Below are 57671 nucleotides of genomic sequence, written 5' to 3' on the forward strand. Positions count from 1 at the left end.
GAGTGCTCGACGAGGGCGTCGACGTCCCCAACGCCAACCTCGGCATCGTCGTCAGCGCCAGCCGCACCCGCCGCCAGATGATCCAGCGCATGGGTCGCATCCTGCGACGCAAACCGGCGGGCAGCGGGGCCCGTTTCGTGATCATCTTCTCGGCCGACACGTTGGAGGACCCCCGCTACTCCGATGGCGGCGACGGGTTCCTCGACGAGATCGAGAGCATCTCCGAGTCGTCGTTCATCTTCGGCCCCGAGCAGACCGACAAGCTCACCGAGTTCCTCGACTACAACGGCCCCGACGTGATCATCGAGCCCGAGACGGTCGGCCACTTCACCGCACCGGACCTCTCCCCCGACGAGATCACCGAATGGGCCGACTCCGCGCCCTATCTCGAGATCCGCAGCCCCGAGCTCCCCACGATCTCGCAGCCGAAGATCGTCAAGGAGAAGCCCCGCCTGTCGACCGGCGAGCACCCGGTCCGCCTCGAGGCCGTCGGCAAGGAATGGGTCCTGCGCTGTACCGGCTGCGGTGTCGCGTCGGAGCCCCGCGCGTTCAAGTGGCAGGCCCTCGACGACAAGGTGGATTGCACCTGTCTGCGGTGATGCTTCTAGGGTCCGTTCCATGAGCGAATACGGAGAAGTCACACCCAATCCGAGCGCCGGCGGCGAGACCCCCGACGATCACCAGTGGGTCATCCTCGACGATCCCATCCCGGGCGTGCGACGGGTCACGTTCAATCGGGCGAACAAGCGCAACTCGATGATCCACCCGCTGCGCGGCGCGATCCTCCAGGCGTTGCGCGAAGCCGACGACGACCCCTCCGTCAAGGTCTCGATCATCCGCGGCGACGGCCCGTCGTTCTCCGCCGGCTACGACCTCGCCGGCGGCAACGAAGGGTACGAGCTGCCCTTCTTCACCGCGAGCGGTGAGGGCCAGTGGCCCCGTCACGTCACCGAGGGTTGGATGAGCATCTGGGACCTCGCCAAGCCGGTGATCGCCCAGGTCCACGGCTACTGCCTCGCCGGCGGTTCCGAGCTCGCCACCTGCTGCGACCTGGTCTACATGGCCGAAGATGCCCAGATGGGCTACCCGGCGACCCGCTTCGGCGTGCCCGACATGCACTTCCACGCGTGGTTCATGGGCATGCGCAAGGCGATGGAAATGATGATGACCGGCGACTCGGTCAGCGGTCTCGAGGCCGTCCAGTACGGCTGGGCCAACCAGGCGTTCCCGGCGGAGGACCTCACCGAAGAGGTGTTGAAGATCGCCGCTCGCATCGCCCAGACCCCGTCCGATGTCGTCGCCCTCAACAAGCGCGTCGTCCACCGCCAGATGGAAGTGATGGGGCTGCGCACCGGCATCCGCCAGGGCACCGAGCTGTGCGCGCTGGGCACCCACACGGAGTCGATGCGCCTCTTCATCCAGGGTGTGCAGGAGAAGGGCCTCACCGCGACCCTCACCGAGCGCGACGAGCCCTACGACGACTACCGCACGGCGGCGGAACAGCCCAAGGTCGCCGATTGACGCTCAGCCGGCACCGTCGATGAACGGGGCGGTGGTGCCGGCGAGATCCATCGCCGGCATGCCCAGCTTGCGATGATCCCAGGAGCGGACGCGCTCGACCTCGAGCTTCACCGCAACACGCTTCTGCAGCATGATCTCGACGAACGGCTTCATCTCTTCGCTGTAGGGCCCGTTGTAACGCTCGAACACGTTGACACCCATGCGCCAGATCTCGTCGGGGTCCTCGATGACGATGCCGCGACCCTCGAGCGCCACGCCCCGCAGCTGGTCGTAGGTGAGGCCGTCCTCGATCATCACCGAGAGGCGGTCGTTCCGGCGGAGATTAACCACCTTCTGCGCCTTCGACTTCGTCTCGAACCAGACCGTCCCGTCGAGCCAGGCGTACCACATGGCCACGAGATGCGGCGCGCCGTTGGCACCGACGGTGGCCATCGTCGCCGTCCGGCTCTGGTCGATGAAGACGTCGATCTCCTCGTCGGTCATCGTGATCTGCGAGCGCTGGTTCTGTCCCACTGCGGGCTCCTGTCGGTTGGTCTCGGGCGACCCGCCGAGAGTACCGCCCGACCCCGCGCCGGCCCCAGTCCCCGCGTCGCCTCGGGCGAGTCAGTCGCCGACCGCGACCCCGCCCACGGTGTTCACGTCGGCCAGTTGCACCGGCGGCGCCGTCCGCCAGTCGAGGGCGCCGTCGTCGGGCGTGGCGACCCAACGCTTCTGGGGGCCGTCGGTGCGCGTCGCCCAATGTGAGTGGTTGAGCTGGTGGAGATGGAAACAGCCCTGGAGCGCGTTGGTGAATCCCTGATTGTCCATGGTCTGGTTGACCGATTGCTTGATCAACAGCGCTGCCATGGTCGGCACCTGGGCGACCCGGCGGGCGAACTCGACCGTGCGCTCGGAAAGCTCGTCGGCCGGGAAGATCTTGCTGACCATCCCGAGGGCGTGGGCCTCCTCCGCACCGATCGCGTCGCCGGTGAGCAGGAGTTCCTTCGTCTTGCGAGGACCGAATTCCCACGGATGGGCGAAGTACTCCACACCCTGCATGCCGAGGCGGGTGCCCACCACGTCGGCGAAGGTGGCATCGTCGGCGGCGACGATGAGGTCACAGGACCACAGCAGCATCAGCGCGGCGGCGTAGCTGGCGCCATGGGCCTGGGCGATGGTGATCTTTCGCAGGTTCCGCCATCGCAGGGTGTTCTGGAAGAAGTAGTGCCACTCCTGGAGCATCAGCCCTTCGCTGCCCTCCCGAGTGCCGCCGTTCATGGCCCGGGTCGGATGGGTGGCGTACTCCTCCATCGCGACCTTCGAGCCCATGTCGTGACCGGCGGAGAACATCGGCCCCTCGCCGCCCAGGATGACGACCCGCACGTCGTCATCGGCCTCGGCTCGGCCGAACGCGGCATCGAGCTCGACGAGCATCCCGCGGTTCTGCGCGTTGCGGGCCTCCGGCCGGTTGAGCATGATCCGGACGATCGTGCCGTCGTCGATCTCCTCGTAGGTGATGTAGTCGTAGTCGGCCATGGCGGGTCCCTCCGGACGCGGTGTGTGCTCCTCGTCGACCGAGGCTCGCAGCGATACTGCCCCGAAACGCCGGCCATCCGCCTCTCGTGTCCACCGGAGGAGGGCGGCCCGCTCTCGGTAGGTTGCCGGGGTGCGGTTCGTCTCCTACATGTCGCCGGGCTTCCCGGAATCCCTGTTCGAACTCCTCGCGAATCGAATGGGGGCCGAGGTGCACTTCGAGACCGAGACCTCGGGCCCGCCGGCCGAGGTCGACCCGTTCCGCGACGGCACGTTCGACCTCGGCTGGATCTGCTCGACGTCGTTCGTCGATCTCGCCCTCCGGGCCGAAGCGCCGTCGGTGCAGTTGGCCGGTGTCGCCTGGGTTCCCGACGATCCGGACTCCGGTGGGCGCCCCGTCTACTTCGGTGACCTGGTCGTGGCGGCCGACTCCGACGCAGACTCTCTGGCCGAGCTCGCCGGTCGCCGAATCGCGTGCAACGACGTGGTCAGTCTGAGTGGCCACTACGCCCTGCGGATCGCGATCGACGAGCTCGGCTACGACTCCAGCGACTTCGCCGAGCTCGTGTTCACGGGCGGCCACCACAACTCCCTCGACGCCCTCGTGGCCGGCGAGGTCGATGCCTGTGTGGTCGACTCGGTCGTCCGGATCGGGCGGAGCCGTCACGACACGGCCGTCGCCGATCTCCGCCTCGTCGATCGACTCGGGCCGTGGCCCGTGCAGCCACTCGTCGCCCGCCACGATCTCTCACCGGAGTTGGTCGCCGAGGTCCGCCGGGCGCTCCTCGACGCGAACGACGACCCCGAGGTCGTCGACGCGCTGCGAGCCGCGGCGCTGACCCATCTCGTGCCGGTCGACCACACGCACTACGCCCCGGTCCGCGAGGCCTTGGAGCGGAGCGGGCTGACGTTCCCGTAGCGGAGCGTCGTGCTAGAGGCGGACGAGCGACCATCCCATCTCGACGGTGTCAGGAACGCGCACGCCGACGATCGTGAGCGCGTCCGCCGTCCAACGGTAGATCGCCTCCTGACCGAACCGCCGACCGAGTTCGACGGCCTCGTCGGCTTCGAGCCCGATCACGGCGAGTCCGGGCTCGGCCATCGAGCCGTCGGGTGCACTGCCGACGGTGGCAAAGGTCTCACGCGCGCCCAATGCCTCGGCAAGCGCCGCGTGACGGGCCTCGTTGGTCGCCACGTCGGCCTCGATTCCCCCGGGGTTGTATGCGGTGATGATGTGGATCGGCGACCCGAAGGGGTGGTCCCCCGTCCTCCCGGGCGACCGCGGCTCGATGCGATGGTCGCCGTCGGGGAGCGAGATGCGCACGACCGCGCCGGCGAACGCTTCCCACAGGTCGGTCACCGCCACGCTCGACGTCACCGATCGCCGCGAGCGATGGACAGCAGGGTGTCGACGAGTTCGCCTGTCTTCTCACCTAGAACGTTGTGGCCCGATTCGATCTCGATCACCGACCAGTCGGGCCGGCCGCGCAGGTCGGCCGCCTGGCCGTGGTGGTAGCCCGGGTTCCCCGTCGCGAGGATCAGCGTGCGCGGCACCCCGGCCGGCAACGGACCGTCGAGACGGATCGGGGTGCTCAACGCCGCGATCGCCAGCGGAAACGTAGGGGTGGGGCGCTCCGGAGCGGCGAGCATCCCGCCGTTGGCCGCGGCCATTTCACGAGTCGCGGCGGCTTTGTCGGCGGGGAGCAGATCGAGCTGGCATTGGCCCTCGGCAGCGACGCCGGCATCCACGTAGACGACCGCAGCGACCCGATCCCGCAACCCGTTCCACGCCTGGGTGACCGGCATGCCGCCATAGCTGTGGCCGACCAGCATGATGTCCCGGAGGTCGTGTTCGGTCACGTACTCGACGACCGCGTCCGCGTGTCGTACGAGATCCACGTCGGGTCCCGCCTCATCCCCGCGGCGCCCGTGACCGGGCAGACAGATGGCGTGGGGCGTCAGCCCCCCGGCCCGAAGACCGGGGAGCACCGGATCCCACGCCGCCTCCGAAGAGAAGGAGCCGTGAACCAGGACGGCATCGGTGATCGCCACGGACCTCAGCCGACAGCGACGAGCGGGCCGTAGGGCACCTCGCCGCCGTTCGCGCCGACCGAGGCGTCGAAGACGGTGAGACGAATCGCGTCGGCCGCGTCGTACTTGCCCGGCCCCATGCTCGCGAACACCTGGCCCGGGATGTCGATCTCGCCGAGGGATTCCGCCCCCGCGAGGAACGAGTCGTGGGTCAGCTCCGGACCGGCGGCGTTCGCTACCAGCTCGAAGAGTCGCAGATAGGCGCAGAACGGGAGAATGTTGCCGAACCAGTCGGGCTCACCCGTGGGCACCTCGGTGGTGGGCAGCACCGTTTCACCGGGATTGGCCTCCTCGAAGACCCTCACGCAGTCCTGCGTCGACTCGAGCTCCCACACTTCCTCTTCGGACGGACCGGCCGAACCGATGATCCCTTCGAGGTCGGCGGCCACGGCGCCGTCGAGCGCACCGAGGCCGCGGAGCAGCGCCGTCGTGTCGGCCAGGAGGTAGTTGGCATCGAGATCGGACTTCGCGAGCTGGGTCGCTCCGAACGTGCCGGTGTTCTCCACCATCACGACGCTGTCGACCTCCTCGGTCTTGAACAACTCGATGAACCGTTCCCACTGCGCTTCGCCGGCGACGACGTCGCTCGGACTGCTGTCCTGGACCACGTCCACCACGTCCTTGCCGAGCTCCATGAGTGCCGGAATCACGATGTCGTCCGCGAAGTTCTGCTCCTCGGGCCTCACGACCACGGCGACCTTGTCACCCAGCAGTCCCTCTCCCTCCATCAATTCGATCACGCCGGCCAACCGCCGCCCCGCGAACATGGTGTTGGAGATCCAGGGCGCCTCGGACACGGCCAACTGCTCGGCAGTGGGCTGTCCGCCCACGATGATCGTCGCGTTGCGGCTGTTGATGCACGGGTTCAGGTCGTTGTTGGGCCCGGCGAACGGCCCCAGCACTGCGAACACCTGGATGTCTTCGGTCATGCGGACGCAGGCCTCGTCGGCTGCGGTCGCGTCGACGGGCACGATGACTTCGAGATGCGCCTCGAGCATGCGGCCGTGGATGCCGCCGCGGGCGTTGATGTCGGCGATCAGGGCGTCGAGCACGACCTGCGGATCGCCGCGGTCGATGTCGACGAGGCCCATCTCCCGCAGCCGGACGAGGTCGGTGGTCGTGAAACCGAGTCGGATGACCTCCTCGGTCACACCGGTCCACGACGCGGTCAACTCGACCGGCTCCGTGGTGGTGACGTCCGGGGTCTCGTCGGCGCTGTCGTCTGGTTCCGGCGCGACGGTCGTGGAGGTCGTGCCGCTGTCGTCGTCGCCGGCGGCGCCATCGTCGTCACCGCATGCGGCGGCCACCAGTGCGAGGAGCACCAGGAGGGAGACGGCCCAGACTCGCCAGCGGCGTTGTGGGGACTTCATCATGTGACGACTGCTTTCTCTCGTAGGGCGGCGATCTCGTCGCCCAGGCCGAGCTCCGCGAGGATCTCGTCGGTGTGCTGACCCAGGGCGGGGGAATCCCCCGTCAGGGTCGCGGGTGTGCTGGTGAACTGCGCAGGATGCCGCGGCAGCCGGGTGCGGCCGACGAGGTGATGATCGGCTTCGACGAACATGCCGATGGCGACTGCGTGCGGATCACGGGTGAGCTGATCGGGAGTCAGGATCATCGAGTAGGGCACCCGCTCGCGCTCGAAACGCACGGAGGCCTCCTCCATCGTCAGGTTGGCCGCCATGGCGTAGACCATGTCCATCACGGGCGCGAGCACGTCGCGGTTCTTGATCCGCTCCCCGACCGTCGCGATGCGCGGATCGTCCCAGCCGTCGACATCGAGCGCCTTGCACATGCCGGCGAAGTCGTGATCCGAGGTCGGGGTCACGATGCCCCACCCGTCGCTGAAGGCCATCGGTTGGAACCCGGCGACGAAGCTCGAGGCCTGCGACCCGTCGGCGTCCAACATGACCTCGTTGCCCGCGGCGTCGGCCCAGAGGAACGATACGGCCGCGTCGGCCATCGACAGCTTCACGTGCTGGCCCCCGCGACCCCGCGCGCGGGCGAACAACGCCGCCGCGATCGCCTGTGATCCGTAGAGCGCCGTGACCTTGTCGGCTGCGGTCTGGCGCAGGAAGGTCGGAACGCCGTCGTCAGGGTCGGCCTGCGTCGTGGCGAACCCGGCGTATGCCTGCATCACGGTGTCGTAGCAACTGCGGTCGCGGTACGGACCCTCGTCGCCGAAGCCGGAGAACGACGCGTAAACGACGTCGGGGTTGAGGGCCTTGATGTCGTCGTATCCGAGTCCGAGTCGTTCCATGACGCCGGGCCGGAAGTTCTCGATCACCACGTCGGCCTCTGCCGCCAGCTGACGCGCGATCTCGCGTCCCTCGTCGAGCTGGAGATCGAGCGCGATCGACCGCTTCCCACGGTTGCACACCAGGTAGAGGGAGCTCATCCCGTTGACCATCACCCCGACATAGCGGGCGATGTCACCGATGCCCGGACGCTCGACCTTGATCACCTCGGCCCCCTGATCGGCCATCAGCGACGCCGCGTAGGGACCCGTGAGGGCGATGGAGAAATCGAGCACCTTGATGCCCTGCATCGGACCGTCGGTCATGTGCGCTCCTCAGTCCTGGAAGGCCGGCGGGCGGCCTTCCTTGCGGGCCCGAACGCCCTCTTCGAAGTTCTTCGTGGTCATCCGGATGTAGAGCTGGGTATGGGTCTCCATCTCGATCGCGGCGCGGAGACTGCCCATCTCGAGACCGGCCCACATCGTCCGTTTGGTGAGCTGGGTGCCGTGGGTGCTCCACCCGTTGATCTGGTCGGCGAGATCGAGCGCCTCGGCGAGGAGGTCGTCGTCGGGCACAACGCGGGACACGAGACCGATGTTGGCGGCTTCGTGCGCATCCATGTCGCGCCCGGAGAGCATGATCTCCATCGCCCGCGACGATCCGATGGCCCGAGGCAGCAGGAAGCTGAGGCCCAGCTCGGTGGCGGTGAGACCGTTGTTGATCCCGGCGGCACGGAAGTAGGCGGACTCGCCGGCGAGACGGATGTCGGCACCGAGGGTGAGGCACATGCCGCCGCCGATGGCAGCTCCGTTGATCGCACAGATCACGGGCTGGGGCATCCGCTGCATGGCGGGGACGAGATCGGCCAGCACCGACATCGCCTTGCTGGCGATTCGGGTGAGGGTCATGCCCTCGATGTTGGGCGGCGGTCCACCGTCGTCGCTGGTGTCGGCGCCGGAACAGAACCCGCGCCCCGCGCCGGTGAGGATCACCGTGTGGGTGTCGTTGTCCTCGGCAACCTCCTTGAACGCCTCGTGGAGCGGCACCATCAGCCGGAAGGCCATCGAGTTCATCCGCTCCGGATTGTTGAGGGTGATCACCGTCGTGTGGGGACGGGGTTTGTCGATGAGAATGAGGTCGGTGCGCGCGTCGGTCATGTTGTGAGGCACAATAGGCGAAGTGTCTCACAGCCGCATGTCTCAGAGCCGTTGGCGTCGTCACGAGGACGAGGGCCACGCCGTCGATGCGCTCCTCGACGCGGCGGGCCGGGCCTTCGCCGATCTCGGAGTGGGCAAGGCAACCATGGTCGACGTGGCCGCGGTCGCCGGCTGCTCGCGGGCGACGCTCTACCGCTACTTCCCCAACCAGGAGGCGCTGCACCTCGCGTTCGTCCATCGGGCGACCCTGCGGACGGCGAGGTACCTGGCCGGTGAACGCCGAGCGGGCGCACCGAACTCGCTCGCCGACCGGGTGATCGCCGGTGTGGCCTCGGTCCGCTCCGACCCGGCCATGTCCGAATGGTTCGAGCCCGAGAACATGGCGGTGCCGATCAAGGTCAGCCAGAACTCCGACCTCCTGCGGACGATGTCCGCCGGGCTCCTCGCCGAGCTGGCTCCCGAGCCGCACAGCCAGGACGAACTCGAACGGCGGGCCGAATGGCTCCTCCGCTCGATCATCTCGCTGCTGGCCATGCCCGGCCGAGACGCCGAGTCGGAGCGGGCGATGGTCGAGTCGTTCCTCGTCCCCGTGCTCCTCGCTGATCTCACACCGGCTGATCTCACACCGGCTGATCTCACACCGGCTGATCTCGAACCGGCCGATCTCGAACCAACCGATCTCGATTCACAAGGGAGTCATCCATGACCGTCAGTTGCGAGAAAGTGGGCCTCGAGTTCTTCGAGCACGCCCCCACCCTGCACCGAGCCAGTGTGGAGGTCGCCGCCACCCCCGAGCAGGTCTTCGCGGCGTTCCTCGACGCCGAGGCCTGGACCAAGTGGGCGATGCCGATCACCGGCGTCGAGTGGACGTCCGACTTCCCCCTCGAGGTCGGGTCGACCCGCACCGTGCACATGCGCGGCGGGCTCACCGGCTACGAGGAGTTCATCGCCTACGACCACGGGAAGCGGATGGCCTTCCGCTTCAACGAGGTGTCGAAGGAGGGCGTCGAGGCATTCGCCGAGGACTACCGGGTGACCGATCTCGGCGGTGGCCGGAGCCGCGTCGACTGGACGATGGCAATGAGTTCCGGGGGCGAGAAGACCGGTCTGAAGGCCAAGTTCGGTGACACCGTCATGTCGTTCATGGTGAAGCGGATGCTGAAGAAGTTCGGCAAGCTCGTCGAGTCCGACTTCGCGAAGACCGGAGCGGCGGCGTGAGCGACATCGACCTGAACGACATCGATCTGAGCGACATCGACCTCACCGACGCGTCGGTATGGGAGAAGGGCGCACCCCACCATTGGCTCGACAAGCTCCGCACGGAGGACCCGGTCCACTGGCATCCCGAGTCCGACGGGCCCGGGTTCTGGACCATCACCCGGCACGAAGACGTGCGTCGGGTCTCCACCTCGCCCGGCGATTTCTCGAGCTGGGTCGGCGGGCCGACCCGACTCGAACCGGAGAGCATGGATCAGGTCCGGATGATCATCATCGGGATGGATCCGCCGGAGCATCGGGCGTTCCGCAACATCGTGGCCAAGGCCTTCACCCCGAAGATGATCGGCCAGCTCGAGAACTCGCTACGAGCCGAAACGGCCCGGGTGGTCGGCAAGCTCCGCGACCGCGACAGCTGCGACTTCGTCACCGACGTGGCGGCGCTGATCCCCATGTGGTCGATCAGCGAGCTGATGGGTGTGCCCGAGGCCGACCGCTTCCGGCTCTACGAGCTCAGTCACGCCCTGATCGACGATCAGGACCCCGAGGTCGCGCCCACGCCGGAGACGTCGATGAACTCCTCGGTCGAGATCTTCGGCTACGCCAACGAACTGGCCGCGCGCGAGCGCGCCAACCCGACCGGCAGCCTCACGAGCATGCTGCTCGAGGCGGAGGTCGACGGCCGGAAACTCACCGACGTCGAGTACACGCTCTTCTTCATGTTCCTGATCGTCGCCGGCAACGAGACCACCCGGACGGCGAGTTCGCACGGACTCAACACGCTGATCGAACATCCCGAGGCGATGGCGCGACTTCGGGCCGACCCCGACCTCATCCCCGGCGCGGTGGAGGAGATCCTCCGGTGGCAGCCGCCGATCCACCACTTCCGCCGCACCGCCACATGTGACACCACGATCGGCGAGCAGGCGATCGCCGAAGGCGACAAGGTCCTCATGTGGTACGCCGGTTCGAACCGCGACCCGGCCGTGTTCGACGACCCCCACACGTTCCGCATCGACCGCACACCCAATCCGCAGCAGTCGTTCGGCATCGGCGAGCACTTCTGTCTGGGTGCCAACCTGGCCCGTCTCTCGCTGCGGCTCCTCTTCACCGAACTCCTCGCCACGATCGACAACGTCGAGCTCGGCGCCCCGCCCCGCCGGCTGCATTCGAACCTGATCAACGGCATCAAGGAGATGCAGATCCAGTACGACGTGCGACCGGCCTAGCCTGCGACCATGGTCGCCCGGCCCCCGCTCGACGACACGAGCGTGTACAACGTCGAGTCCGACACCGACGAGCACGACGCGAACAACCGGGTCCACCATCACGCCCGCATCGACGACGGGACGCAAACCGCCGCCGATGGCACGTTCACGACCCTGTGCGGGCTGCGGATCCGACGGCGACCGGAAGCTGCCCGGATGCCGTGCTGCCCGATGTGCGCCCTGGTGATGGGGGCGCCCTGCCGCTGAGCCGGTCGCCGCTCCCTCCATCGGCACCCCGGTAGGTTGAGCGGGTGAACCTGCCCACGGCCACCGAGCGACCCGCCCGAACACGATGAACGCCGGGACGGGCCGGCCCTTCACCGCCGATGATGCATGGGCCTGGAACGGGGGTACCCACGTGTCGGCCTACGACGTCCTCGGCGCGCATGCGCACGCCACCGAAGGCCTGACCACGTTTCGCGTGTGGGCGCCCAACGCCAGCCGCGTGCAGCTAATCGGCGACATGAACAGCTGGACCCCCGGACCCGACGACGACCTCGATCCCGACCCGTCGGGTGTCTGGCGCGCCAACCTCCCGGCAACTCCCGGCCAGCGCTACAAGTACCGGATCCACACCCCCGGCGGCGCCGTCCTCGAGAAGGCCGATCCGTTCGGCTTCGCCCAGGAGGAGCCGCCCGACACCGCGTCGGTGATCGCCGACCTCTCCTTCGCGTGGAGCGATGACGACTGGATGGGTTCACGTGCCTCCCGGATCGCCACCGACGCCCCCGTCTCGATCTACGAGGTCCACCTCGGCTCGTGGCGCTACGAACCCGGCGGCTACCGGGCCCTGGCCGACCAGCTGGTCGACTATGTCACCGAGGCAGGATTCACCCATGTGGAACTGCTCCCGGTCACCGAGCACCCGTTCTACGGGTCGTGGGGCTACCAGACCACCGGCTACTTCGCCGCCACCGCCCGCTACGGGTCGCCCACCGACTTCATGGCGCTGGTCGACACCCTGCACGGCGCCGGGATCGGGGTCGTGCTCGACTGGGTGCCGTCGCACTTCCCCGACGACGCCCACGGGCTCGCCACCTTCGACGGCACCCACCTCTTCGAACACGCCGATCCCCGCCTGGGCCACCACCCCGACTGGGACAGCTGCATCTTCAATTACGGCCGGGCCGAGGTCCGGAGCTTCCTGCTGTCGAGCGCCCATTTCTGGTGCGACGTGTACCACGTCGACGCGCTGCGGGTCGATGCCGTCGCATCGATGCTGTACCTCGACTACTCGAGGGCCGACGGCGAGTGGATCCCGAACAAGCACGGCGGCAACGAGAACCTCGAGGCCGTCGCGTTCCTCCAGGATCTCAACACCACCCTCTACGCCCGCCACCCCGACATCGCGACGATCGCCGAGGAGTCGACCGCCTGGCCCGGAGTGACCAACCCGGTCGACGCCGGTGGTCTCGGCTTCGGTTACAAGTGGGACATGGGCTGGATGCACGACACCCTCCAGTTCGTGCGCCGCGACCCCGCCCACCGGCGTCATCATCACGGCGAGCTCACGTTCCGCTCCGCGTACGCGACCTCGGAGAACTATGTGTTGCCGCTGTCGCACGACGAAGTGGTCCACGGCAAGGGCTCGCTGCTCGCGACCATGCCGGGCGACGAATGGCAGCGCTTCGCCAACCTGCGGCTGCTCTATGGCTATCAGTGGGCAACGCCCGGCAAGAAGCTGCTCTTCATGGGCGACGAGTTCGCGCAGCCCGGCGAATGGCACCACGAGGCCGAGCTCGATTGGGCGCTGCTGGCGACGCCGGCCCACCGGCAGATCGCCGACCTCGTCACCGCCCTGAACCGGCTCTACCGCGAGCATCCGGCGTTGCACGTGGGCGACTGTCGCGACGACGGCTTCCGGTGGATCATCGGCGATGACGACACCAACAGCGTCTACGCCTTCCTGCGGGAGGCACCGAATGCCTCCCCGATCCTCGTGGTGGCCAACTTCACGCCCGTCCCCCGCACCGGCTATCGCATCGGTGTCCCGGTCGCCGGCCACTGGCGTCCGCTCCTCGAGTCCGACGACTCCCGTTTCGGCGGCAGCGGCACGACCAACGGCGAAGTCGCGGCTGCACCCGTTGCCGCCCACGGCTTCGATCAGTCGATCGAGATCGTCGCCGGTCCCCTGGGAATCAGCTTCTTCATCCCGTCAGGCTGAGTCACCGCGGCTCCGGCGGGCCGCGTCGATCGCTGCGAGCAGCCGGGCCACATCGGGGTCGGCCAGGGCATCGTCGTAGCGGCGCCGCATCGGTCGCTGCCAGTTCGGGTGGGCCGTCGACGAGGTACCGGGCACGTTGACCGGTCGCGGCTCGAGCCACAGGTCCTCGAGCCACAGCAGCACGAGCGGACTGGGCGACGAACCCAGCGCGACGATCACCCGTTCGAGCAGATCGGCGGGCTCGTCGACACTGCCGCCGAGCTCGGCGACGAGCTCGGCGGTCACCCCGGCGCGATGGGCCCGTGCGGCCGGCGCGTCGGCGGCGGCGAGGAGACCCAGGTCCACCCGCAGGTCGATGTCGTCGCCCGCCAACCAGCCGGCGAAGCTCGGTGTGTCGTGGGTACCGATGAACGCCACCTCGTCGGCCGCGACATCGCCGACCGCCCGTCCCCCACCGACCGAGAACTGGGTCAGGCGCATCCCGTTGATCCCGTGGCGGCCGAGCGCCGCGTCGAGCTCCGGCGGGACCGTCCCGAGGTTCTCACCGATCACCTCGCACGCCCGGAGGTGCGACTCGAGGCAGAGGACGGCGAAGAGTTCCTCCATCGGATACGAGACATAGGTGCCCTGGTCGAGGGCCATGCCCTCGGGGATCCAGTAGAGGCGGCGCAGCGCCATGATGTGGTCGATCCGCAACAGCCCGGCCAACGAGGCTTGATGAGCGATCGCGGCCCGGAAGTACCGGTGGCCCTCGGCGGCCGACGCCTCGGGGAGCATCGGGTGGAAACCCCAGTTCTGGCCACTCGGAAATCCGGCGTCCGGTGTCGCGCCGACCGCCATCGTGTCGGCGAACAGGTGGGGCCGCGACCAGACGTCGTAGCCCTCGGGATGGACCCCGACCGCAAGATCGAGCCCCAGGCGCACGCCGGTGGCGTCGAGATCCCGGCGGAGCCGATCCAGCTGATCGCGCACCGCCAGTTGTGCGGCGAGATGGAACCGCTCCACCGCCGGATCGACGAGAGCGTCGCCGAGCCGACCGTTGCGGGCGGTTGCCGGCCACGTCCGCCAGTCGCGACCGAGTCGATGCTGCGCGCCGCGGAAGCGGGCGTAGCGAGCCAGCTCCGCGTCGATCGACGCCGCGTCGACCACGTCTGCGTCGAGCAGAACGTCGGCGAGTGCGCGGTCCACCTCGGCGGCTGCCGTGGCGACGTCGATGCGGTCCACGGGAGCCCCCGATCCGGGCCCGACGTCGAGCACCAGCTCGCTCCAGAACAGGCGACTGACCGGCGAGTAGGGGCTCGGCTCGATCGGCGGGTCGTTGAAGGTCGGCAGGATCGGCAGGACGGTGACGACGCTCCCGCCCGCGGCGGCAACCGACCCTGCGAGGGACCGCAGATCGGAGAGGTCGCCGACCGAACGGCTGCGGCCCGACCGCAGCGCCCCGAGGTGAACCGCCACACCCCACCGCGCCGAGTCGGCCGCCGGTGACCTCCACGCGAGGGTCGGCGCAGCGATCACCGTCGACCGCACCACGTCGCCGCCCATCTCCACCTCGAGCTCGTGCACCCCGAAGGGCACGACCGCCACGCCGCTGCCGTCGTCGTAGGTCCGGAGCGGTCGCTCGTCCATGCCGGCCGTGCCCTCGACCCGCAGGACCGCGGCGGGCGTCAGCGAATCCCTCCCGCTGCGGAGATCAATGCGTCCGTCCCATGCCACCCGAACCGCCGGCGCGACACGACGCGTCGCCGTGTGTGTCCGCAACGCTGCGTCGGCATCGCGTGACCGCTCGATCTCGGCGCCGAGCGCGGCGCAGACGCGCACCAGGGTCTCGGCGCCGACCTCGACATCGTTTCCCAGCCCGTCGCGGAAGGAGGTCGCCACTCCCAGAGTCGTCGCCAGCTCTCGCAGGGAGGGGTCAGGGCGATCTTCGACCGTGTGCGTCTGCGGCACGTTCATTCTCCGGTTGGTCCCCGCGGCGGCTCGCCATGGTGCACTCTTGGTTCATGGCTGAGGATTCGATTCGTCCACGAGTACTGAGCATGGTCCTGGCCGGCGGCGAAGGGAAGCGCCTCGCACCGCTGACCCTCGACCGGGCCAAGCCGGCAGTCCCCTTCGGGGGTCACTACCGGCTCATCGACTTCCCGCTCTCCAACCTGGCCAACGGCGGCTACCGCAAGATCGTCGTCCTCACGCAGTACAAGAGCCACAGCCTCGATGTCCACGTCTCGAGAACGTGGCGCCTGAGCTCGATGCTCGGCAACTACGTGACCTCGATCCCGGCCCAGATGCGCCAGGGTCCCCACTGGTTCCTCGGCTCCGCCGATGCCATGTACCAGAACCTGAATCTGATCGACGACGAACGGCCCGACTTCGTGTTCGTGTTCGGCGCCGACCACATCTATCGCATCGACCCGCGCCAGATGCTCGACCATCACATCGACTCCGGGGCCGGGGTGACCGTGTCGGCCATCCGCGTGCGCCGCGAGGAGTCGGACCAGTTCGGGGTCATCGAAACCGGCGAGGGATCCAAGATCAGCTCGTTCCTCGAGAAGCCGTCGGCCGACGAGGTCACCGGCCTCGCCGACAACCCCGACGAGGTGCTGGCGTCGATGGGCAACTACGTGTTCAGCGCTGATGCACTCGTCGAGCTGCTCCACGAGAACCACGAGACCGCGGGTACCCGCCACGACGTCGGCGGTGACCTGATTCCGATGATGGTGAGCCGGGGCGAGGCCCACGTCTACGACTTCACCCACAACCGGGTGCCGGGCCAACTCGACCGACCGCACTACTGGCGCGATGTCGGAACCATCGACAGCTACTTCGCCGCCCACATGGACCTGATCGACGACTTCCCCGCGTTCGACCTCTACAACGCCGACTGGCCGATCTACAACCTCGGACGCACGCTGCCGCCGGCCAAGATCGTCAACGACGGCGTCCACGGTTCCTCGACCGTCCAACGGTCGCTGCTCTCCAACGGCGCCGTCGTCGCCGGTGCCGTCGTCACCAACTCGGTGCTGTCGCCGGGCGTGCGGGTGGAAGGCGGTGCCGTCGTGGAGAACGCGGTGCTGCTCGACGACGTGGTGGTCGGTGCCGGCGCACAGGTCAGCAACGCGGTGCTCGACAAGAACGTGATCGTGCCACCGGGGGCCCGGATCGGTGTCGCACACGGGGAAGCCGCCGCCTACACGGTGTCGGAGGGCGGCGTGGTGGTCGTGCCCAAGGGCACTCGGGTCGCCGAACGCTCGTGACGACCGGTCACCGGCTCACCAACTCCCGGTAGAGCGCGATGTGTTCGGCCGCCGGTCCGTCCCATGACCAGTCGGCGTTCATCCCGCGACCCTGGATAGCGGTGCGCCGACCCGCGTGGCGCACGGCCCTGACCCCGCGATGGAGGGCATCGACCAGGCCGGCGGAGTCGACCGACGTGGTGAAGCCATTGCCCCCCGACCGGTCGTCGTCGGCATCGGTCACGGTGTCGCACAGTCCGCCGACGCGGGTGACGACCGGGATCGAGCCGTAGGCCATGGCCTGCATCTGCGCGAGCCCGCAGGGCTCGAACCGGCTGGGCATCACGAACAGGTCACTGCCGGCGAAGAGCTGGTGAGCGAGCGGCTCGTCGTAGCCCTCGAAGAACCAGACGTGTTCCGGGTCGGCGTCGGCGAGCGCACGCAGGGCCGTTGCCAGGCCGACATCACCCGCACCGAGCACGGCGATCCGCAGCTGCATGCCCGGCAGGAATCGGGCGGCGTCGACGAGGAGGTCGACCCCCTTCTGATCGACGAGACGGGTGACCATCGCGGCGATGGGGGGTTTCGGGTCGTGCCAGCCGGCCCGTTCGACGAGTCCGAGCCGACACTTGTCGCGCCCGCTGCGGTCGTCGGCCCGATAGGTGGCGGCGATGTGGCGGTCGTGGGCCGGATCCCATATCGCGGTGTCGATCCCGTTGCGGATCCCGACGAGGCGATCGCCGAGAGCGGTGAGGCGATCGTCGAGCCCCATGCCACCTTCGGGGGTGACGATCTCGCGGGCGTATGTCGGGCTCACGGCCACCACCCGATCGACCAGCTCGATCGCGCCGGCCAGCGGGTTGGTCCCACCGAACCAGGCGAACCGATGGGCCTCGACCGTCAGCTTGTCGAGCCACGACCGATCGGCCGTGCCCTGATAGCCGAGCGTGTGGATGGTGAGCACCGTCGGTGGGCGGTCGGGCAACATCCCCGCTGCAGCCGCCGTGTGCCAGTCGTTGAGGTGGAGCACGTCGGGTCGCTCGCGCGCCGCGAGCGCGGCGACCGCGGCGGAGAACGCCATGAAACGGGCGTCGTTGTCGGGCCAGCCCTCGCCGGTGGCGTCGACGTAGGGGTGATCGCGGTCGATCCCCGGCACGTGCACCACCGTGAGGTCACCGGCGACGGCGTGTCGGCCGCGGCGAACCCTCGACTCGCCGACCCACCACGGCATCTCGACATCGATGTCGGTCTGGTCGGCGAGTTCGATGCCGCCGTAGTCGGGCAGCACCACCTGCACCTCGATGCCGGCGGCCCGCAGGGCTGTCACCAGGCCGGCGGCAGCCTCGGCGAGACCGCCGACGCGGACGACCGGGGTGAGTTCGGCGGTCGCGAACAAGACCTTCATCACTCGTCCTTGCCGGGGAGTCGGCGCAGGAGCACGGTGGCCCACGCGTCGACCTCCCACCGGTCGTTGCTCGCCACCGCGGCGCCGCGGTCGGGGTTGCTCGACGAGTCGAGCTCGATCTCCCATTCACTGCCACCCAGGCCGTCGGGGATCACGAAGGTCATCGGCTCACCGTATGCGTTGAACAGGACGAGGAAGCTGTCGTCGACGATGCGCTCGCCCTTGGGCCCGGGCGACGTGATGGCCTCACCGTTGAGGAACACGGCGAGGGAACTCGCGTAACCCACCGCCCAGTCGTCGTCGGTCATCTCGGTTCCATCGGGGGCGTACCACCCCATGTCTCGCACGTCGGCGCCCCGGATCGCCCGTCCCTCGAACCATCGACGGCGCCGAAAGATCGGGTGGGCGGCGCGCAGCGAGATGACCCGCCGGGCAAAGGCCAGGAACTCGTTGTCGACATCGGCCCAGTCGTACCAGCCGACCTCGTTGTCCTGGGCGTAGCCGTTGTTGTTGCCGCCCTGGGTCCGCCCGATCTCGTCGCCGCCCGACACCATCGGGACGCCCTGGGACAGCATGAGGGTCACGAACATCGAACGCCGCCGGGTCTGGCGAACCCGCTCGACCACCGGATCGTCGGTGGGCCCTTCGTGGCCGGAGTTCCACGACCGGTTGTGGGACTCGCCGTCGCGATTGTCCTCGCCGTTGGCCTCGTTGTGCTTGTGGTCGTAGGCGACCAGATCGGCCAGGGTGAACCCGTCGTGGGCGGTGATGAAGTTGATGCTGGCCGAGGGACGGCGACCCGACCAGGCGTAGAGGTCGGAGCTGCCGGTGAAGCGCGTGGCGAAGTCGGCGAGGGTCTCGTCGGCGCCGCGCCAGTAGTCGCGCACGCCGTCGCGGTACTTGCCGTTCCATTCCGACCACAGGGGCGGGAAGTTGCCCACCTGATACCCGCCGGCGCCGACGTCCCACGGCTCGGCGATCAGCTTCACGCCGTTGATCACCGAATCCTGGTGGATCAGATCGAAGAACGACGACAGTCGGTCGACCTCGTGGAGCCCTCGGGCCAGTGCGGCGGCGAGATCGAAGCGGAAGCCGTCGACGTGCATGTCGAGGATCCAGTAGCGCAGGCTGTCCATCATCAGCTGGAGCGACTGCGAATGACGCATGTCGAGGCTGTTGCCGGTACCCGAGAAGTCGACATAGAGCCGCGGGTTGTCGGGGTCGAGCCGGTAGTAGGCGCGATTGTCGAAGCCCTTGAGCGAGAGCGACGGGCCGAGATGGTTGCCTTCGGCGGTGTGGTTGTAGACGACGTCGAGGATCACTTCGATCCCCGCCCGATGGAACTTCTTCACCATCGTCTTGAATTCCTGGACCTGGCCACCACCGTCGCCCACCGACGAGTAGGGCCCGTGCGGCGCCAGGAACGCGAGCGTGTTGTAGCCCCAGTAGTTGGTGAGCCCCCGCTGCGCCACGCTGTGCTCGGTGATGAAGTGGTGCACCGGCATGAGTTCGACCGCAGTCACCCCGAGCGAGGTGAGATGGTCGAGAACGGGTTCGGTGACCATGCCCGCGTAGGTCCCGCGCAACTCCGGTGGCACATCGGGATGGGTGATCGACATGCCGCGCACGTGGGTCTCGTAGATGACCGTGTCGTGCAGCGCGATGTCGAGAAGGGTGTCGCCCTCCCAGTCGAAGGTCGGATCGATGACCACGGCCTTCGGCATGAACGGGGCGCTGTCGCGAGGGTCGGCCTCGTCGAGGCGGTCGGCCCGATGCCCGTAGACCTCCGGGCCCCAACGAATCGGCCCCTCGACGGCCTTCGCGTAGGGGTCGACCAGCAGCTTCGCCGGGTTGCACCGCACGCCGGTGGCGGGATCCCACGGCCCGTGGACCCGGTAGCCGTAGCGCTGACCGACACCGAGCCCGGGGAGGTAGCCGTGGTGCACGAAGCTGGTGACCTCGGGCAGCGTGTGGCGCTCCTCGTTGCCGGCCTCGTCGAAGCAGCACAGCTCGATGCGTTCGGCCACCTCGGAATACACCGCGAAGTTGACCCCACCGTCGTCGATCGTGGCACCGAGCGGGTACATGGACCCCGGCCAGAGGCTCACCGGCCGCGGCTGGCGGCGAGCGCGGGGCCGTAGAGGTCGGTGCAGTAGTCGGTGACCATCCGCGCCGCGGTGACGCGGGGCCCGAGGCTGCGCCAGTTGTCGCGGACCCGTTCGATCCATGCCGGCGAGAGACCGCCGGCGGGGCCGTAGAACTCGGGCACCACCGCGTCGGCCAGGAGCGCCAGTGCAGCGGCGGACTCCTCTCGGTCGCGGATCGCTGGATCGGTCGCGTCGCTGCTGGGGATCGTCCATCCGTTGCGGCCGTCGGCCATCTCGGCCCACCAGCCGTCGCTGATCGAGAGGTTGAGTCCACCGTTGAGTGCCGACTTCTCGCCGCTCGTCCCCGATGCCTCGTGGGGGCGAACGGGGTTGTTGAGCCACACGTCGCAGCCCGCATACATGGCCTGGGCGACGGCGATGTCGTAGTCGGGCAGGAACAGGAACCGGCCGTGGGCCTCGGGGGTCTCACCGAACGCGACCACCTCGGCCAGCAATGCCTTGCCGGGCTCGTCGGCCGGGTGGGCCTTGCCGGCGAAGAGGAACTGCACCGGACGGTCGTCGTCGGCCAGCAACGTGGTGAGCGCCTCGGGATGCTGCAGCAGGAGGGTGGCCCGCTTGTAGGTCGCGAAGCGACGGGCGAACCCGATGATCAGGGCGTCGGGGTCGATCGTGGCCGACGTGCGGCTCGCCACGAGATCCGCCAGGTCGACACCACCGGCGCGACGATGGGCCCGCACGGTGTCGTCGTCGATGGCCGACACCTTCTGCCAGGCGGCGGGGTCGCCCTCGGCCCAGCCGGTGCCCAGGATCTCGTCGAACGTCTCCTGGAGTCGGGGGGCGACCCAGGTGCGGGCGTGCACCCCGTTGGTGACGGAACCGATCTCGGTGCCGCCGGGCACGCCGGCGAAGAGTTCGCGGCTCACCTCACCGTGGAGCTTCGACACACCATTGGCCACACCGGCGGCCCTGAGGCACAGGGCCGCCATGTTGAATGCGGCCGGGTCGTCGCCGTCGTCGTGACCGAGCGCGAGCACATCGGCCACGGGGACCCCCCACTCCGCCGCCCACGGCTCGAGGTACTCGGTCGCCATGGCGATGTCGAAGCGGTCGATCCCGGCGGGCACCGGCGTGTGGGTGGTGAACACCAGGCGGGGCCGAACGGTCTCGATCGCGTCGGCGAGTGTGGCCCCGGCCGCGATCTCGGCGTCGAGCAGATCGAGGATGAGGAACCCGGCGTGACCCTCGTTGAGGTGTCGTACCGGTGCGTCCCAGCCGAGGGCCTCGATGGCGCGGCTGCCACCGACGCCGAGCACGAGCTCCTGCTCGATCCGGTGACGGCGATCGCCGCTGTAGAGCCGATCGGTGATGGAACGGTCGGCCTTCGCGTTGGTGTCGACATCGGTGTCGAGCAGCACCAAGGCGATGCGGCCGACGTCCATCCGCCAGATCCGGGCCGTGACCGTGCGGCGTCCCATGGGGATGTCGACCGTCGCACCGGTGTCGACACAGCCGAACTCGGTGGGATCGTAGGTGGCGAACCGCTCGCGCTGACGACCGTCGACCAGGTCCTGACGGAAGAACCCGCCTCGGTAGAACAGGCCCACGGCGCAGAGCGACACACCCAGGTCGCTGGCGGCCTTGAGATGGTCACCGGCGAGAATGCCGAGCCCGCCCGAGTACTGGGGCGCCACGTCGGTGATACCGAACTCCGGCGAGAAGTACGCGACCTCGGGGGCAGCGGGGATGGCATCGGCGAGCGCCCGTACCGTAGCCGTGTGGTCGATCACATCGGCGACGAACGTCTCGTCGTCGAGCAGTGCCGTCAGCTGGGCCGCCTGGAGATCGGCGACCAGCGACGCCGGATGGCGGGTCACGTCGAACCCGGGGAGTCGCTCGAAGACGGATCTGATCTCCGCCGACCACGTCCAGCGGTGGTTGGCTGCGAGGAGCGAGAGAGACTCGCTCAGGCCGTGGGTGTCCAAGGCGTACTCCGTTGCTGATTCGACGAAGCCCGCAGGATACCCGCGCCGTTCATGGCCGCCCCGGTGGCGACACCAACTCGTCAGCGCGGGCACTCAGTCCCAGAGCGACGACGACTCCTCGTGGTTCGGCGTGTAGCCCGGGTCGGGCGTGTAGTCGATGTCCGGGGAGTAGTCCTCCCACCGCTTGCCCTGCGCGTGCTGCAGCTCGCCGCTCTCGAAGTAGGTGTCGTAGTCGCCGAACTCCGAGGTTCCGGCACAGGAGCTGAGCACGTCCTCCACGACCGACTGGCACTGGTTCCACGGCGTGTAGGCGCCCAGATCGACCCCGAACTTCACGCCGTTCGGCGCGGTGTTGGGCGTCGCCAACCTCGCGTTGACACACTCCTCGTCGACGTTCTCGATCTTCTCGCAGGTGGAGTCCTTGCGCTTCTCGGAGTAGCCGGATTGATCGGTGACCGCCGTCTCGGCCCCTCCCTTCACCGGATGCGGACCGAGGCCCGCCTCGACCGAGTCGGTCTTGATCCACTCGTGCTTCAATCCGAGCTTTCCCTGCCAACCGATCTCCGACAGCGACTCGCAGCGCCAGACATCGGCACCCGTCGGATCCCAGCGATTCACCGGGTCGTTGTCGGCGTAGCAGTAGAGGTTGGGCGTGCCCCCGCCGAGGAAGATCTTCGGATCGGTGCTGAGCCATCGCCCGGTCGCCGGGTCGTACTCGCGAGCGCCGAGGTGCACGAGGCCGGTGAACGGATCGACGAGCCCACCGATGAACCCGAACGGCTGGAAACCGGGCGCTGTGTCGGCCACGATCCGCCCCCACACGTCGTAGTCGAGGCGCTGCACGATCGCGCCCGAGTCGGCGTCGACGACGAGGCGGGGCGAGCCCACGTGATCAGACACCACGAGGTATCGGTGGTCGCCGCGGAGGAGGGCGTCCGGCGGGCCGTAGGTGCGCCGCCGGAGGAACACCGTGATCGGCCGCCCGTCGCCGTCCACCTCGGCGAGCGGATACGCCCCGGCGTGGAGGAATCGCTGCACCGGCTCGCCGTCGATCGCCGTCGCGATCCGCCGCCCGAAACCGTCGCGGTGATGACGCACCGTGCGCCCGTCGGCGAGCTGCACTCCCACGAGTCGCCCGAGTTGGTCGAAGGTGAATCGCGTCTCCCCTCCGGGCTCGGTGCGGGCCTCCAGCTCCCCGTCGAGGTTGTGGCGATCGCGCGCGTCGCCGTGGGCGACGAGCCGGTCGCGAGAATCGAACTCGGCGGCCACCTCGCCGTCGCGCCCGCTCGTCAGGACGCGGTTGCCGTTCTCGTCGTAGTCGAATCGCGTGGTGCCGAGGTCGCTGTGGGTGTGACCGACCAGGTTGCCGACCACGTCGTACTCGAACTGCTGCTCGATGGCCTCGCCCTCGATGCGTTCGACGCTCGACACGACCCGTCCCGCCGCGTCGTAGACGAAGGACGCGGCGAAGAGCTCGCGATCTCCGATCGTGACCCATCGGTTCGAGACTCGACCGTCGGCCCCGCGCTCGACGATCTCCGTGCAGTTCCCGAGCCGTCGACGAGCGATCTCGCCGCGGTCGTCACGCTCGAGAACGAGCGGTCCGATGCCGGTCAACCAGCCGTCGCGATCGTATGTGTGGGTCACCGGCTCGGTACCGGTGATCGAGGTGGCGACGATCTGCTGGTTTGCGTCGTAGGTGTGGGAGAACCCGCCGTTGACGACCCCCTTCGCTTCCACCGACACCGGGAGATGGCCGTCCCACCCGAACCGGTGGGAGTCGCCGAGCGGGGTCGACGTCTCGATCAGACGCCCCGCCTCGGGTTCGTACGTGAAGCCGAACGACCCGTCGGCGCCGGTGTCGTCGATCAGCCGCATCTCGGTGTTGCGACCGCCGAGGTCCCAGCGCAGCTCCACCGACCGTCCGTCGGCACGGTCGATCCGGGTGACGTTGCCGTCGTCGTCGTAGGAGTAGCGCAGGACTCCCGTGGCCCCGTCGACCTCGGGAAACGTCATGGACGCGAGCAGCCCCGGTGCGGCGTAGCCGAACGAGGTCAGCGGCCGCCCAGGGGGTTGGACACCGATGACATCGTCTGTGGCGTCGTAGGAGATCCGCACCGTGGCGCCGTCGGCGAAGGTCTGCGCGACGAGTCGACCATCGGCGTCGTGTTCGAGCCGGGTGGTCTCTCCGAGTCCGGTGCGAAGTTCGGTGGGCAAACCGGCGGGATCGAAGGTGGCCGTCGTCTGCACCGCCCCCACCGCGGTCTGCGACGGCCGTCCGGCATCGTCGAAGCTGATGCTGCGCAGCAAGGTGTCGCCGACGCCGGCAGCCACGACGCGGCCGATGTCGTCCAGCCCCAGCCAGGCGGCCCGCCCCTCAGGGGTCTCGGTCGTGATGCGGCGGCCCGTCGGATCGATCCTTGTCGTGCGGGTCCGACCATTGGTGACGCGCGTCTCGGTGAGCACCTTCGTCTCGGGGTCGACCTCGATCCACAGTTCGTCGAGCGTCGTGATCCCGCCCGGCGTCGTCACCGTCGTCACCGTCGGCGACGCGGCGGTACCGCGGCCACGACGCGTGAGCCGCGTGCCGTCGGGGCGGCTGATGGCGAGCTCGTCGCCCTGTCGGTCCGCCGTCAGCGGGACGGTGTTGCCGCAGCAGTCGTTCTCGCGGTGGGACCCGCCCTCCTCGAGTCGATCGCTGCTCCACTGTGCCTCGCGACCCGAGCGCGAGGTCTGCACGATGGCGGTGCGGACGCCGTCCACCCGGCGGCTCAGCTCGAAACTCGGTCCGGCAGGTCGGGAGATCGACGCGACGCGGCCGCCATCGTCGTAGGAGACACTCGTGTGTCGAGACTCGGCGTCGCGCCAGCCGACGACCCGGTCGTCGGTGACCTCGAAGACCGCGCTCGATCCGGCCGCGGTGGTCATCCCCGATGCCCAGCCGTCGGCATCGACCGCAACGGAGAGCAGGCCCCGGGTCGGGCTGGAGATGGTGAACGTCGATCCGGCGCGTTCGATCCGCAACCCTCGCCCGACGCGGTCGGTCGCCGTGGCCAATCGCCCGTCGGCGTCGTAGGTGAACTGCCATGCGACCGTTCCCGTCACGGCATCGACAACCCGGCGATGGCCCTCCGGCCCGAAGACCGACCAGAACCGGCCGGCCTGACGCGGACAGAGGAGCTCTTCGGCCGTGGACTCGACCGGGGCATCGGGCCCGCCCTCGATCCGGTTGACCCTTTGCGTTCGACCGCCGCCCCCCGGAGTCACCCGGCCGGTCTCCGGGTCGAGGATGTCGTGCACCGACAGCGTCCATCCCCCCAGGCCGATCGTCCGCGGGTCGACCCGCCCGAGGCGCACGCGCCGACGAGCGACGGGGGTGTCGTCCGCCGCCGAGCGCCGGGCCTCGAGCACCGCGACACGGCCGCCGGGAACGGCGTCGCCCTGCGCGTCGCGGCCATCCCACTCGAACTGGTAGACGCTCGTCGCACCATCGACGGTCTCGGTCAGATGGCGCCCGGCGATGTCGACCGAGACATCCCATCTCTCGATCGGTTCCGCACCCGATGGCACGGACAGCGGCAGTCGAGCGCGATACGACGCGCGGCGGGCCGGGCCCCGATCGCTGCGGTAGTGCAGCGAGAGCCCCGAGCCGGGAAGCGGGACGGCCAAGGTGAGCGCCTGGTTGCGCACCTCCACACGGTCATCGATCCGCACGGCTGAACTCCTTCGGTCGTCTCTTCATCGCAGCGTTGCGACAGACTCGCACAGGCGAGTGGTGCAGGGTCAGTTGACGCCCGTTCGCGCGGCTCGGCCTAGTGTGACGCCCGTGGGCCTCCTGGCAATTCTTCGAGATCTCCTGAGCATGAGTGGCGCGCCCAATTCTCCGTGGCTCCCCGGCGCCGGCGCCGGAAGCGCGGGCCCCGGCTTCGGCGGTGGTGGCCCCGGTGGTCCTCCGATCACGGAGGACGAGCTTCCGCCCGACACCGACGACACCGACGACAACGACGACCCGGACGAGCCGGGTGGCGACGCCCCGGACGACGACGACACCGACGACGAGGAAGAGTCCGACGACGAAGAAGAAGACGAGGACTGCGACAAGTGAGCGGGCGCAAGGGGCCGTGGACGTGACCACGATGCCGGCATCGACCACCGACGTGACCGGGGGCGACTGGAAGCGGGCGCTGCGCACCGCCGGCCAACGCGGCTACACCCTCGTGAACCGTCTCGCGCTGTGGTTCTCGCTGCTCATGGTGGCGGTGGTGGTGTCCCGCCTCGCCGACACCGACTGGGGCAACTTCCGTCGCCAGGCGGGCTATCACCTGTTCGTCGTCGGCTGGCTCCTCGCCGTCAGCTATTCGCTCCGATCCGTCGGGTCTCGCGAAGTCCTGCGGTTCTGGTTGACCGGCTTCTTCCCGGTCACGCTGGTGGCATACGTCCTGACCGAGTTCACCGAAGGACGCCTCGATCCCGGGAACCTCCAGACCGCGGGGGTCGTTCCCGTCGCCGAGGAACTGGTCAAGATCCTTCCGCTGGTGTTGTGGACGACGCTGCTGCGGCCGAAGCATCGCCACGGCACGCTGTCGGACTTCCTCGTGCTCGGATTCGCCATCGGTGCCGGCTTCTCGTTCCACGAGGACGCGCTCTACACACGGGTCGCCGCATCGGGATTCGACGACGGGCTGCTCGGCACGCTGTTCCCGATCTTCCTCTCGAGCGGTCAGTACGCGATCACCCACGCCGGATGGACCGCGTTGGCCGGTGTCGGTGTCGGCCTGATCTCGCTGCACCGCCACCGTCCCGCTGCGCTCGTCGCCGGCCTGGCGCTGATCGTGGTGCCGATCGTCGATCACGCGGCCGTGAACTGGCGGGGCGACGGTGCCGACCGGCTGATGTCGTTCACCCGCGACGGGCACATGCCGGCGTGGCTGCTGCTCGGTGTGGTCATCGCCGTGGTCGTGCACGATGGCGCGGCGCTTCGCTGGGCGAGTGCGCGAGACCGTCTGTTTCCGCCGCCGGCGTTCGCGGGAGACGTCGCGGTCCTGCAGGAGGGGCCGCTCCCCGACCGGATCGCCCGCCTGGCCCTCCGCCAGCAGTACCGCCGGCGGCGCAATGCCACCTTCGTCGATCTCTTCTCGGTCAGGTCACGTGGCGTGTCGGCGGGCGAGCGGACGCGAGTGCGCCGCGAGCTCGAGGTCGCCCGCGATCGCGTCGGCATCGCGCCGTCGGCCGAGGCGCCGCTGCGCTCCGTGGGCGCTCCTCGAGCGAGTGGTGCGGGCCCGGATGCCGCGACCCCACCACAACAGTCGCCACGACGCCGCGGCGCCGTGCTCGTCCTCCTCGGTGCCGTCGGCGTCGCCGCCCTCGCGTTGTGGTGGACGAACCGTTCCGACGACACCCCCGATGATGCCTTCGTGCTCGATGACGCACCGCCGTTCGCACCCGCGACCGACGCCCCGGGACCGGACCTCGAGCCGGGGGACGTCGTCGACCCGACGTTCGATCCTCCGGCGAACGACGCCTCGTCGCCCGACGAGTACTACGGCCCCGTGATCGACGAGCCGCTCTTCCTGCGCTGGGAGCAGAGCCTGAACTCCGGCCTGGTCGTCGAATCGACGCTCGCCGTCGACGGGGACCGGGAGCTCTGGGTGCAGGCCGGGTTCATGCAGTACCAGGACAGCGAGATCTCGGTCGGATGTGTCGGCTACCAGACCGACGACGTCATGTGCTTCCCGGCCGACCGGGTGTCGACCCTGGCCGTCAACAACTGGGCGGGCGGCTACACGACCGCCGACGTGCCCGGCGCCACCACCGAACTGCGCCGGATCGCAGGACGTGACGCGAGCTGCGTGTCGATCGAGTTCGACGAACAGACGTCCACCCTGAGCTGTACCGATGTCGAGACCCAGGTGCAGCTGCTCCTCGAGACGAGCAGCGTCACCATCGTCGGCCAACGGGAGTCATCGCGCTTCGAGCTGGTCGAGTGGGGCACCCCTACCGAATCGGACTTCGAGATCCCTCCGGAAGCACGGGCAGTAACAGCCGACTCCTGATCGACGTCGCCGCTGTCGCCATCGGCACCCACCTGGCGCTGCGAGTTGGCAATCGATCACCGCGGTCGAGCTCTGAGGTCGCTAAGTTCACCGCCGATGCGTCGTGCGCGATCGGTGTCCCGGTGAACGGATCCGAGACGATTCGCACGCTCTCCGATGAGCTGGTTGCCCTCCAGCAACCCATCCGGATCCTCGATGCGGTCGCGTGGGGCGACGAGATCGCGGCCGACTTCTTCGCGAGCGGGGCCCGGGCCCAACCGAGGGTCGATCGGTCCTACTACGTCGAGAACCGACCACTCCGCTTCGATCCGGCGGAGCTCCGCGGCGCCCTCGCCGGCCTGGGGGCCCGGGTCGGCAAGCAGCTCGGCCACGCGCCGGTCGGCGATCTGCTGACGGCTCGAATCGCCGAGTATCAGCGGGTCATCGACCTCCTCGAGGCCAGGGGTACCCCGGCGTTCGCTGCGATCGCAGCCGAGCTCTACGGCGGCACGCGCGACGTGTTGCATCCGGGCGGGCCCGATCTCGCCAGTCTCGGGTCGTTGATGTCCGAGGCTCTCGGCAACATCGACTCCGGCACGTGGGAGCCGCCCGAGGATCAGCCCCATACAGCGGCCGAGGCCGTGGAGATCCTCTCGAGCCGGCTGGCCGACCTGTGCGGCGCAGGCGAGGTTCGCATCATCCTCGACGACGGGATCGTGGCCGACGCCGCTGCCGGCGGCGACTACATCAAGCTGCGAGCCGACGCGATGTTCTCCACTCGTGACCTCAGAGTCCTCGAAGTCCACGAGGGCTGGGTCCACGTCGCGACGACGCTCAACGGCCGACGGCAGCCGTGGTGCACCTTTCTCGGGAAGGGGACGCCTTCGACGACGTCGACCCAGGAGGGCCTGGCCGTCTTCACCGAGATCACCACGCTCTCCTCGACGCCGGAGCGGCTCCGGAAGGTGACCCGACGGATCATCGCGATCGAGATGGCCGAACAGGGCGCCACATTCCTCGACATCTTCCGGTGGTTCCGCGGCGAAGGCCTTTCCGACCCCGACGCGTGGGCGTCGTCCGTTCGAGTGTTCCGCGGCAGCACCCCGGTCGACGGTCCGTTCACGAAGGACCTCGCCTACAGCCGGGGATTCCTCGAGGTCTACGACTTCATGCGTCTCGCCGTACGCCGCGGGCGGCTCGAGCGCCTCCCGCTGCTCTTCACCGGCAAGCTCGCCATCGGCGAGATCGGTGTGTTGGCCGGGTTGGCCGAGGAGGGTGTGGTGGCCCCGCCCGACATCCTGCCGCCCAACATGAGCGACGTGAGCGCGCTCGCCTCGTGGATGGCGTTCTCGAACCTTCTCAACCGCATCGACCTCGGCGCGATGGAGGAGCACCTCGGCCCGGCGCTCGACTGAGTGCTCAGCGGCGGGGGTCTCTGCCGTTCCATGCGATGAGGCGGTGACCACCTTCAGCTGCGCCACGCCGTCCCCGCGGGGACGCTTCGGGGCTACTCAGATGCGCAGGCCGGAGATGACCCGGCTGATGACCAACTCCCCGAGATCGCCCGGCTGATCACGAGCTGCTGGATCTCCCCGGTGCCGCCGAAGATGCCATGGGTCCCGCCCGGTGCCGTGGTGATGACGCTGGCTCGTGGTGGGCGTTGTGTTGTCGACATCGCCGTCCAGCTCCTGACGATGCGTGCACGGTACCGTCGTGCCCATGGCCGACAAGTACGAGACCCTCACCGCCGAAGAGCTCGATGCCATGACGCCGGATCAGCGAGCCAGGGCGTTCCGTGACCGGATCGTGACCGACCCCGAGGAGATCCCCGAGAACTTTCGGGGTCGCATCTTCGACACAGCGAAGCGACTCGGCGCCGAACGCGCCGACCAGAAGTGACGCGGCGGCGCGTCGTCGTACTTCCCCAAGTCTTCGATCGCCTCGTCAACTACTCCCCGACGAACGATCTGCACGCGGCGAGCCGTCCACGGCCGACTTCGTGCTCCACGACCTGACCGCGATCATCGACACACTCGCCGAGGACTACGAAGGCAACACGATCCCGGCGCCGGACACCCACATCCGGATCATGATCACCGCGGGAATGACAGTGCCCTTCGTCGCCGTCTACGCCGATCTCCGGCCCGATGACACCGTCGAGGTCATCTCGTTGGACATCGAACACTGAGCACCTGAAGACGTCCCCGCGGCGACGTCTTCAGATCACTCGATCCGCAGACCCGAGATCGCCCGGCTGATCACCAGCTGCTGGATCTGCTCGGTGCCTTCGAAAATGTCGTGGGTCCTGCCCGGGTGTCCAGCGCGTGGCGTTGCGTGACCGTGAGCAGGGCGTTCACGGCTTCACCGTCCATCCGGCCAATCCGAACTGAGCCCCGTGATGGCAGTTTCTAGGGACAGAACTAGGGACACCACCTGCCGCGACGGTCCTCAGGAGTGTTGGCAGCGCGCTCGGCAATGTTGGCTCGTGGGCGGGTCCGACGCGACGGTCGCGCTGCGAATATCACGCACTGAAGTAGGGCCGAACTCGAGTGGGCGGCACTGTTCGATTCTGGGCGTGGTTGCCGGACGCGCACTTCAGCGTCGTTTCGATCGACGGTTCGCCCGGTTGCGGCGGATCTTCTCAGGAGTCGCTGCAGGCGTATCCGCCTTTGACGGTGGTGATGGTGTCGAGATCGGATTCGTGGAGCCACATGACAAGCCCTTCGACCTGTCCTGGGATCGGGTCGACGGGCTCGAGGACAGCCAGAATGCCGAAGTAGTCGGCTCGAAGGTCTCGGATCGGACCCACGCGCTCTCCGTATTCGTCACGAATCGCCGCGAGAGACTCGCCGGGTTGCGCGGGAGTGTCGACGCCGACGGGAGCGTGCCCGTCAAGGATGAATCCGTTGAACCCCTCCTCGCCGGCGAGTGGCTGCTTCGCGAACACCAGAGACAGACCACCCCATCTCACGATGCGTTCCGTGTCGCAGTACCCGCCCGATTGCCATCCGGTGTCGGCATCGGCGACGCCGAGATCGGCTTCGAACGCAGCGATCACGGTGTCGGGATCCGAACCGAACGGCAGATCCGGAGTCACCCCTCTGCTGCTGAGATGGAGCACCGTCGGCACGAGCGGGTCGACGCTGGACGGTGGCGGGGGAGCGGGAATCGTGACGGGTGCAGGTGAGGCAACGCCGAAGAAGGCCCCCAACTCACCGCCGCACAGCTCCTGATGTCGCCCGACAGCCTGGACCAGGCCCGTGAGATCCTCCCCAGGGAAGACGCCGATACTGAGATCGAGCTCCTGACCCGCTGGCGGCGGACCGATCTCTTGGAGCAGAGCAATGATGGCCTCGTTCCACTCGGCGAGATCTGCCGGCGCAAACCGGTTCGCCGCTCGAAGATCGATCGCCCAGTCGCCGCCATAGGCGTATCCCGACTCGACGGTGCGCTCGCGTACCTCAGCGGAGTCGCGGCAGTAGCGGTCGACGTCCGGCTCCGGCGGAAGTGTGGCACTCACGCCGTCGACGGCCGACGTCGTGGACGTACTCGTCGACGAGATCTCATCTGGCGCTCCTCCGCTCGGGGCCGAACTGCATCCCGCCCCGACGATGACCGCCAAGATCACCGCGATCGACCATCTCTGCACTCCCCGAGTATCGCGCCGAAGCAGCCCCCAGAACCGTCGCCCATGTTGGTGTTCGCCAAGAGCGTCTCGTGCGGCATCATCGGCGAAGTAGCGCGCCGGGAACGTTAGTGCCGGCACTCGACAATCAGGCGCCCGACGGTCGGCGACCCGCTTCCACCTCCCGGCCGTAGGGAAAGCGCCGAGACACAACGGCAGGTCCTGCGGACCTGGCGGAGAAGGAGGTGCGGTCGCTCTTCGCCAAGGCGACGTCACTTTCGGCCGAGCCATCGGCTCTGCTGAACCCCATCGTCGTGGGGCTGAACCGCCTCAGGTAGGGATCCTCCAGGATCAGCCTGCGGCGAGCAGCGTTTCGACCAGGCGACGCTCGTCGTCATCGTTGAGGTTGCGACGAGTGAGCAGGGTCGCGTTGGCCAAGGCGATGATCCGTCCCCGATCGTCGGTGTCCGCATCGGGCTCGAGCCAGGATTGCACGTCGACCCAACGCCAAAGCGGCGAGCGCGTCGAGGTGCCATAGGCCGGCTCGGGAAACCCGGAGCTGTCGGCGTCCCGCTTGATCCAGTGGTTCACGGCTTGGCGACTGCGGCCGGTGCGCTCTGCGATGTCGGCTTGGGAGACCAACTCCTCTCCCTCCACCCGCATGACCTGGATCCCCGCCACGGACTCGGCCTGGGTGATGGCAGACGCGATGGCATCGAGAAGGGTGGAAGCGTCACGGTCGACATCGAGCGCCGGGTGCCCGTCGAACGCAGTGACCGCGGCGTCGTCGAGACCGGCTTCGAACAGCAGGTCGCTGGTTGCCTCGTCGATCGGGCGGTTGAGGATCAGCATGAAATTGTGAGTGTTCATGGCATGTCGATTCAGGTGTTGCGACGAATGTGTCGTCGGATCTGTTTGGCGTGGTTGTCCGCGCTCTTCGGGGTCGACCACACCCGGAACGGATGCGGCTGGTCACCGCTGATCACGTGTGTCGAGTGACCATGCCCGGACGAATCGGTCACGGTCAGCCCGGCAAGCTCGGCTTCGCGAAGAGCCTTCTCAATCTCCTTCTTCGGATGCGTCTTCCGGCTCACCTTTGAACTCTACTAATCTTGTTGACAATGTCAACTAGCCCACGGCAGCAGTCGGTCGGTGTCACACCCGAGCCGTACGTTCTCGGGCAAACCAACCACGTGCGAGGAGACGACAATGAACGACGCAACGGCATTCGGAGAATCGGCACGAACGCTTCTGGCGACGCTGTCCAAGTGTGATACGAGCGAGGACGATGAAAGCGGGATGGTTCGCTTCGGTCTCTCCATGAGCCCAGAGGAGGCGGGGCCCGTCATGCGCGCACTGTTCCGCGCCGAGGCGGAACTCCTGTTGATCGATGCGGAAACCTTCGATCCGGTGGGGCCGACTCGGACACCGGAGCAGCGTCGTGCCGACGCGTTGATCGAGATCGCTACTGCCGCCGCGGCCGCGCTCGAGGCGGCGTAGCCGACTACTCGATGCGCAGGCCCGAGATCGCCCGGCTGATCACGAGCTGCTGGATCTGCTCGGTGCCTTCGAAGATGTCGTGGGTCTCTCCGAGACTTATCCACTGGCGACCGCTGCGGCTCTTTGTGGTGTCTGACCTGGGGAAACGCTGGATCGTGTTGTCCGCTGCTGACCGCTGATCATCCCTACTCCGACCCAAAAGTAGGGATGAAAGTAGGGATGCGCCGGCGAGCATCCGAGCGAATTCGACGGCAGCTCCGGCGACACCTGCCACTCTGGAAGCGTGAGGAAGACGCTAGCGAGCGACGGGATGGAGGTGATCTACGACCTCCACGCCGACACTGACCGGGTCGAAGCAATGAAGGCAGTCAGCAAAGATGGGGCACGTCCAGACATGGGGCTCGCGCCGAAGCCCTACCTCATCGGCAGCCGAAAGTTCTGGCGGCATCTCGGCTCTGATCGACTGCCGCTCGCCGTCGTCACAGGGACAATCACCGAGGTCTATTGGGCGAGTATGGGCGACTATCCGATGTTCAAGCTGACCGAGGACGATGGCACGACCCACGACTTCACCCGTGAAGGCGACATCGCTCGCTACGTGAAGGGACTTGCTGCTCGAGTCGAGAGGGTCGACATGCCGTGGAAGCCCGGCGTCAGCCATGCCCTTTCCAGAACGCTCGTGACGCGCATCCTGGTGGAGTCCTCCACATGGCGATCAGACCCGCGTGCCCCCGGCCCCTTCGGCCTGATGCTGCTGCAGGAGCACCAACACTCACAGTCGGCCTGGGCGCTTCGATGCTTCGAACACTGGCTTCAGATCGAGGGCATCGACCACAACGAACTCCGGAGTCTCGTCGATCACCTCTGGGACTGGATGACCATTGACGAGCACTCCTTCGGGGAATGGCACGACCGCCCGCCACCTCTGATCAGCCAGCCCGACGCCGATCTCGGTCTCGAACTCGACACCGAGGCCAGCACTGCGCTTCGCCAGGCGATCGCCGACGCAACCGACCTCGCCTACAACAGCCTTTTCGGAGCCTTCGACGATCAGCGTCACATGGAGGTGGCGGCTGCCCTCGGGGCGCTGTTGATGCCACACAGATTGAACATTCCCGACCCAAGCGTCTTCGGTCTCCCCGACGGCCTTGACCTCGAGCACGAGTGGGGACCCATGCCCGACAACCTCGTTGCGCGTTGGCGGGAGCATCCGCTCCCATGGCCCAACTACTCGACCGTGGAGGTGACCACGGATCGTCATGCGTCCGAGGGCGCACTGCGAGGAGCGACGGGTGCGATTGTCGAGGTGTACGACGGTGCGTACGAGATCGAAATCGTCGACGAGGACGGACGAACCCGATTCCTCGGCCCGATGCAGCACGACGATGTGCGTTTCCTGTGGGCACCGGACTGGCGACAGAAGCTCCGGTAGCAAGCGAATTCACGTCTGAGAGTGTGAGGCTCGTGCCAGGCTGGACTCGTGAAGGCCGAACGCTCCCGACATGACATCCTCGTTCTCGACGGCGCGTTGGCACCCGAGACGCTCGACGACCTCACTTCGCTAGCTCGGACTGCCAGTTTCGAGTCGCAGGACTTGAACCGGGGTGCCTTCACCGCACGGCAACGAGCTGTCGTCGAGTCCCCACAGATCGCGGAAGCCCTTTGGGACGCGATCGCGCCGTACCTCGGACGGCCTGCCGAGTGGTTCAGTGGCCCTGGTATGCCCCGACTCGATCCACCGATCGACGAGTGGAGCTTCCTCGGATGCAATCCACGTAGCCGGTTCTACTCCTACTCAATGGGCGGCACGTTCTCCGAGCACGAAGATGAACCATGGCGGCCGGATGCGTCGCGTCGGAGTCTTCTGACGCTGCTCGCCTATCTGCCGACTGGTGGGTGCGTCGGAGGCGAGACCGTCATCGATGGCGAGACCATTGCGGTCGAACCCGGCCGGATCGTCTTGTTCGATCACGGGTTGCTCCACGAGGGCAAGCCCGTCGAGCGAGGAACGAAGCTGGTTCTTCGGAATGACGTCGTCGCCGGCAGCCCAACAGCGGTCATGGACGAACTCGTGCGCGAAACCGAGCACCTCGGGCTCTATGAGGATGACCGTTGGCCGACCTGGTAGTCCAGCTCGGCTCGGCTGCTCGGGCCACAGAACAGTCTCAGTCCGGAGATGAGCCCCACGGCATCTTGCAGTCCGGTCCAGCAGCCTCGACCCTGAACGGCGCGTGGCCCGGCTGAACGACCTCCGAGAGGAGCTCGGCGAACACCAGGTTCATGTTGTGACCATTCGTTTCGATCCTGACCTCGTGGAACTTGAGACCGAGCGACTCAGACCACTCTGCCGCGGTCGCTGAATCGGGGACGTACGTCCCGCCCGGGTACATGACCTGCCACTTCACACCCCAGACGTATCCGTCGAGGTCGACGCCGGGCTCGTAGTCGGTGAGCCGGTCATCGAGCGACTGGGACCACGTCTCCGGTGACACTGCTGTGCTGAAGGTTGCAGCAACGCAATGTTTGAAGAGCAGCCTGACGGTTTCGGGCTCGATTCCCGTGCTCGGATCCGCGGTGCAATACACGTAGATCTCGTAGTCGCGCATGTAGTCGGTGAACCCGTGGTAGACGATCGCCTGGTCGAAGACCTCATCGAGAAGTCGTTGCACTTCGTCAGCGCTCATCGCTGGCTCCCCAGCTGCTTTCCGCCCAGATCGCGGCGGTCCTAACGGACGAGTTCACCGGCTGAGCACGAACCGGGCGCCTTCGGCCCGGAGCATCTGGAACGGGTTCATGTGCCGGACGCCATTCTCCGCTGCGGCATTCGGGATCTTGATCCGACGGCGACCGTCGCTGATCACCTCATGGGTGACGACGGTGTGCCCACCCGCGACGGCATGGCCGATGAGGAACGAGTCAGCGGCGGACGCAAACTCGCTCTTCGCTGCGGGTTCGTAGTTGAGCGAATCGTTGGCCCACCGGTTCACGGCCGCGACGGACGGGATCTCGTCGGCGGTCAGCGGAAGGAAGAACGAGCGGTGGTCCTTCACCCATTGGGCAAGGTCGTCGGCACCGACCGCCAGTTCGTCGTAGACGGCTTCGACACTGTGCACGACGCCAGCGGCGTTGGCTCGTTCGAGCCAGTCCCAGAAGCCAGGGCAGAAGTCGAAGCCGTAGTGGTCATTCTTGGCCCTGATGAAGACGTCGGAGTCGAGGAGGTACGCCACTACAGGACCCCTAGTTGCTCTCCGAGCCCCTCGAAGGTCGACGTCTTCTTCACACCGAGCAGACGAAAGGCCTCGGTGTATGGAGTGCGGCCCTCGACGGTGCTTGCGATCAACTCCCTCGCGAAGCGCTTACCGACCTGCACGGGCTTGGTGTTGTAGTAGTTCCCGCCACTCCCCTTCTCGGCCACGATCTCGGCGATCCGCTGCCGCTCGACCCGAAGCTCCGCCATGAACTGATCCCAGGTGAGCGCGCCGGCCTCGCGCATGCGGGCGAGGATCACCTGAGTCGAAACGCGGAACCGCTCGGCCAAAGGCTGGAGCTGTTCTCGAAGATCGCTGCGTCCATCGAAGACTTCGCGAAACTCATCCATCGGCACGAGCAGCTCAGCGGCCACCTGGTTGCACCAGCGCTCTTCGTCGAAGGTTCGTGTGGACTCTGGATCGACGTCGGAGAGTGCGGTCGACCCCAGCCATAAGTGAGCAAGCTCGTGGGCGAGCGTGAACACCTGAGCGGCCTTGGAATCCGCGCCATTGATGAACACGAGGGCTGCGTACTCATCGGTGAGAGCGAAACCCCGGAACTCCTCGGGGTCGAGCTTGCGGTGCGTGTTGGAGCCGACAATTCCGGAGATCATCACCAGCACGCCGGCGGCCTCAGCGTTTTCGCGCAGCTTTGTGAGCGCTGCGTTCCAACTGCCGAGCCGAGTGCAGGTCTCGGCTGTCCAGTCAAGAACGTCTCGCATCTGGCCAGCGGTCACCGCGGGATCGACTGCGGTCGTGGCGGTGCCGATGAACGGAAGCGGTTGCTCGCCATTGAGTAGCTGGCTGTCCCGGTACCACTCCTGGCGGGCCTGGCAGACGTACAGCGTGTCGAGCAGATCCGCAGATACGACCTCAGGTGTGGGCCGATCCCCCACCGTGCGGAAGTCCGGGATCGGGACTTCCTCATGCGGCGCGGCGTCGAGGAAGAAGTACCCGACCGGGGTGTACGTCTTGCGGGCGAACTCTTCGAGTTGCTTCAGTGTCGGCGCTCGGTCGCCGGCGAGCCAGTGTTCGTAGCGGGGGAACCGCGTGGCCCAGGCCTCATCGTCGATGCCCGACCGAGCGCGGGCCCACTCCAGGAGCTCTGGTTGCACCTCGACCCGGACGGACATACCTCCAGTATCGCCCGTCGGCGCAAACCGGAGCCGTCTACTTCGAGATTGTTGCTCGCGGCCAGCCGCGCAACGTGACGGGAGACCGTCTGGTCCACTGGCGCTTCTTTCGACCGGAAAAACCTGAGACACTGCGTCGCGAAGCCCTGCCTTGTGGAGCGCGGTGCTCGCACGAAAACGGAGCCGAGCACAGCGCTCGGTTGTTGCGGGCTCGGCATCCTCGGGGCATGCGCAGTGAGCGGCAAGCCACTCCAGGTCTGCCGGGTCCAGCCAAAGCGCTACTCGACCGGCACCGCGCTCGGCATCAGCGTCTGTCCCATCCGGGTGTCGTTCGGAGGCAGAGGCCCCTTCATCGAGCGCACCAAGGAGCCGACCGATGTCCTGTCGAGCGTGCGCAATGAAGTCGAGGTCCTGGCCCCCGGCGGATCGCACGCCACCCTCCGTTGCCAGCGAGACGTACATGTCGGGCGAGTCGCTGTCGAGACCTCCAGTTCGGATGAAATCGTCGCCTGCGACATGGATCACGCCCTTCGACGAAGGCCTGCCATGGCCCGGCGGTTGCCGATGCCAATCGGTCGGCGATCGCCGAGATGTCCTCTGCACTCAAGTCGCTGCCCATGCGGCCAGTCTCGCAGCCACAGACGGCGCCTACGGCGTGAACGCGTCGACCGAGGTCGAGTTCCGGAGAGCAGCCGCGGCAGCGATTTGCTCGTCGCTTGGGATTGCGTACCCGTACGAGACATCGAGCCGATCCAGAATCTCCTCAGAATCCGACCACGAGTGGGCCTGAGCCGACGCAAGCACGGATGCCGCCCGGTTCAACCCGAGGTACCGGAAGCCAGCAATCGACGCATCAATCTCGGAGGCGCTCATTGCATCGAACGCAGCATGAGCGACACCTCCGTTCGAGATCAGGCCATGAGCAAGGAGCGCAGACGACAGCGCTTGATCACCCGCGCCCATCCGTTCGCTCCCACCCCCGAGCGCAGCGCGATTCCAGACCGTGTCGGCCAGCAGGCCCTCACCATCGCCAAGCACCCCGAAGGTGTTCAGGTCACGGCCGTAGCGAGCGACAACATCGGTCTCGGAACCCTCGGCCGAGAGCTCGCAGTCCCCGCCGGCGGCTGTCGCAGCCGATCGGACGAAGAGTGCAAGTTGATCGACGGCATCCTGATCGTGCATCTCGGCGGTCGCGAAGTCGAAATCAATGGAGGTCGGCTCGAGCGGGAAGACATTGACCTGCACCCGATGGCGCCCGACGAAGACCTTGATGGTCGTCCGCTCGGCGTCGCTGCGGAACAGGACGGCGAGATCGACGTTGACGGCAGGGAGATCCTCGACGTGCCAGCTGCTCTCACGAAGCAAGTCGAGCACCCGACGCCAACCGGCCAGGTCGGTTGGCTCGATGCACCCGTCCGGCAGTGTGCGATCGTCGAAGTGGGAAAGCAGCGCTTCACGATCCAGCTCGCGCGCCACTTCAGCCACCCGGCCAAGACTGTTGCGGGACGCTCAACTGTCGGCCGGTCGTCGCATCGAGCGTCAACGCCGACTCGCCATCCAGGCTGTAGAGCGAGCAAGCAACGACGTTCCCTGCGGCGCTTCGGACCATCAAGTCATCGAGAGCAAGTCTCAGCGATTTCCACAAGGTCCCTGAAGTACCGAGGGCAGCGATGTCGATGCCGCTCACGAGCAGCAGGACAGGAGCATCGTCCACCGCTGCAATCTAATGGACTTGCCACTTGACCGCCGCGACATCAGCGGGGTCCGCGGCGTTGATCACGTAGGCCAGCCCGTCGACGACAGCACAGAGCCGCGCCGGGTCCGGGGTGGCGAACACGCCGGTCGTACCCCCGAGCCCACTGGCCTCGAACATCCCGACCCAACGCTGACCGTTCATTGGCTCGACCTCGAGGACGAGCGGAGTACCCCACCGCGACTCGAACTGATCGACCACCGCCCCATCTCGGTCATACCCGAAGACCGGGCACCGCCAGTTGCCGTCTCCCGGGAACTCTGGGTCGACAATCACCTGATAGTCGGCCTTGAAGTCGAACTTCTCGATCTCCGCCATCAGTCCAGAGCCTCGCCGAGAATCTGGGCGAGTGCTTCGTCGGCGCGTTCGACGGCGTGGGCGTAGACCCGCAGCGTCATCGCGGGGTCCGCGTGGCCGAGGCGGTGGGCGACGGTGCGGACGTCTTGGCCGGAGGCGATCGACTGGGTTGCAGACCAGTGGCGGAGGTCGTGGAGGCGCCAGCGGTCGTCGATGCCGGCAAGCTCGCGAGAGCGGCGCCACCACCAGCCGATGCGGTCGGGGCTCGGCGGGTCGGCGTCGGGCGTGAACAGCCATTCGGTCACGTCGGCGTACGTATCCGCCTTCTCCCCCACCATCTCGACAAGCGAGGAGCTGAGTGTCACGACTCGGCGGCTGCCCGTCTGGTCGGCTGGAGCCTCGGAGCTCGGACGCCGTCGACGGTCGAGACGATGATCTGGCCATCGACCACCACCTTTTCGTCGACGAACTTCTCCCACCGCATCGCCGCCAGCTCACCGCGGCGGGCTCCGGTCTCGGCGGCGAGGCGGAACGCGAGCGGGGCCATCTCGTGGACCTCGGCGGCGGCCTCAATCAGCGCCCGCACCTCGTCGTTGGTGAGCGTCCCCTTCTGCTGACGCTTCGGCTGCTCGATCGGCGCGGCCGAGGCCGGGTTGGTGGCGATCCACTCCCACCGGACCGCCTGCTGGAGCGCGGCCCGCAAGACTGTGTGCTGGTTGCGGATCGATGCTTCACCGGCGCCGGACTTCCGCAGACGAGCCACCCAGCGATCGATGTCGGACACACCGAGGGAGGCGACCGACATCGAGGCGATCGGGTCGCGCTGAATCAGCGCCGAACGGCTCGTCTGGTCTCGGACCGTCAGCGGCGCCCAGCTGGGGGCCTTGATCTCGAGCCACTCGTCGAGGAGCTGGCCGACCTTGCGTCCACCGGCGTTGCGTGCCGGCTTCACCGTCAGGTCGGCGGCCACGCGTTGCGCGTCGCGCTTGGTGCCGCGGACCGTTCGGGAGACCTGCGTGGGGTTCCCCTCACGGTCACGACCCGTGTAGCCGCGAACCACCCAGACACCGGGACGTCGCTCAAGGATGATGGCCATGGACGTCCACCATGGGCGCGTTCATCCCTACAGGAGTAGGGATGACAATAGGGATGGATCAGTTGTCCACAGGATGTGGCCGCTGCTGACCGTTGGTCACCGTTGTAACCGGACGACCCGCGGAGGCCAGAAGACCCCAGCTCAGCACTACTCGATCCGCAGACCCGAGATCGCCCGGCTGATCACGAGCTGCTGGATCTGCTCGGTGCCTTCGAAGATGTCGTGGATCTTGGCATCGCGGTGCCAGCGCTCGACGGGGTACTCACGGGTGTAGCCGTAGCCGCCGAGGATCTGGATCGCCCGTTCGGTGACCCACACCGACACCCGGCCGGCCTTCATCTTGGCCATCGAGCCCTCGGCGTTCTTGAACTTGCCGTTCTTGCCCATCCACGCGGCACGGTGGATCAGCAGGCGGGTGGCGTCGATCTCGGTCGCCATGTCGGCGAGCATGAACGCGATCGACTGGTTCATGATGATCGGCCGACCGAACGCGTGACGTTCCTTGGCGTACTCGAGCGAGTACTCGTAGGCGGCCCGGGCCACGCCGAGGGCCTGGGCGCCGACCGCCGGCCGGGTCGCCTCGAAGGTCTGCATCGCAGCCTGAGCGTTGCCCTTCTCGCCGCGGCGGACCCTGGCGAGGCGCTCGTCGAGCTTCTCCTTGCCGCCGAGCAGGCAGGAGCCCGGGACCCGGACGTCGTCGAGCACGACCTCGGCGGTGTGCGACGCACGGATGCCGTGCTTCTTGTACTTCTGACCCATCGACAGGCCCTTGGTGCCGGGCGGCACGATGAAGCTCGCGTGGCCCTTCGACCCGAGCTCGGGGTCGACCACGCCGACGACCACGTGGATGTCGGCGATGCCGCCGTTGGTGATCCACGCCTTGGTGCCGTTGAGGACCCACTCGTCCTTGGCCTCGTCGTAGACGGCGCGGGTGCGGTAGCCGTTGACGTCGGAGCCGGCGTCGGGTTCCGACGCGGCGAAGGCGCCGAGGGCGAGCTTCTCGGGGCTGCCGTAGCACTGGGGCACCCACTCCATGACCTGCTCGGGCGTGCCCGACGCGGCGATGCCGGCGGCGGCGAGCCCGGAGCCCATGATGGCCATGCCGATGCCGGCGTCGCCCCAGAACAGTTCTTCGATGGCGACCGGCATGGTGAGACCGGTCGGGTCACCCATCATGCCCTCGGCCATGAACTCCCAGCCGTAGAGGCCGATCTCGGCGGCCTGCTGAACGATCGGGTACGGGAACTCTTCGCGCTCGTCCCACTCCTCGGCCGCAGGCCGGATGACGTCGACGGCGAACTCGTGGATCCACTTCTGCAGCTGCAGTTGGTCTTCGTTGAGGTCGAGGGAGAACTCGGCCATGGGGGGCCTCCTGGGAGAGTGCGAAACGATCTGACGCGAAGTCCGGAGAGTCGGTTACCCACCGGTAACCCCGAGAGTACGGATGTGGCGCCATTCTGGCAACCCCACTGACAGATCCTGTCCATCGGCGACCGTTTCCAGCGTGACGACCCTCATCTTCGCGGCCGTTCGTTCGATAGGAAGCGACGTGAAACGCCGGAGACGAGACGACACACGATGGAGCGACCGAACCGCACTGGTCGCCGCGTTCGTCGCGCTCCCCGTCGCGATCGCCTCGGCGGCCACGGCGCTGATTGTCGGCGACGTCGACACCGTCACCGCGATGGTCTACATCACGGTCCCGGCCATGATCGCCGCAGCAGCAACCACGATCGCCACCTACTTCCTGCTCGTACGCCGCCACCGCGACCGCGAGCGGGTCAACAACCGACGGCTCTCGGCCACCAAGCGCGAGCTCCACGACGAAAAGCAGGAGCGGGCCGTGCTGCGCGAGCTCGACGCCGCGCTCGATCGGGCACCGACCGAGACCGACGCCATCGACGCGACCCGCGACGCGTTCACCAAGCACCTGTCGATGCAACCGATGGAGCTGCACCTCGTCGACCCGATCGACCCCGTGCTCGAGCTCGTGATCGCCACCGGCGACCATCCCACCAAGGAGGGCCAGCGCACTTCCCCGTGGGACTCGCTGGCCGCCGGCACCAACACGACGCTCGTCTACGAGACCACCGACCGCCCCGATGTGTGCGGCCATCTCCTCTCCCGGCTTCACCGGCCGATGTCGGCCATCGCCATTCCGGTGAACGTGATGGGCCGCCTGCTCGGCGTGCTCTACGGCCTCGGACCCGAAGGGCAGCAGCCGGGGGTCGGCGACGTGAAGTTCCTCGAGGACGTCGCCAATCTGGTCGGCGCCCGCCTCGCGATCCTGCGTGCCTCGGCCGCGATGGCGACGGCTCCTGACGACACCGACAAGGTCACGGGTCTCCCCGACCGGTCGGCCATGCAGGACCGCGTCCTGCGCCTCCTGCGCGAACGCCAGCCGTTCACCGTCGCCGTTGCCGACATCGACGGCTTCGGACGACTCAACGAGATCGAAGGCCGCGAGGCCGGCGACCGAGCCCTCCAGCTGGTCGCCCGGGTCAGCCGCCGGGCGATACGACCTGGCGACCTCATCGGCCGCATCGGAGGCGACGAGTTCCTCTTCGTGATGCCCCGCACCCGCACCGACGACGCCACCCGAGCATTCGAACGCCTGCGTGAAGAACTCACGCTCGCCCAGACGGGTTCGTCGGACCCGACGTTCTCGCTCTCGATCGGCGTCATCGGTTCGTCGTCGGGCGGGACGATCGAGGAGATCCTCCAGCGCGCTGCCGGTGCCCTCGCCCACGCGAAGTCGCAGGGCGGCAACCGCGTGGTCGTCGCTCACACCGCCAAGCCCGCAGCTCCGAGCGTCTGACGCCGACCCCTGCGCCCACCGACCGGGCCGCTACGGTCTCCCTCGTGCGTTGCCGGCCCCTACTACTCATCCTTGCGATCAGCGGGCTCGTGCTCGCCGGATGCGGTGACGATGCCGGCACCGACGCGGCCGGCGCCACGATGCTCGAGAACTCCGCACTGCAGACGCTCGACGGCGAACCCACCGAGTTCCACGCCTATCTCGGCCGACCACTCGTGCTCAACTTCTTCGCGGAGTCGTGCCCACCGTGCGTTCGGGAGATGCCCGCCTTCGATGCCGTCTCGGGCGAGGTCGCCGGCGAGGTCGACTTCCTCGGCGTGTCCGAGGACGCCACCGTCGAGGCCGGGCGCCGCATCGTCGAATCGACCGGCGTCGGCTACGAGATCGTCTGGGACGCCGACGGGTCCGCGCTGATGACGCTCCAGTCGATGGGGCTTCCCACCACCGCGTTCGTCTCGGCCGACGGCGAGATCCTCGAGGTCCACACCGGCGAGCTCTCCGCCGACGACCTCCGGGAACGGATCACGACCCACTACGGCCTCTGATCGGTCCCACAGGCATCCTGCACACGAGGAATCCTGCACACGAGAAGCCCTCCTCAGAGAAGCCCTGCCAGCAGGCGAACGGCGCCGGCCGTCGCCGCGACCTGGAACACGCGACCGAGGAGCACCGGGTCGAACCGGCGGATGTACCGAGCGCCGACGCGGGTCCCGATGATCACCCCCACGCTCGCGACGGTGATCATCGGGAGGTGGTCGCTCCAGACGAAGCCCGCCACTCCGAAGACGGCGACCTTCACCAGATGATTGATGAACTGCACGAGGGAGAACGTGGCGACGAAGCCGACATGGTCCGTCGTGACGGTGCGGAACGCGGGCGCGAGGAGCGGGCCGGACGCACCGATCGTCGGGTTGACGAGGCCGGCCACCGCGCCCACCAGACTCAGGCGTCGCACTCCTCCGCCGCGCGGCGCCAGCCATGCCGTCGCTGCCGGCCACCAGACGGCCACGAGGGCGAACACACCCACGACGGCACGACCGGCGTCGCGAGGGATCTCGTCGGCGATGAAGTAGCCCACCACGGTTGCCGGCACCAGCAACGGGAGGTACCAGCGCAGGAGGGCGACCTCGGCGTCGTGGCGCATGGTGACGGTGCGGGTGCCGTTCGACACGAGCTGCACGACGCCATGGGCCGGGATCGCCACGACCGGATCGACGAACTGGAGCATCACCACAAGGAGGACGACACCACCGCCCGCACCGGCCACCGCCGTCAGCGCGGCGGTCAGGACGGCGGCAACAGCGATGACCAACAGCTCGAACTCGGACACAACTTGTAGCGTACTTGTATTTAACCTGTGTTGTCCATGACTTCTGTGCGGATCAATGTCCGGATGCGTCACGACACAGCTGACACACTGCGCCGGTGACCGATCGACGTGCAGCGATGGCCGAGGGCGTGCGCCGCATCTTCCCGTTCTCACTGATCGCCGGTCCGTTCGGCGTCGTCTACGGCGCCACCGCCGCCGACCGCGGCATCGACGACATCCCCGCGATCTTCGCGTCGGTCGCCATCCTCGCCGGCGCCTCGCAGATCGCGTTGGTGGAGCTCATCGACGAGGGGGCGACGTGGATCGTCGCCGTTGCGACCGCGCTCGTCATCAACCTCCGCTTCTCGCTCTACTCGGCGTCGCTCGCTCCCGACTTCCGCCGCTTCTCACCGCCCTGGCGCTTCGGTCTCGGATACCTCCTCACGGATCAGACCGCCGTCCTGTCGATCGTCGAGTACCAGACGAACCCGGACCCGAGCTACCAGCGCTGGTTCACCCTCGGCGCCGGCGCGTGGTTCGTGATGCCGTGGTGGATCGGCACCGCCGTGGGGGTGCTGCTCGGCGGTGACATCCCCGATGGCTGGCAGGTCGGGTTCGCCGTGCCGCTCATGTTCACCGCGCTGCTGGTGCCGACCATCGTCGATCGGCCGAAGATCGCTGCCGCAGTCACCGGCGCGGCGGTCGCGATCGGCACGACATGGCTCCCCGACGGCGTCAACATCATGGCCGGTGCCGCAGCCGGCATCGCCGTCGGCACCGTGCTCGCCGAGCGACGAGATCCCATCGAGGCGGACGCGTGAGCCCGACCGTCCAGATCATCGTGGCCGGCATCGGCACCTACCTGATCCGCATCAGCTTCATCGCCCTCGCCGGACGCATCGGCGACATCGCTCCCCGGGTCCAGACGATGCTGTCGATGATCCCGCCGGCCGTTCTCGCCGCGATCACCGCCAACAGCCTGTTCTTCGTCGGCGACGACATCCGCGGTCTCGACGAATGGCACATCGCCATCGTGGTGGTCGGCCTCATCTCATGGAAGACGAAGAACGTCGCGCTCTGCCTCTTCGTCGGTATGCCCGTGCTGTGGGCCCTCGCCGCCCTCCCCTGACCCGCCACACCGGTGTCAGACACCCGCTACACGTGTGGCGGGTGTCTGACACCGGTGTGGCGGGGGGGGAATGGGGACGGGGGGACGCGTCGCCAGCGGTAGTCTCGGCGGTCTATGAGCACGTCCCGCATCCCTGAAAAGCCCGACCTCGCCGGCCTCGAGGACAAGTGGGACGCGGTATGGGACGAGTCCGGGATCTACCACTTCGACGCGTCGAAGTCGCGCGACGAGGTCTTCTCGATCGACACACCACCGCCCACCGTCTCCGGTTCGCTCCACGTCGGCCACGTCTTCTCCTACACCCACACCGACACCGTCGCCCGCTACCAACGCATGGCCGGCAAAGAGGTCTTCTACCCGATGGGGTGGGACGACAACGGCCTGCCCACCGAACGCCGCGTCCAGAACTACTTCGGTGTCCGCTGCGACCCGTCGCTCCCCTACGACCCCGACTTCGCGACGCCCGACGACGCCGGCGATCCGAAGGCCGTCGCCAAGCGGCAGACCATCTCGATCAGTCGCCCCAACTTCATCGAGCTGTGCCACGACCTCGCCGTCGAGGACGAGAAGGTCTTCGAGGCACTCTTCCGCCGCCTCGGGCTGTCGGTCGACTGGACCCGGACCTACGAGACGATCAACGACCACTCCCGCCGCATCAGCCAGCTCGGCTTTCTCGGCAACCTCGAACGGGGCGAGGCCTACCAGGTCGAGGCGCCGAGCCTGTGGGACATCACCTTCCAGACCGCGGTCGCCCAGGCCGAGCTCGAGGACAAGGAGATGCCCGGGGCGTACCACAAGCTCAAGTTCGCGGGCACCGACGGCAATCCCGACATCTGGATCGACACCACGCGGCCCGAGCTCGTCCCGTCCTGTGTCGCCCTCGTCGCCCACCCCGACGACGAGCGCTACCAGCGCTACTTCGACACGGCCACCGTCAGGTCGCCGGTCTTCGGTGTCGAGGTCCCCGTCCGGGCCCACGAACTCGCCGACCCGGAGAAGGGCACGGGCATCGCCATGATCTGCACGTTCGGCGACACGACCGACGTGACCTGGTGGCGCGAGCTCGACCTGCCCGTCCGCACCGTCATCGGCCGCGACGGCAAGTTCGCCGCGGAGACCCCGGAGTGGATCGAGACCGAGCAGGGGAAGGCCGCGTATGCCCGCCTGGCCGGCCTCCGCTCGAAGAACGCCCAGGAGGAGATCGCAAAGATCTTCGCCGAGTCGGGCGACATGGACGGCGAGCCCCGCCCCATCACCCACCCGGTCAAGTTCTTCGAGAAGGGCGACAAGCCCCTCGAGATCGTCAGCAGCCGCCAGTGGTACATCCGCAACGGCGGCCGCGACAGCGACCTCCGTGCCGATCTCGTCGCCCGGGGCGACGAGATCAACTGGGTCCCCGCCTACATGCAGACCCGCTACGCGAGCTGGATCGAGGGACTCAACGGCGACTGGCTGATCAGCCGCCAGCGCTTCTTCGGCGTGCCCATCCCGCTCTGGTACCCACTCGACGCCTCCGGCGAGCCGGCCTGGGACGAACCGATCACCCCGAACATCGATCAGCTCCCGATCGACCCGTCGACCGATGTCCCTCCGGGCTACACCGAGGACCAGCGGGGTGCGCCGATGGGCTTCATGGGCGAGCCCGACATCATGGACACCTGGGCCACCTCGTCGCTCACGCCACAGATCGCCTGTGGCTGGCAGACCGACCCCGAGCTCTACGCAGCGACCTTCCCGATGGACGTCCGCCCCCAGGCCCACGACATCATCCGCACCTGGCTGTTCAGCACCGTCGTGCGGGCCCACTTCGACGCCGACGTCGCCCCGTGGAGCAACGCCACGCTGTCGGGATGGATCCTCGACCCCGACCGCAAGAAGATGTCGAAGTCGAAGGGCAACGTCGTCGTTCCCACGGAGTTGCTCGAGGAATACGGCTCCGACGCGGTCCGCTACTGGGCCTCGTCGGGTCGCCCCGGCACCGACACCGCGTTCGACGAGGGCCAGATGAAGATCGGCCGCCGCCTGTCGATCAAGCTCCTCAACGCGTCGAAGTTCGTGCTCGGGTTCGGCGACGGCGACGCGGCGATCGACCCCGCCCTCGTCACCGAACCGCTCGACCGGTCGATGCTCGACAAGCTCGCCGACCTCGTCGACGACGCAACCAAGGCCTTCGACGCATTCGACTACGCCCGCGCCCTCGAGCGCACCGAAGCGTTCTTCTGGTGGTTCACCGACAACCATGTCGAACTCGTCAAGGCCCGCGCCTACGGCGAGTACGGCGACGATCGCGCCGCCTCCGCCCAGCACGCACTGCGCATGGCACTGTCGACGCTCCAGCGTCTCTTCGCCCCCTTCCTTCCCTTCGTGGCCGAAGAGGTCTGGAACTGGTGGCACGACGGGTCGGTCCACACCGCCGAGTGGCCCGACAGCGATCCGCTCCGGGCTGCCGCCGGAGGAATCGGCCCAGGCCCGAGCGACGTCGCCACCGAGGCCCTGAGCGTGGTCCGCCGCGAGAAGTCCGAAGCGAAGCGCAAGCTGCGCACGCTCGTCGTGTCGGCCACGTTCGCGGCCACGCAGGCCCAACTCGATCTGCTCGAACTCGTCATCGACGACGTCAAGGCGGCCGGCATGATCGAGTCGGTCACAGCCGGGACGGCGACCGACTCGACCGAGATCGAGGTCACCGCCCAGCTCGAGCCCGAAGCCGACGCCGGAGCGAGCTGATGGGCGCGGGCGACCGCGACCGTTGGAACGAGAAGTGGTCGACCGCCGGTGTCGGCACCGACCACGGCTCGAAACTCGTCGATCTGCTCGAACCATGGCTCCCGCCATCAGGACGGCTGCTCGACATCGCCGGAGGCGGGTCGGCCGATGCGGTCGGCTTCGCCCGCCGCGGCCTCGACGTGATGGTCTGCGACGTGAGCGATGTGGGGCTCGCCCGGGCGCGCACCCGCGCCGAGGAGCAGGGGGTTCGTCTCACGACCGTCGAGGTCGATCTCGAATCGGCGCCGCTCCCGGACGGGCCGTGGGACGTGATCACCGTCGCCAACTATCTCCAACGGGATCTCTTCGCGGCGATGACCGAGCGGCTGACGACGGGCGGACTGCTCGGCGTCGTCATCGCCACGACGACCAATCTGGAGCGTCACGACAAACCGGGCGCCGCGTTCCTGCTCCGACCGGGCGAACTCCCCGGCCTGGTCGACCGGCTCGAGGTCGTCCACCACAGCGAGCAGTGGCGTGCCAACGGTCGCCACGAAGCCCACCTCGTCGCCCGGGCCTGACCCTCCCCTCGAACAACGCGGGTCAGGGCGATGCGGGATAGCTCCGACGCACCACGATGAACCCGAGTCCGCCGATGACGAGGAGCACGGCGACCAACGCCGCCACCCCCCAGACGTTCGAACGCTCATCGGCATCGTCGTCGACCGGTGTGGTGGCGGTCTCCACATCGTCTGCCTCGGAGCCGCCGTCCACGTCGTCCACCTCGTCCACCTCGTCCACCTCGGCATCGACACCCGGGTCGACGCTGTCAGGATCTTCGGCCGACGGCTCGTCGGTGACGAGCCGGGAATCGTCGCCCGCCGGTTCGAACGGGGGCAGCGCGGCCAGCACCTCCTCCACCGACGGAATGTCGACGACTTCCCAATCCTCGCCGCGGTTGGTGGACCGCAGCAGCGCCTGCTGCGCATAGGCGTAGATGGTCCCGTCGACGGCGTAGGTCGGCGAGAACTGAATCGGTGCCGACGACGGGTTGGCGTAGTCGGCGATGAGGAGGTTCGCCTCGTCGAGGGCTGGAGCAGTCGACTCGAAGGTCGCACCGCCGTCGGTGCTGCGCACCAGGCCGACCGCGCGCACACTCACCAGGAGCAACCCGTCGTCGGCAAACGTCGGGGAGAACGCCACTGCCTCGATCAACTCGTCGGACGTGAGCGGACCGGACCTGACTTCGGCGAAGGTCTCACCGAAATCCGACGATCGGAAGAGACCGCTGTCGGTCGCCGCGTACACCAACCCGTCGTTGGCGAAGTCCGGCGACACGGCGACCTGGATCCCGAAGTCGATTTCCCGGCCCGTCACCTCGGCCTCGTTGCGAACGCCGGTGTCGGTCCAGGTTCTTCCCCCGTCGGTGCTGCGATCCAGTCCGCCGACGGTGCCGACGAAAATGGTCCGGTCATCGGCGAAGGCAGGACTCGGAACGATCGAACGCACCCGGGTTTCGAACGACGAGAGCTGTTCCCAGCTGTCTCTGTCGCCGCCGCGCTCGGACATGAAGAACTCTCCCTGTCGAGTGCCGGCGAAGATCGTTCGATCGACGAGGTAGTCGGGAGACGCGGCGAGCACGAACTGCCGAAGCTGACTTCCCTCGGGCGGGTCGCCCACCGGGATCTGCTCCCAACTGACACCGCCGTCGGTCGACCGGATGAACCGCGTCCATGTCGCTCCCCACAGCGTCTGATCTTCGGCGTAGCCCGGCGAGAAGTGCACGTTGTGGAGCCGACGGAGCGGCGCGAACCGGTTCCCCTCCGTGACCGCATCGTCGATGAGCCCGCCGTTGGCCAGCTCCCACGTGCTGCCGTCGTCGCGGGATACGAACGCGCCCCTGACGTAGGTGAAGACTGCGAGGCTGCGGTCTTCTGCGAAGGCCGGCGAGAGCGCCAGGCCGGCGATGTAGCCGGTGAGCGTCTCCACCGGCACCCATGTGTCCGAACCCTGGCGAAGGAGGAACATGCCGTCGAAGCCCGCAAGGAGAACGATCCCCGACTCACCGGGCGCGGTCGCGATGGTCGTGAAGTGCGGACTCTCGACGTCATCGGCCTGTGGGCTGCGGGTGAGGCCCTCGTGCAGCGGCTCGAAGGTCCTCCCGCCGTCGACCGAGCGGTACGCGCCGCTGTCGCGCGTCGAGACGAACACGGTGTCGTCGTCGGCGAAGCTCGTCGAGACGGCCGTGCTCATCAACTGCTCGTCGGGGAGCCCTTCGCCGATCTCGGTGAACGTGGCGCCCTCGTCGTCGGACCGGAGGAGTCGGCGGTCGCCGGTCGCGGCGAACACGACAGGGCGATCGGCGGGGTCGGTCGACACGGCCAGGTCGCGAATCGGTCGGAATCCATCGACGCGACCCTGTTCGACCCAGGTGACGCCCGCATCGGTCGACAGCAGGATCCGGCCCGTCTTGTCGCCGACCAGCATGCGACCGTCGGGCAGGGCGACGCCCGACCCGACCGCGATCTCGACCCCGTCGAGCGTCGGCCGCTCCCAGGTCTCACCCGCGTCGGCCGATCGAGCGAGCACCGCCGTGTTGGGGCCGAACGCGAAGACCACGTTCGGGTCGTCGGGCGCCAGGATGAGCGACGACGCTTCGACGCCGGCCGCAGCCGGAAGCAACTCCCACGACGAGCCGCCGTCGACGGATCGCAGGAGGGCCCCGTCGATCGACGTGGTGTAGACGACATCGCTGTCGGCCGGCGACACCGCGATGTCGCGGAGCTTCTGGGTCTCCCCGCCGAGACCGCGCACGATCTCGTGCCAGCTCATGCCGCCGTCGTCGGAACGCATGAGTCGACCGCGGATGATGGCGAAGATCCGGCCCGAGATGTCGAAGTCGGCCGAGAACGCGAGGTCGGTCACGAGATCGTGAGGAGCATGCGCCGACGCCGGGACGTCGTCCGCGACGACGAAGAATCCGGTCGAGGACGCGACCAGGGCGAGGCACAGGCACACCCGCGCCGCGACCGCATGCCGACGCCCCCGGTCGATCCCACCTCGCCGCCAGAGCCAGCCGATCTCCACGCGGGAAACGGTACCTCCCACGGGGCCGTCATACCCCACGATCTGCTCGCGACCTCCGCCGCGGCGAGGCGGTACTCTCGGCCGGCATGTATCTCGACGACGACCTCGATCCGATCTCTCGCGCGGTCCGGCGCACCCTCGAGGGCTACCTCGCGTTTTTCTACGACGCATGGGTCAACCAGAACATCAACGCGATCTCCGGCGACTATGTCGAATTCGGTTCCTGGGGCGGCAACACCATGCACATGGCCTACCGGGCCATGTGCCTCAGCGGGCGCACGGACCGACACATGTGGGCCTACGACTCGTTCCAGCCGCTGCCGGAAGCCAAGGACGATCGCGACTACCACCCCGGCTGGAATCCCGGCGGCCCGATGGGCGGGGGCGGCGTCGCCAACTTCCACGAGGCGTGCGAACGTCACGGAATCCCTCGCGACGCCTACACGGCGACCGAGGGTTACTTCGACACGACCCTCCCACCGCTCGGCACCGACGGGGACCCGACCGACATCGCGATCTGCCTCATCGACTGCAACATGTACTCGAGTGCGGTGACCGTCTTCGAGTTCCTCGAGTCACGCCTCAAGCACGGCATGATCCTGGCGTTCGACGACTACTTCTGCTGGTCACCCGAGCGCATCTCCGGCGAGCAGTCCGTGTTCCTCGAGTTCTCCCGCGACCACCCCGAGTGGCACTTCGAGCGGTACCGCGACTTCCACCGCGCCGGCACGTCCTTCGCTGTCCAGCACGCCGACCAGATTCCTCGCTGAGGAGGGACTCCACGCCGTGATCGATCTCCGCTCCGACACCGTGACCCAGCCGACTCCTGCCATCCGCAAGGCGATGGCCGACGCCGAGGTCGGCGACGACGTCTTCGGCGACGATCCCACGGTGCACCGCCTCGAAGCCGTTGTCGCCGAACGGCTCGGCAAGGAGGCGGCGGTCTTCGTCACCAGCGGCACCCAGTCGAACCTCTGTGCGCTCCTGGCCCACTGTGGCCGGGGCGACGAATACATCGTGGGCGACATGGCCCACACCTACCGATGGGAGGGCGGCGGGGGCGCCGTGCTCGGCGGCATCCAACCGCAGCCGGTGCCGATGGCGGCCGACGGGCTTCCCGATCCGGTCGCGATCGCCGCGGCGGTGAAGCCCGACGACGACCACTTCGCCCGCAGCCGTCTGCTGTGCCTGGAGAACACCAAGGACGGCAAGGTCCAATCCGTCGATCGGATGGACGAGGCCGTGTCGGTCGGGCGAGCCCACGGGCTGTCGGTGCACCTCGACGGTGCCCGCATGTGGAACGCCGTCGTCGCTCTGGGGATCACCGGAGCCGAACTCGCCGCCCCGTTCGACTCCGTGTCGCTGTGCCTGTCGAAGGGTCTCGGAGCACCGGTCGGATCGGTGCTCAGCGGTCCGAGCGACTTCATCACCGAGGCCCGGCACTGGCGCAAGATGCTCGGCGGCGGCCTCCGGCAGGCCGGCGTACTCGCCGCGGCCGGCCTGCATGCGCTCGAGCACCATGTCGAACGCCTCGCCGACGATCATGCCAACGCCGCTCGGCTGGCTGAAGGCCTCGGCACGATCCCGGGCGTCACCGTCCACGCCTGCGACACCAACATGGTGTTCGTTTCGATCGACGACGCACCGGCCGATCTGCGGACCCGATTGGCCGATGCCGGCATCGTCACGCTGCTCTCGGTCCGACCCGACGGCACCGCCGGCGCCCGCCTCGTCACCCATCTCGACGTCACGGCCGACGACATCGAACGGACCATCGAAGGATTCGCCGCGCAACTCGGCTGACCGCGCCCACTTCCCAGGCTTCACCTGTTGGTAGAGTTCCGTTCACTCAACACAGGGGTGCGATGATGATCAATGCCTATCTGGACCCAGCCTCTGGCAGCGCGATCATCGGCGCGGTTGCTGCAGGCGCCGCGGGTGCCGGCGTTGCGGCCAAGACGATGATGGCGAAGCTACGGCTGAAGAAGCGCTCGACCGACGAGCCGGTGCTCGACGAAGAGCCCACCGTCCTCGACGAACCGACGCAGTGACCGCAGCGGGACCCCCGCCCGGCCGCGATCACCCGAACCCGACCTACGACGCCGGCTCCTTCCGAGATCCGTCGTCGCGCGTCTGGCGCGATGGCGACCATGTCCGGCGGGGCCTCGACACGACCGCGGCGGCCGACTACGAGACCGTGGCCGCGTCCCGCTTCTTCCGGGACGCGCTCGCCGACGGATCGATCGTCGGGACCCGCGAGGTCGAGGGACCGAGCCCCGACGGCCGCGAGTGGTCAACCGTGCTCGAACACGACCGCATCCCCGTCGTCACCTACCCCCACGAGTGGTCGTTCTCGATGCTGCAGGACGCAGCCCTGCTGACGCTTCGCCTCGTCCGGGCCGCGATCGACGACGACATCACGACCAAGGACGCGACCTCCTACAACGTGCAGTTCGTCGGTGCCCGCCCGGTGTTCATCGACGTGCCGTCGTTCGAGCCGTACCGGACCGGCGAGGCCTGGTGGGGCTATCGGCAGTTCTGCCAGATGTTCCTGTTCCCACTGATGTTCACGGCCTACAAGGACCTCCCCCATCAGCCCTGGATGCGCGGCGCCGTCGACGGCATCACCCCGGAGCAGGCCCGCCGGGTGCTCGAGGGCCGCCGCGCCGGGCACAAGGGGTTTCTCACCCACGTCTGGCTCCACGCCAAGGCCGATGCCCGTTTCACCGACGGCTCGGCCGACACCGTGACCGAGATGAAGAAGGCCGGCTACAAGAAGGAACTCTACGTCGCGACGATCGACCGGCTCATCGCGCTGGTCGAGGGACTCGTCTGGGACCGGTCCGAGTCGACATGGGGCGACTACTCCCAACGGGGTCACTACCAGTCGAAGGAACTGTTGCTGAAGGCCGACTTCGTCCGTTCGGTGGCCGCACTGACCCCACGCGATCAGGTCTGGGACATCGGCGCGAACGACGGCATGTTCAGCCGTATCGCGGCCGAGCACGCAACGACGGTCCTGGCGATGGATGCCGACGACCTCGTCGTCGATCGTCTGTACCGGGAGCTGCGGGCCGACGGCACGACGGGCATCGTGCCGATGTACATGAACTTCGCCGACCCGTCACCGGGCATCGGTTGGAACGGCACGGAGCGACCGGCGCTGCCGGCCCGATCACAGCCCGATCTCGTGCTCGCCCTCGCGGTGATCCATCACCTGGCCCTCACCCACAACGTCCCGACGTCGGCCATCCTCGACAACTTCGCCGCACTGGGCGGCGAGGTCGTCCTCGAGATCCCGACCGAGAACGATCCGATGGTGAAGACCCTGATGCGCCACAAGCGCGCCGGCACCCACGATGCCTACACGCTCGCCGCCATCGAGGGGCAGGTCGACGACCGGTTCACCGTCATCGACCGGCAGGAGTTGCCCGGCGGCACGCGCGTGCTGTTCCACCTGCGCCCGCGGTGACCGCCGACGTCGCCACCGACCGACGCGCCCTGCCGTCGGGGTGGCCATTCGTCGTGCTGGGCCTGACCGGCTTCGCGATCACGCAGCCACTCCTGTCGCTCGCCGGTTCGAACCCGACCCTGTTCGTGTTCGCCCGGACCGGCCGCCTGGAGATCGTGCTGCTCGCCGTCGGCATCGCCTTCGTGCCCCCGTTGTCGATCAGCGCGCTCGTCGCCGTCGCGCACCGGATCCACGCCACGCTCGGGCAGTGGATCTATCGCGGCGTCGCCGCCGCGCTCGCGTTCGTCGCGGGGGTCTGGATCGGGCGCGACATCGGGGGCGACCTCGTCGCCCTCGCCGGCGGCGTGCTCGCCGTCGCACTCGTCGTCGCCGCAGTGCTCCGAGCCGGTGTCGTGGCCGAATGGTTGCGCTACACGGCGATCCTGCCGTTCCTGGCGCTGGGGTTGTTCCTGTTCGCCAGCGAATCGAGCGACCTGCTCCGCCCGCTCGACGATGCCGAGCGGGCCGAGTTCGTGGGCGACACGCCGTCGCTGGTCGTCCTGGTCCTCGACGAGCTTCCCACCCGCTCACTCCTCGACGCCGACGGCAACATCGACGCCGCTCGCTTTCCCAACTTCGCTGCGCTCGCCGCCGACTCCACGTGGTACCGCAACTATGCAGCCCAGAGCGGAACGACGCGCACCGCGTTTCCGACCATGCTCACGGGCCGGGAGCCCCGCCTGCGTTCGCCGGTGTGGACCAACTACCCCGACAACCTCTTCTCGCTCCTCGCCCCGACCCATCACCTCACCGTGCACGAGGCGTTCACCCGCATGTGCGGCGTCTCCACCTGCTCCGAGGAGGGCCCCAGCGGTGAGGAAGTCGAGCCGCCGGCCCCCGACCACGCGCTCTCGCAGCTGATCGATCTGTGGACGGAACGGCTCCGCGGGCCCCGCACCGTCGGACAGGAGGCGCTCGACGACTTTCGCGAACAGGTCGATGCCGAGCCGCCCGAGGCGATCCCGTTCAAGGAACTCGGCATCTTCGAACCGGGGTATCTCGAGCAGTGGCCGACCCGCTTCAGCCGGTTCCTCGACGTCCTCGAGCCCAGTCCGAACCCGACCCTGTGGTTCCTCCACCTGCTGCTCCCCCACGTCCCGTGGGAGTTCTACGCCGACGGCACCCTCTACGCGACCGTGCCCCGAGGGAGCGAGCTGGGCGAGCTCAACACCGTCGAGTGGCTCAGTGCGGTCAACGAGGCTCGCCATCTCCTCCAGGTCCAGTACACCGACGCCCTGCTCGGCGAGCTGATCGCCCGTCTCGAGGCCAACGGGCTCTACGACGACACCGCCCTCGTCGTGGTGGCCGACCACGGTGTCTCGTTCGAGATCGGCACCGAGAACCGCGACATCTCCGGCCCAGGACGACCCGGCACGGCGTTCGCTCCGCTCTTCGTCAAGCCACCCGGCCCCGGCGAAGCGATCGTCAGCGACGAGAACCTCATGGCGATCGACCTCTTGCCGTTGATCGCCGACCTGACCGGCACCACGATCGACTGGGACATCGACGGCAGCGCGCCGGGGAGCGCGGCGATCGAACGTCGCGGCACCGACAAGTACACGTTCGCGATCGAGGGACCCGACGACAACCGCCGTCTGAGCGAGGCGCTGCACTACGACGGCGAGGCCGACTTCCCCACCGCCGCGGATCGCTGGATCCGTCCCTGGCAGGAGGGCGACGGGGAGCTCGACGCCCTCCTCGAACTGCTCGACAACGACGATCTGATCGGTGTCCCGCTCGACGAGCTGTCGACCGAGGCGGCCGGTCGCGTGCAGGTCTGGTCCCTGAATGCCCTGACCACCGCGCCGACGGATCCGCCGCCCGCGTTGGTGCAGGGACGGGTCGAGGCCACGCTCGACGCGGCGGAAGTCCTCGTCGCGGTCGACGGCACGATCGTCACCGGTTCGAAGGTCTATCCCACCGAGAACGGGCCGGGTTTCCTGGCGATGCTGCCGTCGGCGCTCGTCGGCGAGGCGATGCGATTGGACTTCGTCGTGGTCACGAACGACGGCCGACTGATCACCCCCGCGCTGACGTCGCTTTGAGCATCCCTGGTCCACGCAGGATGCGGGTCTTGCCGTACATCGAACCGAAGAGCAGGTGGCCGTCGTCGTCGACGGTCACACCCGCACCGAGGGTGTTGAACTTCGAACCGCCGAGCACGTAGTGGAACGCGGTCTCACCCGTCTCCCAGTCCGCAGCCTCGATGGTCCATTTCCCGTCACGCGCTCCGCAGGTGTAGACGAGGCCGCTCTCCTCAGCGACGAAGGGGACAGAGTTGGGTGACGAGATCTCGTGGTTGACCCACGCCTCACGCAATTCCCGGGCGATCGGGTCCCACGCGTACTTGTGCATCCCGTGGGGGGTGAACTCCGGCTTGTGGCCGAGCATGAAGCAGAGCATGCGAACGCCCTGGGCCGGGAACCCTTCGGGGATCGTGGCCGGTTCGTTGTTGACGGTCATCGCGCCATAGCCCGAGACGGTGATCGACTGCTCGGTCTGGATGGTCGGCAGGTCGGGGTCTCCCATGTTGGCGGGAC

55 protein-coding genes (2 of these 55 cut by a window edge) are annotated in these 57671 nt (G+C 67.9%); 28 read left to right on the forward strand and 27 right to left on the reverse strand.

The window, feature by feature from the left end:
* Together R2707_10050 and R2707_10055 are read left to right on the forward strand one after the other, a co-directional pair.
* On the forward strand, window positions 1-599 hold the 3' portion of the coding sequence (locus tag R2707_10050; protein ID MEZ5245427.1) for a DEAD/DEAH box helicase. It extends 1009 nt beyond the left edge of the window; only the last 599 of its 1608 coding nucleotides appear in the window; the start codon falls outside the window, past its left edge; the stop codon is at window positions 597-599.
* 19 nt (window positions 600-618) lie between these two features.
* Window positions 619-1521, forward strand: coding sequence for an enoyl-CoA hydratase-related protein (locus R2707_10055; protein MEZ5245428.1), 903 nt, complete (start codon window positions 619-621; stop codon window positions 1519-1521).
* Between the two features lie 3 nt (window positions 1522-1524).
* Here R2707_10055 and R2707_10060 read toward each other — a convergent pair whose 3' ends face one another.
* Both R2707_10060 and R2707_10065 read right to left on the reverse strand, forming a co-directional pair.
* Window positions 1525-2034 carry a PPOX class F420-dependent oxidoreductase gene (locus tag R2707_10060; GenBank protein MEZ5245429.1) on the reverse strand — a complete coding sequence of 170 codons (510 nt, stop codon included), beginning with the start codon at window positions 2032-2034 and terminating at the stop codon, window positions 1525-1527.
* A 90-nt stretch (window positions 2035-2124) separates the two neighbouring features.
* Window positions 2125-3036 (reverse strand): enoyl-CoA hydratase, encoded by a 912-nt coding sequence (locus R2707_10065; GenBank protein ID MEZ5245430.1) that lies wholly within the window; start codon window positions 3034-3036, stop codon window positions 2125-2127.
* A gap of 130 nt (window positions 3037-3166) precedes the next feature.
* On the opposite strand from R2707_10065, the gene R2707_10070 reads away from it, so the two are divergent.
* On the forward strand, window positions 3167-3952 hold the full coding sequence (locus R2707_10070) for a PhnD/SsuA/transferrin family substrate-binding protein (protein MEZ5245431.1): 786 nt from the start codon (window positions 3167-3169) through the stop codon (window positions 3950-3952).
* Window positions 3953-3964: 12 nt separating this feature from the next.
* Here the strand turns inward: R2707_10070 and R2707_10075 are convergent, their stop codons facing one another.
* The 5 genes from R2707_10075 to R2707_10095 are packed head-to-tail and all read right to left on the reverse strand — an operon-like array spanning window position 3965 to window position 8515.
* The gene (locus R2707_10075) at window positions 3965-4393 is read right to left on the reverse strand and encodes a DUF3293 domain-containing protein (GenBank protein ID MEZ5245432.1); all 429 of its coding nucleotides are present in this window, start codon (window positions 4391-4393) and stop codon (window positions 3965-3967) included.
* Window positions 4394-4407: 14 nt separating this feature from the next.
* The gene (locus R2707_10080; protein ID MEZ5245433.1) at window positions 4408-5085 is read right to left on the reverse strand and encodes an alpha/beta hydrolase; all 678 of its coding nucleotides are present in this window, start codon (window positions 5083-5085) and stop codon (window positions 4408-4410) included.
* 5 nt (window positions 5086-5090) lie between these two features.
* Window positions 5091-6497, reverse strand: coding sequence for an ABC transporter substrate-binding protein (locus R2707_10085; protein MEZ5245434.1), 1407 nt, complete (start codon window positions 6495-6497; stop codon window positions 5091-5093).
* Entirely contained in the window at window positions 6494-7684 is a 1191-nt protein-coding gene (locus R2707_10090; GenBank protein ID MEZ5245435.1) for a CoA transferase, read from the reverse strand. Before R2707_10090 ends, R2707_10085 begins: the two co-directional genes overlap by 4 nt.
* A gap of 9 nt (window positions 7685-7693) precedes the next feature.
* Window positions 7694-8515: an enoyl-CoA hydratase gene (locus tag R2707_10095; GenBank protein ID MEZ5245436.1), complete on the reverse strand. Its 822-nt coding sequence runs from the start codon at window positions 8513-8515 to the stop codon at window positions 7694-7696.
* A gap of 37 nt (window positions 8516-8552) precedes the next feature.
* Here R2707_10095 and R2707_10100 point away from each other — a divergent pair, with 37 nt between their 5' ends.
* From R2707_10100 to glgB, 5 genes are all read left to right on the forward strand, one after another.
* Entirely contained in the window at window positions 8553-9221 is a 669-nt protein-coding gene (locus R2707_10100) for a TetR/AcrR family transcriptional regulator (GenBank protein ID MEZ5245437.1), read from the forward strand.
* Window positions 9218-9733 carry an SRPBCC family protein gene (locus R2707_10105; GenBank protein MEZ5245438.1) on the forward strand — a complete coding sequence of 172 codons (516 nt, stop codon included), beginning with the start codon at window positions 9218-9220 and terminating at the stop codon, window positions 9731-9733. The genes R2707_10100 and R2707_10105 overlap by 4 nt, the downstream gene beginning before the upstream one ends.
* On the forward strand, window positions 9730-10959 hold the full coding sequence (locus R2707_10110; protein ID MEZ5245439.1) for a cytochrome P450: 1230 nt from the start codon (window positions 9730-9732) through the stop codon (window positions 10957-10959). Before R2707_10105 ends, R2707_10110 begins: the two co-directional genes overlap by 4 nt.
* Window positions 10960-10968: 9 nt before the next feature.
* Entirely contained in the window at window positions 10969-11205 is a 237-nt protein-coding gene (locus R2707_10115) for a hypothetical protein (GenBank protein MEZ5245440.1), read from the forward strand.
* 85 nt (window positions 11206-11290) lie between these two features.
* Window positions 11291-13162 (forward strand): 1,4-alpha-glucan branching protein GlgB, encoded by a 1872-nt coding sequence (gene glgB, locus R2707_10120; GenBank protein ID MEZ5245441.1) that lies wholly within the window; start codon window positions 11291-11293, stop codon window positions 13160-13162.
* Here the strand turns inward: glgB and R2707_10125 are convergent.
* Window positions 13154-15043, reverse strand: a complete 1890-nt coding sequence (locus R2707_10125) for a 4-alpha-glucanotransferase (GenBank protein ID MEZ5245442.1) — start codon at window positions 15041-15043, stop codon at window positions 13154-13156. The two genes, glgB and R2707_10125, sit on opposite strands and share 9 nt — an antisense overlap.
* A gap of 122 nt (window positions 15044-15165) precedes the next feature.
* Here R2707_10125 and glgC point away from each other — a divergent pair, with 122 nt between their 5' ends.
* Complete coding sequence (gene glgC, locus R2707_10130) at window positions 15166-16416, forward strand: glucose-1-phosphate adenylyltransferase (GenBank protein ID MEZ5245443.1); 1251 nt, start codon at window positions 15166-15168, stop codon at window positions 16414-16416.
* A 7-nt stretch (window positions 16417-16423) separates the two neighbouring features.
* On the opposite strand, the gene R2707_10135 is transcribed toward glgC, so the two are convergent.
* The 4 genes from R2707_10135 to R2707_10150 all read right to left on the reverse strand — a co-directional run bounded on the left by R2707_10135 (window position 16424) and on the right by R2707_10150 (window position 25604).
* Complete coding sequence (locus R2707_10135) at window positions 16424-17800, reverse strand: glycogen/starch synthase (protein MEZ5245444.1); 1377 nt, start codon at window positions 17798-17800, stop codon at window positions 16424-16426.
* Window positions 17800-19908 (reverse strand): glycogen debranching protein GlgX, encoded by a 2109-nt coding sequence (glgX, locus tag R2707_10140; GenBank protein MEZ5245445.1) that lies wholly within the window; start codon window positions 19906-19908, stop codon window positions 17800-17802. Before glgX ends, R2707_10135 begins: the two co-directional genes overlap by 1 nt.
* Window positions 19905-21890: an alpha-glucan family phosphorylase gene (gene glgP / locus R2707_10145; protein ID MEZ5245446.1), complete on the reverse strand. Its 1986-nt coding sequence runs from the start codon at window positions 21888-21890 to the stop codon at window positions 19905-19907. Before glgP ends, glgX begins: the two co-directional genes overlap by 4 nt.
* A 93-nt stretch (window positions 21891-21983) precedes the next feature.
* Window positions 21984-25604: an RHS repeat-associated core domain-containing protein gene (locus R2707_10150; protein ID MEZ5245447.1), complete on the reverse strand. Its 3621-nt coding sequence runs from the start codon at window positions 25602-25604 to the stop codon at window positions 21984-21986.
* Window positions 25605-25716: 112 nt separating this feature from the next.
* Between R2707_10150 and R2707_10155 the strand changes: the two genes are divergently transcribed.
* From R2707_10155 to R2707_10175, 5 genes are all read left to right on the forward strand, one after another.
* Window positions 25717-25995, forward strand: a complete 279-nt coding sequence (locus R2707_10155; GenBank protein ID MEZ5245448.1) for a hypothetical protein — start codon at window positions 25717-25719, stop codon at window positions 25993-25995.
* A 31-nt stretch (window positions 25996-26026) separates the two neighbouring features.
* Window positions 26027-27943 carry a PrsW family glutamic-type intramembrane protease gene (locus R2707_10160; GenBank protein ID MEZ5245449.1) on the forward strand — a complete coding sequence of 639 codons (1917 nt, stop codon included), beginning with the start codon at window positions 26027-26029 and terminating at the stop codon, window positions 27941-27943.
* A 122-nt stretch (window positions 27944-28065) separates the two neighbouring features.
* Window positions 28066-29337 (forward strand): flavohemoglobin expression-modulating QEGLA motif protein, encoded by a 1272-nt coding sequence (locus R2707_10165; protein MEZ5245450.1) that lies wholly within the window; start codon window positions 28066-28068, stop codon window positions 29335-29337.
* Window positions 29338-29641: 304 nt separating this feature from the next.
* Window positions 29642-29821 (forward strand): hypothetical protein, encoded by a 180-nt coding sequence (locus R2707_10170; protein MEZ5245451.1) that lies wholly within the window; start codon window positions 29642-29644, stop codon window positions 29819-29821.
* Between the two features lie 100 nt (window positions 29822-29921).
* A complete protein-coding gene (locus tag R2707_10175; protein ID MEZ5245452.1) occupies window positions 29922-30110 on the forward strand; it encodes a hypothetical protein in 189 nt (62 codons plus the stop codon).
* Between the two features lie 453 nt (window positions 30111-30563).
* On the opposite strand, the gene R2707_10180 is transcribed toward R2707_10175, so the two are convergent.
* The 3 genes from R2707_10180 to R2707_10190 form a co-directional block, all read right to left on the reverse strand.
* Window positions 30564-31442: a hypothetical protein gene (locus tag R2707_10180; protein ID MEZ5245453.1), complete on the reverse strand. Its 879-nt coding sequence runs from the start codon at window positions 31440-31442 to the stop codon at window positions 30564-30566.
* 456 nt (window positions 31443-31898) lie between these two features.
* Entirely contained in the window at window positions 31899-32417 is a 519-nt protein-coding gene (locus R2707_10185) for a hypothetical protein (GenBank protein ID MEZ5245454.1), read from the reverse strand.
* An 11-nt stretch (window positions 32418-32428) separates the two neighbouring features.
* Window positions 32429-32641 (reverse strand): hypothetical protein, encoded by a 213-nt coding sequence (locus tag R2707_10190; protein ID MEZ5245455.1) that lies wholly within the window; start codon window positions 32639-32641, stop codon window positions 32429-32431.
* Between the two features lie 253 nt (window positions 32642-32894).
* Here R2707_10190 and R2707_10195 point away from each other — a divergent pair, with 253 nt between their 5' ends.
* From R2707_10195 to R2707_10205, 3 genes are all read left to right on the forward strand, one after another.
* Complete coding sequence (locus R2707_10195) at window positions 32895-33047, forward strand: hypothetical protein (GenBank protein MEZ5245456.1); 153 nt, start codon at window positions 32895-32897, stop codon at window positions 33045-33047.
* Window positions 33048-33330: 283 nt separating this feature from the next.
* Window positions 33331-34479, forward strand: coding sequence for a DUF4926 domain-containing protein (locus tag R2707_10200; GenBank protein MEZ5245457.1), 1149 nt, complete (start codon window positions 33331-33333; stop codon window positions 34477-34479).
* Window positions 34480-34767: 288 nt separating this feature from the next.
* On the forward strand, window positions 34768-35175 hold the full coding sequence (locus tag R2707_10205; GenBank protein ID MEZ5245458.1) for a 2OG-Fe(II) oxygenase: 408 nt from the start codon (window positions 34768-34770) through the stop codon (window positions 35173-35175).
* 37 nt (window positions 35176-35212) lie between these two features.
* Here the strand turns inward: R2707_10205 and R2707_10210 are convergent, their stop codons facing one another.
* The 9 genes from R2707_10210 to R2707_10250 form a co-directional block, all read right to left on the reverse strand.
* Window positions 35213-35653: a hypothetical protein gene (locus tag R2707_10210; GenBank protein ID MEZ5245459.1), complete on the reverse strand. Its 441-nt coding sequence runs from the start codon at window positions 35651-35653 to the stop codon at window positions 35213-35215.
* Between the two features lie 132 nt (window positions 35654-35785).
* Window positions 35786-36274 carry a DUF4411 family protein gene (locus R2707_10215; protein ID MEZ5245460.1) on the reverse strand — a complete coding sequence of 163 codons (489 nt, stop codon included), beginning with the start codon at window positions 36272-36274 and terminating at the stop codon, window positions 35786-35788.
* Window positions 36274-37428: an ImmA/IrrE family metallo-endopeptidase gene (locus R2707_10220; protein ID MEZ5245461.1), complete on the reverse strand. Its 1155-nt coding sequence runs from the start codon at window positions 37426-37428 to the stop codon at window positions 36274-36276. Before R2707_10220 ends, R2707_10215 begins: the two co-directional genes overlap by 1 nt.
* Before the next feature lie 648 nt (window positions 37429-38076).
* The gene (locus R2707_10225; protein ID MEZ5245462.1) at window positions 38077-38913 is read right to left on the reverse strand and encodes a hypothetical protein; all 837 of its coding nucleotides are present in this window, start codon (window positions 38911-38913) and stop codon (window positions 38077-38079) included.
* Window positions 38906-39142 carry a hypothetical protein gene (locus R2707_10230; protein MEZ5245463.1) on the reverse strand — a complete coding sequence of 79 codons (237 nt, stop codon included), beginning with the start codon at window positions 39140-39142 and terminating at the stop codon, window positions 38906-38908. The genes R2707_10225 and R2707_10230 overlap by 8 nt, the downstream gene beginning before the upstream one ends.
* 9 nt (window positions 39143-39151) lie before the next feature.
* Window positions 39152-39499 carry a hypothetical protein gene (locus tag R2707_10235; protein MEZ5245464.1) on the reverse strand — a complete coding sequence of 116 codons (348 nt, stop codon included), beginning with the start codon at window positions 39497-39499 and terminating at the stop codon, window positions 39152-39154.
* Window positions 39499-39843 carry a tyrosine-type recombinase/integrase gene (locus R2707_10240; GenBank protein MEZ5245465.1) on the reverse strand — a complete coding sequence of 115 codons (345 nt, stop codon included), beginning with the start codon at window positions 39841-39843 and terminating at the stop codon, window positions 39499-39501. Before R2707_10240 ends, R2707_10235 begins: the two co-directional genes overlap by 1 nt.
* Window positions 39840-40574 (reverse strand): hypothetical protein, encoded by a 735-nt coding sequence (locus R2707_10245; protein ID MEZ5245466.1) that lies wholly within the window; start codon window positions 40572-40574, stop codon window positions 39840-39842. Before R2707_10245 ends, R2707_10240 begins: the two co-directional genes overlap by 4 nt.
* Window positions 40575-40721: 147 nt before the next feature.
* A complete protein-coding gene (locus R2707_10250) occupies window positions 40722-41936 on the reverse strand; it encodes an acyl-CoA dehydrogenase family protein (protein MEZ5245467.1) in 1215 nt (404 codons plus the stop codon).
* 187 nt (window positions 41937-42123) lie between these two features.
* Here R2707_10250 and R2707_10255 point away from each other — a divergent pair, with 187 nt between their 5' ends.
* Together R2707_10255 and R2707_10260 are read left to right on the forward strand one after the other, a co-directional pair.
* Complete coding sequence (locus tag R2707_10255; protein ID MEZ5245468.1) at window positions 42124-43392, forward strand: sensor domain-containing diguanylate cyclase; 1269 nt, start codon at window positions 42124-42126, stop codon at window positions 43390-43392.
* Window positions 43393-43436: 44 nt separating this feature from the next.
* Window positions 43437-43937 carry a TlpA disulfide reductase family protein gene (locus tag R2707_10260; GenBank protein ID MEZ5245469.1) on the forward strand — a complete coding sequence of 167 codons (501 nt, stop codon included), beginning with the start codon at window positions 43437-43439 and terminating at the stop codon, window positions 43935-43937.
* A gap of 53 nt (window positions 43938-43990) precedes the next feature.
* On the opposite strand, the gene R2707_10265 is transcribed toward R2707_10260, so the two are convergent.
* The gene (locus R2707_10265; GenBank protein ID MEZ5245470.1) at window positions 43991-44722 is read right to left on the reverse strand and encodes a sulfite exporter TauE/SafE family protein; all 732 of its coding nucleotides are present in this window, start codon (window positions 44720-44722) and stop codon (window positions 43991-43993) included.
* A 95-nt stretch (window positions 44723-44817) separates the two neighbouring features.
* On the opposite strand from R2707_10265, the gene R2707_10270 reads away from it, so the two are divergent.
* The 4 genes from R2707_10270 (at window position 44818) to R2707_10285 (ending at window position 49114) form a co-directional block, all read left to right on the forward strand.
* A complete protein-coding gene (locus R2707_10270) occupies window positions 44818-45522 on the forward strand; it encodes an AzlC family ABC transporter permease (protein MEZ5245471.1) in 705 nt (234 codons plus the stop codon).
* The gene (locus R2707_10275; GenBank protein MEZ5245472.1) at window positions 45519-45830 is read left to right on the forward strand and encodes an AzlD domain-containing protein; all 312 of its coding nucleotides are present in this window, start codon (window positions 45519-45521) and stop codon (window positions 45828-45830) included. Before R2707_10270 ends, R2707_10275 begins: the two co-directional genes overlap by 4 nt.
* 114 nt (window positions 45831-45944) lie before the next feature.
* A complete protein-coding gene (gene valS / locus R2707_10280; protein ID MEZ5245473.1) occupies window positions 45945-48554 on the forward strand; it encodes a valine--tRNA ligase in 2610 nt (869 codons plus the stop codon).
* The gene (locus tag R2707_10285) at window positions 48554-49114 is read left to right on the forward strand and encodes a class I SAM-dependent methyltransferase (GenBank protein ID MEZ5245474.1); all 561 of its coding nucleotides are present in this window, start codon (window positions 48554-48556) and stop codon (window positions 49112-49114) included. The genes valS and R2707_10285 overlap by 1 nt, the downstream gene beginning before the upstream one ends.
* A 22-nt stretch (window positions 49115-49136) precedes the next feature.
* Here the strand turns inward: R2707_10285 and R2707_10290 are convergent, their stop codons facing one another.
* Entirely contained in the window at window positions 49137-51620 is a 2484-nt protein-coding gene (locus R2707_10290) for a hypothetical protein (protein ID MEZ5245475.1), read from the reverse strand.
* Window positions 51621-51706: 86 nt separating this feature from the next.
* Here R2707_10290 and R2707_10295 point away from each other — a divergent pair, with 86 nt between their 5' ends.
* The 5 genes from R2707_10295 to R2707_10315 all read left to right on the forward strand — a co-directional run bounded on the left by R2707_10295 (window position 51707) and on the right by R2707_10315 (window position 57176).
* On the forward strand, window positions 51707-52390 hold the full coding sequence (locus tag R2707_10295; GenBank protein MEZ5245476.1) for a TylF/MycF/NovP-related O-methyltransferase: 684 nt from the start codon (window positions 51707-51709) through the stop codon (window positions 52388-52390).
* A 16-nt stretch (window positions 52391-52406) separates the two neighbouring features.
* Window positions 52407-53423: a low-specificity L-threonine aldolase gene (ltaE, locus tag R2707_10300; GenBank protein ID MEZ5245477.1), complete on the forward strand. Its 1017-nt coding sequence runs from the start codon at window positions 52407-52409 to the stop codon at window positions 53421-53423.
* 62 nt (window positions 53424-53485) lie between these two features.
* A complete protein-coding gene (locus tag R2707_10305) occupies window positions 53486-53671 on the forward strand; it encodes a hypothetical protein (GenBank protein ID MEZ5245478.1) in 186 nt (61 codons plus the stop codon).
* Window positions 53668-55092, forward strand: coding sequence for a hypothetical protein (locus R2707_10310; protein MEZ5245479.1), 1425 nt, complete (start codon window positions 53668-53670; stop codon window positions 55090-55092). The genes R2707_10305 and R2707_10310 overlap by 4 nt, the downstream gene beginning before the upstream one ends.
* A complete protein-coding gene (locus R2707_10315) occupies window positions 55089-57176 on the forward strand; it encodes a sulfatase-like hydrolase/transferase (GenBank protein MEZ5245480.1) in 2088 nt (695 codons plus the stop codon). Before R2707_10310 ends, R2707_10315 begins: the two co-directional genes overlap by 4 nt.
* Here the strand turns inward: R2707_10315 and R2707_10320 are convergent.
* Window positions 57151-57671 carry the final stretch of a hypothetical protein gene (locus R2707_10320; GenBank protein MEZ5245481.1) on the reverse strand. Its footprint extends 1063 nt past the window's final position, so the window shows 521 of its 1584 coding nt (coding positions 1064-1584); its start codon lies off the right edge, out of view; it ends in the stop codon at window positions 57151-57153. The two genes, R2707_10315 and R2707_10320, sit on opposite strands and share 26 nt — an antisense overlap.

The sequence above is a fragment of the Acidimicrobiales bacterium genome, assembly GCA_041394245.1.
Classification (GTDB): Bacteria; Actinomycetota; Acidimicrobiia; order Acidimicrobiales; family Aldehydirespiratoraceae; genus JAJRXC01.

Coding starts and splice junctions, on each gene's coding strand:
- R2707_10055 (MEZ5245428.1), top strand. CDS start 619: ATGAGCGAATACGGAGAAGTCACACCCAATCCGAGCGCCGGCGGCGAG.
- R2707_10065 (MEZ5245430.1), bottom strand. CDS start 3,036: ATGGCCGACTACGACTACATCACCTACGAGGAGATCGACGACGGCACG.
- R2707_10085 (MEZ5245434.1), bottom strand. CDS start 6,497: ATGATGAAGTCCCCACAACGCCGCTGGCGAGTCTGGGCCGTCTCCCTC.
- R2707_10090 (MEZ5245435.1), bottom strand. CDS start 7,684: ATGACCGACGGTCCGATGCAGGGCATCAAGGTGCTCGATTTCTCCATC.
- R2707_10095 (MEZ5245436.1), bottom strand. CDS start 8,515: ATGACCGACGCGCGCACCGACCTCATTCTCATCGACAAACCCCGTCCC.
- R2707_10100 (MEZ5245437.1), top strand. CDS start 8,553: ATGTCTCAGAGCCGTTGGCGTCGTCACGAGGACGAGGGCCACGCCGTC.
- R2707_10105 (MEZ5245438.1), top strand. CDS start 9,218: ATGACCGTCAGTTGCGAGAAAGTGGGCCTCGAGTTCTTCGAGCACGCC.
- R2707_10115 (MEZ5245440.1), top strand. CDS start 10,969: ATGGTCGCCCGGCCCCCGCTCGACGACACGAGCGTGTACAACGTCGAG.
- glgB (MEZ5245441.1), top strand. CDS start 11,291: ATGAACGCCGGGACGGGCCGGCCCTTCACCGCCGATGATGCATGGGCC.
- glgC (MEZ5245443.1), top strand. CDS start 15,166: ATGGCTGAGGATTCGATTCGTCCACGAGTACTGAGCATGGTCCTGGCC.
- R2707_10135 (MEZ5245444.1), bottom strand. CDS start 17,800: ATGAAGGTCTTGTTCGCGACCGCCGAACTCACCCCGGTCGTCCGCGTC.
- R2707_10160 (MEZ5245449.1), top strand. CDS start 26,027: ATGCCGGCATCGACCACCGACGTGACCGGGGGCGACTGGAAGCGGGCG.
- R2707_10170 (MEZ5245451.1), top strand. CDS start 29,642: ATGGCCGACAAGTACGAGACCCTCACCGCCGAAGAGCTCGATGCCATG.
- R2707_10185 (MEZ5245454.1), bottom strand. CDS start 32,417: ATGAACACTCACAATTTCATGCTGATCCTCAACCGCCCGATCGACGAG.
- R2707_10195 (MEZ5245456.1), top strand. CDS start 32,895: ATGCGCGCACTGTTCCGCGCCGAGGCGGAACTCCTGTTGATCGATGCG.
- R2707_10205 (MEZ5245458.1), top strand. CDS start 34,768: ATGCCCCGACTCGATCCACCGATCGACGAGTGGAGCTTCCTCGGATGC.
- R2707_10210 (MEZ5245459.1), bottom strand. CDS start 35,653: ATGCGCGACTACGAGATCTACGTGTATTGCACCGCGGATCCGAGCACG.
- R2707_10220 (MEZ5245461.1), bottom strand. CDS start 37,428: ATGTCCGTCCGGGTCGAGGTGCAACCAGAGCTCCTGGAGTGGGCCCGC.
- R2707_10235 (MEZ5245464.1), bottom strand. CDS start 39,499: ATGGCGGAGATCGAGAAGTTCGACTTCAAGGCCGACTATCAGGTGATT.
- R2707_10245 (MEZ5245466.1), bottom strand. CDS start 40,574: ATGGCCATCATCCTTGAGCGACGTCCCGGTGTCTGGGTGGTTCGCGGC.
- R2707_10250 (MEZ5245467.1), bottom strand. CDS start 41,936: ATGGCCGAGTTCTCCCTCGACCTCAACGAAGACCAACTGCAGCTGCAG.
- valS (MEZ5245473.1), top strand. CDS start 45,945: ATGAGCACGTCCCGCATCCCTGAAAAGCCCGACCTCGCCGGCCTCGAG.
- R2707_10285 (MEZ5245474.1), top strand. CDS start 48,554: ATGGGCGCGGGCGACCGCGACCGTTGGAACGAGAAGTGGTCGACCGCC.
- R2707_10295 (MEZ5245476.1), top strand. CDS start 51,707: ATGTATCTCGACGACGACCTCGATCCGATCTCTCGCGCGGTCCGGCGC.
- R2707_10305 (MEZ5245478.1), top strand. CDS start 53,486: ATGATGATCAATGCCTATCTGGACCCAGCCTCTGGCAGCGCGATCATC.